This window comes from Enterocloster sp. HCN-30185, from assembly GCF_037890305.1.
Classification (GTDB): Bacteria; Bacillota; Clostridia; order Lachnospirales; family Lachnospiraceae; genus Enterocloster.
In genome coordinates this window covers 1-54597 of the sequence record NZ_JBBKBT010000017.1, presented here as the reverse complement: position 1 = coordinate 54597, position 54597 = coordinate 1, and the positions used below count along the sequence as shown (strand labels likewise).

General features: G+C 46.3%; 44 protein-coding genes, 1 tRNA gene and 1 riboswitch. Of the genes, 27 read left to right on the top strand and 18 right to left on the bottom strand.

Going from position 1 to position 54597, the window contains the following annotated elements:
* Positions 1–177: 177 nt before the first annotated feature.
* The 7 genes from WKT10_RS14285 to dnaA all read right to left on the bottom strand — a co-directional run bounded on the left by WKT10_RS14285 (position 178) and on the right by dnaA (position 9114).
* A tRNA-Ser gene (locus tag WKT10_RS14285) sits at positions 178–265 on the bottom strand.
* Between the two features lie 194 nt (positions 266–459).
* Positions 460–2970, bottom strand: a complete 2511-nt coding sequence (gyrA, locus tag WKT10_RS14280; RefSeq protein WP_337433672.1) for a DNA gyrase subunit A — start codon at positions 2968–2970, stop codon at positions 460–462.
* A gap of 35 nt (positions 2971–3005) precedes the next feature.
* Positions 3006–4922 (bottom strand): DNA topoisomerase (ATP-hydrolyzing) subunit B, encoded by a 1917-nt coding sequence (gene gyrB, locus WKT10_RS14275; protein ID WP_066543510.1) that lies wholly within the window; start codon positions 4920–4922, stop codon positions 3006–3008.
* A 33-nt stretch (positions 4923–4955) separates the two neighbouring features.
* Entirely contained in the window at positions 4956–6041 is a 1086-nt protein-coding gene (gene recF, locus WKT10_RS14270) for a DNA replication/repair protein RecF (RefSeq protein ID WP_066543508.1), read from the bottom strand.
* Between the two features lie 19 nt (positions 6042–6060).
* On the bottom strand, positions 6061–6270 hold the full coding sequence (locus tag WKT10_RS14265; RefSeq protein WP_066543560.1) for an RNA-binding S4 domain-containing protein: 210 nt from the start codon (positions 6268–6270) through the stop codon (positions 6061–6063).
* Positions 6271–6345: 75 nt separating this feature from the next.
* A complete protein-coding gene (gene dnaN / locus WKT10_RS14260; protein ID WP_337932652.1) occupies positions 6346–7464 on the bottom strand; it encodes a DNA polymerase III subunit beta in 1119 nt (372 codons plus the stop codon).
* Between the two features lie 279 nt (positions 7465–7743).
* Positions 7744–9114: a chromosomal replication initiator protein DnaA gene (gene dnaA, locus WKT10_RS14255; RefSeq protein ID WP_337932654.1), complete on the bottom strand. Its 1371-nt coding sequence runs from the start codon at positions 9112–9114 to the stop codon at positions 7744–7746.
* A gap of 120 nt (positions 9115–9234) precedes the next feature.
* On the opposite strand from dnaA, the gene WKT10_RS14250 reads away from it, so the two are divergent.
* The 11 genes from WKT10_RS14250 to WKT10_RS14200 all read left to right on the top strand — a co-directional run bounded on the left by WKT10_RS14250 (position 9235) and on the right by WKT10_RS14200 (position 18650).
* Positions 9235–9414: a hypothetical protein gene (locus tag WKT10_RS14250; RefSeq protein ID WP_337932656.1), complete on the top strand. Its 180-nt coding sequence runs from the start codon at positions 9235–9237 to the stop codon at positions 9412–9414.
* Between the two features lie 114 nt (positions 9415–9528).
* Complete coding sequence (locus WKT10_RS14245; protein ID WP_066543500.1) at positions 9529–10146, top strand: ECF transporter S component; 618 nt, start codon at positions 9529–9531, stop codon at positions 10144–10146.
* Positions 10147–10298: 152 nt separating this feature from the next.
* A complete protein-coding gene (gene rpmH / locus WKT10_RS14240) occupies positions 10299–10433 on the top strand; it encodes a 50S ribosomal protein L34 (protein ID WP_021870170.1) in 135 nt (44 codons plus the stop codon).
* A gap of 104 nt (positions 10434–10537) precedes the next feature.
* Positions 10538–10882: a ribonuclease P protein component gene (gene rnpA, locus WKT10_RS14235; RefSeq protein ID WP_066543498.1), complete on the top strand. Its 345-nt coding sequence runs from the start codon at positions 10538–10540 to the stop codon at positions 10880–10882.
* Between the two features lie 5 nt (positions 10883–10887).
* Entirely contained in the window at positions 10888–11103 is a 216-nt protein-coding gene (gene yidD / locus WKT10_RS14230) for a membrane protein insertion efficiency factor YidD (protein WP_340277907.1), read from the top strand.
* Between the two features lie 24 nt (positions 11104–11127).
* Positions 11128–12450, top strand: a complete 1323-nt coding sequence (locus tag WKT10_RS14225; protein ID WP_066543496.1) for a YidC/Oxa1 family membrane protein insertase — start codon at positions 11128–11130, stop codon at positions 12448–12450.
* A gap of 11 nt (positions 12451–12461) precedes the next feature.
* Entirely contained in the window at positions 12462–13256 is a 795-nt protein-coding gene (gene jag, locus WKT10_RS14220; protein ID WP_340277906.1) for an RNA-binding cell elongation regulator Jag/EloR, read from the top strand.
* A gap of 87 nt (positions 13257–13343) precedes the next feature.
* Complete coding sequence (gene mnmE / locus WKT10_RS14215; RefSeq protein WP_066543490.1) at positions 13344–14723, top strand: tRNA uridine-5-carboxymethylaminomethyl(34) synthesis GTPase MnmE; 1380 nt, start codon at positions 13344–13346, stop codon at positions 14721–14723.
* A gap of 23 nt (positions 14724–14746) precedes the next feature.
* The gene (gene mnmG / locus WKT10_RS14210) at positions 14747–16618 is read left to right on the top strand and encodes a tRNA uridine-5-carboxymethylaminomethyl(34) synthesis enzyme MnmG (RefSeq protein ID WP_337433670.1); all 1872 of its coding nucleotides are present in this window, start codon (positions 14747–14749) and stop codon (positions 16616–16618) included.
* Between the two features lie 37 nt (positions 16619–16655).
* Positions 16656–17420, top strand: coding sequence for a 16S rRNA (guanine(527)-N(7))-methyltransferase RsmG (gene rsmG / locus WKT10_RS14205; RefSeq protein WP_066543488.1), 765 nt, complete (start codon positions 16656–16658; stop codon positions 17418–17420).
* Between the two features lie 102 nt (positions 17421–17522).
* Positions 17523–18650: a LacI family DNA-binding transcriptional regulator gene (locus WKT10_RS14200; protein WP_066543487.1), complete on the top strand. Its 1128-nt coding sequence runs from the start codon at positions 17523–17525 to the stop codon at positions 18648–18650.
* On the opposite strand, the gene WKT10_RS14195 is transcribed toward WKT10_RS14200, so the two are convergent.
* Positions 18647–19477, bottom strand: coding sequence for a deoxyribonuclease IV (locus tag WKT10_RS14195; protein WP_066543484.1), 831 nt, complete (start codon positions 19475–19477; stop codon positions 18647–18649). The two genes, WKT10_RS14200 and WKT10_RS14195, sit on opposite strands and share 4 nt — an antisense overlap.
* Positions 19478–19575: 98 nt before the next feature.
* Positions 19576–20535 (bottom strand): alpha/beta fold hydrolase, encoded by a 960-nt coding sequence (locus WKT10_RS14190; RefSeq protein WP_340277905.1) that lies wholly within the window; start codon positions 20533–20535, stop codon positions 19576–19578.
* 341 nt (positions 20536–20876) lie between these two features.
* Between WKT10_RS14190 and WKT10_RS14185 the strand changes: the two genes are divergently transcribed.
* From WKT10_RS14185 to adhE, 9 genes are all read left to right on the top strand, one after another.
* Positions 20877–21644: a ParA family protein gene (locus tag WKT10_RS14185; RefSeq protein ID WP_337433669.1), complete on the top strand. Its 768-nt coding sequence runs from the start codon at positions 20877–20879 to the stop codon at positions 21642–21644.
* Positions 21644–22540: a ParB/RepB/Spo0J family partition protein gene (locus tag WKT10_RS14180; RefSeq protein ID WP_066543478.1), complete on the top strand. Its 897-nt coding sequence runs from the start codon at positions 21644–21646 to the stop codon at positions 22538–22540. The genes WKT10_RS14185 and WKT10_RS14180 overlap by 1 nt, the downstream gene beginning before the upstream one ends.
* 55 nt (positions 22541–22595) lie before the next feature.
* Positions 22596–23108, top strand: coding sequence for a DUF4446 family protein (locus WKT10_RS14175; RefSeq protein ID WP_066543476.1), 513 nt, complete (start codon positions 22596–22598; stop codon positions 23106–23108).
* A gap of 117 nt (positions 23109–23225) precedes the next feature.
* Positions 23226–24266: a hypothetical protein gene (locus WKT10_RS14170; RefSeq protein WP_340277904.1), complete on the top strand. Its 1041-nt coding sequence runs from the start codon at positions 23226–23228 to the stop codon at positions 24264–24266.
* Between the two features lie 218 nt (positions 24267–24484).
* On the top strand, positions 24485–26956 hold the full coding sequence (locus WKT10_RS14165) for a hypothetical protein (protein WP_340277903.1): 2472 nt from the start codon (positions 24485–24487) through the stop codon (positions 26954–26956).
* 166 nt (positions 26957–27122) lie between these two features.
* Entirely contained in the window at positions 27123–28415 is a 1293-nt protein-coding gene (locus tag WKT10_RS14160; protein ID WP_066543470.1) for a UDP-N-acetylglucosamine 1-carboxyvinyltransferase, read from the top strand.
* A gap of 95 nt (positions 28416–28510) precedes the next feature.
* On the top strand, positions 28511–30367 hold the full coding sequence (locus WKT10_RS14155) for a 5'-nucleotidase C-terminal domain-containing protein (protein ID WP_340277902.1): 1857 nt from the start codon (positions 28511–28513) through the stop codon (positions 30365–30367).
* Positions 30368–30511: 144 nt separating this feature from the next.
* A riboswitch (SAM riboswitch) is annotated at positions 30512–30650 on the top strand.
* Positions 30651–30835: 185 nt separating this feature from the next.
* Positions 30836–32023, top strand: coding sequence for a methionine adenosyltransferase (metK, locus tag WKT10_RS14150; protein ID WP_066543466.1), 1188 nt, complete (start codon positions 30836–30838; stop codon positions 32021–32023).
* 418 nt (positions 32024–32441) lie between these two features.
* The gene (gene adhE, locus WKT10_RS14145) at positions 32442–35054 is read left to right on the top strand and encodes a bifunctional acetaldehyde-CoA/alcohol dehydrogenase (RefSeq protein ID WP_066543556.1); all 2613 of its coding nucleotides are present in this window, start codon (positions 32442–32444) and stop codon (positions 35052–35054) included.
* Positions 35055–35144: 90 nt separating this feature from the next.
* Here adhE and WKT10_RS14140 read toward each other — a convergent pair whose 3' ends face one another.
* Both WKT10_RS14140 and WKT10_RS14135 read right to left on the bottom strand, forming a co-directional pair.
* The gene (locus WKT10_RS14140; RefSeq protein WP_337933333.1) at positions 35145–36152 is read right to left on the bottom strand and encodes a WYL domain-containing protein; all 1008 of its coding nucleotides are present in this window, start codon (positions 36150–36152) and stop codon (positions 35145–35147) included.
* The gene (locus WKT10_RS14135) at positions 36139–37404 is read right to left on the bottom strand and encodes a WYL domain-containing protein (protein WP_340277901.1); all 1266 of its coding nucleotides are present in this window, start codon (positions 37402–37404) and stop codon (positions 36139–36141) included. Before WKT10_RS14135 ends, WKT10_RS14140 begins: the two co-directional genes overlap by 14 nt.
* A gap of 122 nt (positions 37405–37526) precedes the next feature.
* Between WKT10_RS14135 and WKT10_RS14130 the strand changes: the two genes are divergently transcribed.
* The 7 genes from WKT10_RS14130 to WKT10_RS14100 all read left to right on the top strand — a co-directional run bounded on the left by WKT10_RS14130 (position 37527) and on the right by WKT10_RS14100 (position 49054).
* The gene (locus WKT10_RS14130; RefSeq protein ID WP_337933337.1) at positions 37527–38762 is read left to right on the top strand and encodes an RtcB family protein; all 1236 of its coding nucleotides are present in this window, start codon (positions 37527–37529) and stop codon (positions 38760–38762) included.
* 227 nt (positions 38763–38989) lie between these two features.
* Complete coding sequence (locus tag WKT10_RS14125; RefSeq protein WP_167544847.1) at positions 38990–39166, top strand: hypothetical protein; 177 nt, start codon at positions 38990–38992, stop codon at positions 39164–39166.
* 87 nt (positions 39167–39253) lie between these two features.
* Positions 39254–40378: a slipin family protein gene (locus WKT10_RS14120; protein ID WP_337433884.1), complete on the top strand. Its 1125-nt coding sequence runs from the start codon at positions 39254–39256 to the stop codon at positions 40376–40378.
* 160 nt (positions 40379–40538) lie between these two features.
* Positions 40539–41873 carry an NADP-specific glutamate dehydrogenase gene (gene gdhA / locus WKT10_RS14115; protein ID WP_066543425.1) on the top strand — a complete coding sequence of 445 codons (1335 nt, stop codon included), beginning with the start codon at positions 40539–40541 and terminating at the stop codon, positions 41871–41873.
* A gap of 167 nt (positions 41874–42040) precedes the next feature.
* Positions 42041–47548, top strand: a complete 5508-nt coding sequence (locus WKT10_RS14110; RefSeq protein ID WP_340277899.1) for a fibronectin type III domain-containing protein — start codon at positions 42041–42043, stop codon at positions 47546–47548.
* A gap of 11 nt (positions 47549–47559) precedes the next feature.
* Positions 47560–48612, top strand: coding sequence for a hypothetical protein (locus tag WKT10_RS14105; RefSeq protein WP_337933354.1), 1053 nt, complete (start codon positions 47560–47562; stop codon positions 48610–48612).
* Between the two features lie 112 nt (positions 48613–48724).
* Positions 48725–49054, top strand: a complete 330-nt coding sequence (locus WKT10_RS14100; protein WP_066543550.1) for an SCP2 sterol-binding domain-containing protein — start codon at positions 48725–48727, stop codon at positions 49052–49054.
* Positions 49055–49116: 62 nt separating this feature from the next.
* On the opposite strand, the gene WKT10_RS14095 is transcribed toward WKT10_RS14100, so the two are convergent.
* From WKT10_RS14095 to WKT10_RS14065, 7 genes are all read right to left on the bottom strand, one after another.
* Complete coding sequence (locus tag WKT10_RS14095; RefSeq protein ID WP_066543410.1) at positions 49117–49734, bottom strand: manganese catalase family protein; 618 nt, start codon at positions 49732–49734, stop codon at positions 49117–49119.
* On the bottom strand, positions 49734–50036 hold the full coding sequence (locus WKT10_RS14090) for a spore coat protein CotJB (RefSeq protein ID WP_066543408.1): 303 nt from the start codon (positions 50034–50036) through the stop codon (positions 49734–49736). Before WKT10_RS14090 ends, WKT10_RS14095 begins: the two co-directional genes overlap by 1 nt.
* Positions 50029–50247: a spore coat associated protein CotJA gene (locus WKT10_RS14085; protein ID WP_066543406.1), complete on the bottom strand. Its 219-nt coding sequence runs from the start codon at positions 50245–50247 to the stop codon at positions 50029–50031. Before WKT10_RS14085 ends, WKT10_RS14090 begins: the two co-directional genes overlap by 8 nt.
* A 165-nt stretch (positions 50248–50412) precedes the next feature.
* Positions 50413–51042 (bottom strand): cytidylate kinase-like family protein, encoded by a 630-nt coding sequence (locus WKT10_RS14080; protein ID WP_337933369.1) that lies wholly within the window; start codon positions 51040–51042, stop codon positions 50413–50415.
* A gap of 18 nt (positions 51043–51060) precedes the next feature.
* On the bottom strand, positions 51061–52410 hold the full coding sequence (locus WKT10_RS14075; RefSeq protein WP_337933371.1) for a Na+/H+ antiporter NhaC family protein: 1350 nt from the start codon (positions 52408–52410) through the stop codon (positions 51061–51063).
* Positions 52411–52424: 14 nt separating this feature from the next.
* A complete protein-coding gene (locus WKT10_RS14070) occupies positions 52425–53606 on the bottom strand; it encodes a PucR family transcriptional regulator (protein ID WP_340277891.1) in 1182 nt (393 codons plus the stop codon).
* Positions 53607–53620: 14 nt separating this feature from the next.
* On the bottom strand, positions 53621–54597 hold a 977-nt coding region (locus WKT10_RS14065), incomplete at its 5' end, for an amidohydrolase family protein (RefSeq protein WP_340277889.1).

Genomic DNA, 54597 nt, shown 5'->3' with positions numbered 1-54597 from the left:
TTTCTCAGCAGCAACTTTTATATCTTATCACAGTCGCTCGCGTTTGTCAACAACTTTTTTTATTTTTATTTTTTCGTTTTTGCCGATTGCCTCAGCGAGTATCAATGATATCACACTTAAGCGCTCATGTCAACCACTTTTTTAACAATTTTCAAAAACTTTTTTAGGAAAATGGAGCGGAGAAAGAGGGATTTGAACCCTCGCGCCGGTTTCCCGACCTACACCCTTAGCAGGGGCGCCTCTTCGGCCTCTTGAGTATTTCTCCGAATTCAAATTTCCATATAATTGCTCCTGACAGGTATATCTGCCCGCCAGACGCATAGGGTATTATACTAAAGGGTTCTTATTATGTCAAGAGCTATTTTTCAATTTTTTTACATAATTTTTTATAAACGAAAAACCTAAACGAAAAACCGGCCCAGTCGAAACTCTGACTGAACCGGTTTTTCTTATTGGAATTTATTCGGACTCATTTTCCGTATCTTCTTCATAATACTCTTCATCATAAACATTGCTGTCCTTGGCTTCGCTTTCGCGTACCTTGGCAATGCTTGCTACCTTAATATCTGAATTTTGATCAATAGACATAAGTTTTACACCAGAAGTATTTCTTCCGATTACTGAAATATCATCTACAGACATACGGATAATAATGCCTTCTGTGGTAATCAGCATGATTTCCCTTCCGTCATTTACCAGCTTGGCGCCTACCAGGTTCCCTGTCTTTTCCGTTATCTTATAGCAGAGCACACCCTTTCCGCCTCTGAACTGAGGCTTAAACTCCTCAATCGGCGTACGCTTGCCCATACCGTTTTCAGATACTACAAGAAGCTCCTCTCCCTGGCTTTCCATCTGCATGCCAATAACCTCGTCATCCTCATCAAAGCGCATACCGATCACGCCCATGGATACACGGCCAGTGGTTCTTACATCCTTTTCCTTAAAGCGGATGCACATTCCCTTCTTGGTTACCAGGAAAATATCCTGCTTATCGTCTGTAGCCTTTACTTCAATGAGTTCGTCTCCCTCTTTCAGTACAATAGCCTGAAGTCCGTTTTTGCGTACATTGCCGTACTCTACCATAGGGGTTTTCTTTACCATACCCTCTTTGGTTGCCATAAAGAGATACTGATCCTCATTAAACTCCCTCATGGGAATAATGGCAGTAATCTTTTCTCCCGGCTGAAGCTGCAGAAGGTTTACAATAGCGGTTCCTCGAGCAGTGCGGCCTGCCTCCGGAATCTCATATGCCTTTAAGCGGTATACGCGGCCTGTATTTGTAAAGAACATCATGTGATGGTGGTTGGTTGTCATAAGAAGGTCTTCAATATAGTCCTCCTCAATGGTCTGCATTCCCTTAATACCTTTTCCGCCCCGGTTCTGGCTCTTGAAATTATCTGCATCCATGCGTTTAATATAGCCTAAATGAGTCATGGCTACCACTGTATCCTCATCCGGGATCAGATCTTCCATAGACATATCATCATCAAAGCCAATAGCAGTACGGCGGTCATCCCCGTATTTGGCCGCAATGATATTGATTTCCTCTCTGATTACCATAAGAAGCTTCTTCTCATCTGCCAGAATTGCCTTTAACTGGGCAATTTTAGCCTGCAGCTCCTTAAATTCATTTTCCAGCTTTTCCCGTTCCAGACCGGTAAGAGCACGCAGTCTCATATCTACAATTGCCTGAGACTGGGCATCCGAAAGCCCGAACCGCTCCATCAACTGTGTCTTGGCCTCTGCCACGTTGGCAGAACCGCGGATAATACGGATGACTTCATCAATATGATCCAATGCGATCAGCAGACCCTGCAAAATATGAGCCCGCTCCTCTGCCTTATTCAAATCATACTGAGTTCTTCTTCTTACTACCTCTTCCTGATGGGAAATATAAACCTCCAGCATCTGATGAAGGTTCAGGATCTTTGGCTGATTATTCACTAATGCCAGCATAATGACACCAAAGGTATCCTGAAGCTGGGTATGCTTAAGAAGCTGGTTTAAAATTACGTTCGCATTCACATCACGGCGCAGTTCGATATTAATGCGCATACCTTCACGGTTGGACTCATCTCCAATATAAGTGATTCCGTCAATCTTCTTTTCTTTCACAAGATCCGCAATCTTCTCAATGAGACGGGCCTTATTTACCATATAAGGCAGCTCGGTGACAATAATCCGGGATTTACCGTTTGCCATAGTCTCGATATTGGTAACAGCTCTCACCTTGATCTTGGCACGGCCTGTACGGTAAGCCTCCTCAATGCCTCTGCGGCCTAAAATAGTAGCTCCTGTAGGGAAATCCGGCCCCTTGATGACTTCCATAAGCTCCTCTATGGAGGTATCACGATCCTCATTGACCCGATTGTCAATCATCAGGGAAACAGCCCCTATGACCTCTCTGAGATTGTGAGGCGGAATGTTAGTTGCCATACCTACGGCGATACCGGAGGTACCGTTTACCAGAAGATTTGGGAAACGTGCCGGAAGAACCATTGGCTCCTTCTCCGTCTCGTCAAAGTTGGGAGCAAAGTCTACGGTGTCCTTATTGATATCAGCCAGCATTTCCATGGAAATACGGCTTAAACGGGCCTCTGTATATCGCATGGCTGCTGCTCCGTCTCCGTCCACGGAACCAAAATTTCCATGGCCGTCTACCAGCGGATAACGGGTGGACCAGTCCTGGGCCATATTTACCAGAGCTCCGTAGATGGAGCTGTCGCCGTGAGGATGGTATTTACCCATGGTATCACCTACGATACGGGCACATTTTCTGTGTGGCTTATCCGGTCCGTTGTTTAACTCTATCATGGAAAAAAGCACACGGCGCTGAACGGGTTTTAAACCGTCTCTGGCGTCCGGAAGAGCCCGGGCGCTGATAACGCTCATGGCATAGTCAATATAGGACTGTTCCATGGTCTTTTTCAGGTCTACGTCATGGACCTTGTCAAATACATTTGGTTCCATAGTATATCTCCTTTATGTTCGATCTCATTTGCAGCTTAAATATCCAGATTTTTCACCTTTTTGGCATTATTTTCAATAAATTCCCTTCTCGGCTCTACCTGGTCGCCCATGAGAGTGGTAAAGGTCAGATCCACTTCTGAGGTGGTTTCCTCATCCATGGTTACACGCAGAAGGATACGGCGTTCCGGATCCATGGTTGTCTCCCAGAGCTGCTCTGCATCCATCTCTCCAAGTCCCTTGTAGCGCTGGATCTTATTGCTGTTGTCGCGGCCAATGTCCATAAGAATGGAATTCAGCTCCTCATCGCTGTACGCATACCATACACGCTTATTTTTTTCGATTTTATACAGAGGCGGCTGTGCCAGATATACATATCCCTGCTTGATCAGCTCAGGCATAAACCGGTAAATAAAAGTTAAAAGGAGGGTGCTGATATGGGCGCCGTCCACGTCCGCATCAGTCATGATAATGATCTTGTGGTAACGCAGCTTGCTGATATCAAAGTCATCGTGAATACCCGTACCAAAGGCTGTGATCATGGCCTTAATCTCTGCATTGGCATAAACCTTATCCATCCTGGCCTTTTCAACATTTAAGATTTTTCCTCGCAGGGGCAGAATGGCCTGGGTGGCTCTGGAACGGGCCGTCTTTGCAGAACCGCCTGCGGAATCTCCCTCTACGATATAAATTTCACAATTTTCAGGATTCTTATCGGAACAATCTGCCAGCTTTCCCGGAAGAGCCATCCCCTCCAGGGCAGATTTGCGGCGGGTTAAATCTCTGGCCTTTCTGGCTGCCGCACGGGCTCTCTGAGCCATAATGGACTTCTCGCACATGGCTTTTGCTGCTGTGGGGTTCTGTTCTAAATAATAAGTCAGCTGCTCGCTCACAATATTGTCAACCGCACCTCTGGCCTCACTGTTTCCCAGCTTCTGCTTGGTCTGTCCCTCAAACTGAGGCTCCTCTACTTTTACGCTTACGATCGCCGTAAGCCCCTCTCGGATATCCTCACCGGAAAGACTGTCCTCATTTTCCTTTAAAAGCTTATTCTTTCTTGCATAATCATTAAAGGTCTTTGTAAGGGCATTTTTAAATCCTGTCAGATGAGTACCGCCCTCAGGAGTATTGATGTTATTTACAAAGGTGTAAATATTTTCTGTATAGGAGTCATTGTGCTGCATGGACACTTCCACATATACGCCGTCCTTTGTACCTTCGCAGTAAAGGACATTTTCATACAGCGGCGTTTTGCCTTTATTCAGATAGGATACAAACTCCTTGATACCGCCCTCATAGTGGAAGGTATGCTCATGCTTCTCCTCCCTCTCATCATGGAGAACGATTTTCAGATTTTTTGTAAGGAATGCAGTCTCCCGCAGGCGCATTTTTAATGTGTCATAGTCAAATACGGTTTCCTCAAAAATCTCCTTATCAGGAAGGAAGGAAACACGGGTTCCATGCTGATCAGGACTGCATGTTCCCACAATCTTTAAGGGATACATGGTTCTGCCCCTTTCGTAACGCTGCTGGTATACGTTTCCATCTCTGTATACCTGTACCTCCAGCCATTCAGAAAGCGCATTTACAACGGATGCACCCACTCCGTGAAGACCGCCGGATACCTTATAACCGCCGTTTCCAAATTTTCCCCCTGCATGAAGGATGGTAAATACAACCTCTACCGCAGGAATCCCTGCTTTTTTCTGTATATCTACGGGAATACCGCGGCCGTCATCAACCACGGTAATGGAGTTGTCCTCATTAATAAAAACCTCGATGGAATCACAATATCCCGCCAATGCCTCATCTACCGCATTGTCTACAATCTCATAAACCAGATGGTGAAGGCCCCTGGCAGAGGTGCTGCCGATATACATACCGGGACGCTTTCTTACTGCCTCAAGTCCTTCCAGGATCTGGATCTGATCTGCTCCGTATTGCTGCTCTGCCATGTTCTATATCTTCCTTTCTTTTCAGGTGTTCGTCTAATTCTGGCTGTATACCTTTCCGTCCACTACTTTGAAGATTTTGTCAATGGGGAACCTGTGATTAACAAAATCTTCCAGCCCTGTACAGGTGATCATAGTCTGAATATCCTGTATTGCGGACAAAAGCTGGGTCTGCCGGCTGCCATCAAGCTCTGAGAGAACGTCATCCAGCAAAAGAACCGGTGCATCCCTGCTCACAAGCTTTACCAGCTCAAGCTCTGAAAGCTTTAAAGACAGGGCTGCCGTACGCTGCTGGCCCTGAGAGCCGAACCGGCGGATATCGATTCCATTTACAATAAAATTAATATCATCCCTGTGGGGACCTGCAAGCGTGGTCTTCTGACGGATATCCTGAGAACGGTTCTTTTCCAGTGCGGCTTTAAAATCCTCCTCCCGGATATCCGGATCATAGAGAACCGATATTTCTTCCTTTCCCCCTGATAAACGGGCGTGGATACCGCTTATGATCCCTCCCAGCTGCTCAATAAACAAACGGCGGGAAGTAATCACCTCTACCCCGTATTTTACCAGCTGTTCATCCCAAATGTCCAGCGTTGTTTCATATTCCGGTTTAAAGGCCAGTTCTTTTAAGAGGCGGTTTCTCTGCAGCAGCACCCGGTTATACTGAACCAGGGAATGGACATACAGCTTATCCAGCTGGCAAAGCTCCATATCAATAAACCGCCTCCGTTCTGCCGGACCGTTTTTGATAATATTTAAGTCCTCCGGGGAAAAGAATACCATATTCGCCAATCCAAACAGCTCGCTGGCCCGCCGGATGGGAATCCCGTTGATGGCTATGCCCTTTGGTTTATTTTTCTTTAAATGCATATCAATGCGCCAGGGAACGTCATTTTTCCGGATCTGCAGCTTTATATGGGATTCATCCTGTCCAAAACGGATGATATCCCTGTCCTTTGCCCCCCGGTGGGACTTGGAAGTGCAGCAAACATAGGCAGATTCCAGAATATTTGTCTTTCCCTGGGCATTGTCACCATAGAGAATGTTGGTTCCCTGATTCAGTTCCATATGCAGTTCTTCATAATTACGGTAATTCTTAAGCTCTATGGACTCAATGACCATGGATGTTCTCTCTTCATGATTATTTTATGATCTTTATAGTCTGGCCCTGATAGGCAACCACATCTCCGTCTACCAGTTTCTTTCCCCTCTGATAAGCAGTTTCACCGTTTACAGATACCAAGCCATCCTCAATCGCATATTTGGCATCTACACCGGATTCTACAAAGCCCGCTGCCTTTAAGGCCTGTCCCAGCTTGATATAATCTTCTCTTAATTTAATTGTTTCCATTGTTTTCCTTTCCAAGCACAGGAGCACCAGAGAAATGTCTTTCACCGGCGCACACGCTGATGTATATTTATGCATTTAAACAGAAGCTGCGTTAAAATTTACAGGAAGGATCAGATAAATATATGTCTCTTCCTCATCCTTGATAAAGCAGGGGGACTTGGGATTCATCATATAAATATTGATTTCCTCATCCTCAATGGCGCGGAGAGCGTCAATAAGGAACTTGGGATTAAAGCCGATCATAATATCCTTTCCAGTCTTGTGGATCAAAAGCTCCGCATTCATGGAGCCAAAGCTGGAATTTAACTTTAATTCCATGGTATTGTCATTTACCTGAAGGATCAGGGGCTTTTTATCATTTTCACGGATCAGGATCGTTGCCCGCTCAATACAATCCAAAAATTCTCTCCGGTTTACAGAAAATTTCGTCTCGTAATCACTGGAAAGCATCTGATTAATACGGAAATACTCGCCTTCAATGAGGCGGGAAACCACGATCGTATCGTCAAATTCAAATAAAATATGGTTGGAGCTGAAGAAAATCCGAACCTCTTTTTCATTGTCTCCCCCAAGGATCTTGCTGATCTCGCTTAAGGTTTTTCCGGGAACGATGACCTTAGTGGGTTCATAGTGATCCTTTAAGGTAACATTTCGGATGGAAATACGGTGGCCGTCCAGTGAAACCACTTTCAGTTGGTTTTCATTTACCTCAAAAAGCTCTCCTCCCATCATTTTATTGCTGTCATTGGGAGAAATGGAGAAAATAGTCTGCTGGATCACTTCCTTTAAGGTGAATTGAGAAAGGGTGATATATTTATCACGTTCAATATAGGGAATATAGGTAAATTCCTCCCCGTCCCGTCCCTGAATATTAAAAACAGAATTTTCACATCGGATAATGGTATTCAGCTTTTGATCGGATTCAATGGTAATGGTTGAATTCTGGCTGGATAAACGACGGGTGATTTCAGAAAAAAGCTTAGCATCCAAAGCAATTTTACCGTGTTCCAGGATCTGGCCTTCTACCTTTGTTTCGATACCTAGTTCCATATCGTTTCCTGTCAGACGGATTTCATTGGAAGAAGCGTCGATCAGGATACACTCTAAAATAGACATGGTTGTCTTGGATGGAACGGCTTTCATAACGATGTTGATGCCATTTACAATGGCGTCTTTCTGGAATTGCAGCTTCATGATTGTTGATAACTTCCTTTCTGAATGAAGTAAAAAAGGCGGAACCTAAATAGATAAAGATATAGTTAATTTCCGCCGTAATCGTAGTAGGGGCTGTGGGTTTGTGTAAAAGTGTGTAAATCCCGTAAAAATGGGGATAAATCACTGTGGAAGAGACTGTGGAAAGAATCCACAAAACCTGGGAGTAAGTTAAGATTTATCCACAGGCGGTTAAAAATGAATTTGAGCCTCAAAAATACCCAAAGGTTATCAACCATTTATCCACAGTGATTCCACGTCTTATTGTGGATTGATCTTCTTCTTTAATATATCGATCGTATTTCGTAAGGTCTCATCCTTCTGCATGTCGCTGGTAATCTTATCAGCACCGTGGAGAACAGTGGTATGATCCCTTTTTCCAAGGCTGCGGCCGATGATCTGTAAGGAGGTTTCCGTCATGGTCCGGCAGAGGTACATGATGATCTGTCTTGGATATACGATATCCTTGGTCCGCTTCTGGGAAATAACATCAGCGGGAGTGATGCCGAAATGATCGGATACTACCTGAATGATCAGCTCCGGAGTCACTTCTCTCTGGGCATTGGGAGAAATGATATCCTTTAATGCTTCCTCTGCCAGTTCCAGAGTAATATCACATTTATTTAAGCGGGAAAGCGCTACGATTTTTGTAAGAGCGCCTTCCAGTTCACGGATATTGGATTTGATATTAGTTGCAATGTATTTGATTACTTCATTATCAATATTGTAGCCTTCCATCTCCTCTTTTTTTCGGAGAATGGCCATTCGGGTTTCGTAGTCCGGGGACTGGATGTCCACGGTCAGGCCCCATTCAAAACGGGAACGCAGCCGTTCCTCCAGAGTTTCGATCTCCTTGGGCGGTTTATCAGAGGAGATGATGATCTGTTTTTTCGATTCGTACAGGGTGTTGAAGGTATGGAAAAATTCCTCCTGGGTACTCTCCTTTCCTATAATAAACTGGATATCATCGATCAGGAGAACGTCGTTGTTGCGGTATTTTTCCCGAAACTCTGTGGTGGTAATATTATTTTTGTTTCGGATCGCGTCGATCAGCTCATTGGTAAAGGTCTCGGAACTGACGTAAAGAATCTTGGATTTCGGGTTGTTTTTCAGTATAAAATGAGCGATTGCATGCATCAAATGGGTTTTTCCAAGTCCTACGCCTCCGTAGATAAACAGCGGATTGTAGATTTCGCCCGGAGATTCCGCTACCGCAAGGGCTGCCGCGTGGGCCAGATTGTTGTTGGAGCCGACTACAAAGGTATCAAAGGTATACTTTGGGTTTAAATTGGCGCTCTGGATCACATTCGGGCTTACGGGAGCTTTGGCTTTTGGGATAAGGGAGGGGGCTGCAGGCGTTTCCTGAACCTCTATCTGCTCCTTTACCTTAAAATCCACCTCACATTCCTGACCAAGAAATTCAGAGATGGTAACTTTAAAAAGGAGGCCGTATTTTTTCTTTACATAAGCTAAAAATGTCTGTTCTGGAACAATAATCGTAATGGTATTTCCCTTAAAAGAATAGGGGCTTAAAGGTTCCAGCCATGTCTGGTATGAAATATTTGAAATTTCATGCTCTTCCTTTAAAATAAGCAGAATTTTTTCCCAGTTTTCTTTTATTTTCTCTATCATTTTCTGTCTCCTGAAACTGTATTGCAGAATTGCCCAATCTAAATACATTGTATACTAACGGTGTGAATTTTTCAATCAAAAGTGTAAATATCTGTGGATAACTTTGTAGGAAACCTGTGGATGAAGGGAATCGAAAGCGTGGACAGAAAGGTTTTCCACAGAATAGGGAAAAAAATAACTGCAGGTTGTACACAATGGGGAAACTTACAGAAAATAAGGGGATTTTGTCCACGAATGAGGAAAAAGGTCGAAATATCCCATACTTATCCACAAGTTATCAACAAATTGTGGATAAGGTGAAAAAAGGAACCGTGGATTTAGAGGAAAAGTATTGACGGGTGAAAAAAACGCCGCTATAATGCCTGTGTAATGCGTTGTATCTTAACATTAAGAACAGCAGCAAGGAGGAAAAAAATGAATAAGAGAAAAAAAGACACCCGTTGGCTTGCAAGTGTTGCACTTATGATGGCGGTGGTGATCCTTCTGGCAAGTACGCCGTTAGGAATGATCCAGCTGCCGGTGGTTAAGGCGACAACTGTGCATATCCCTGTGATTTTGGGAGCTATTCTTCTGGGGCCCCTGGCAGGTTCCATCCTGGGAGGAGTGTTCGGTATCTGTTCTATGGTGAGCAACACGATGGCGCCTACCCTGTTATCCTTTGCGTTTTCACCGTTTATGAGCATGACCGGGATTTCAGGAGCCGTAAAGGCAGTGTGGATTTCTGTTGGATGCCGGATTTTAATCGGTTTTTTTGCAGGATGGCTCTGGATTTTACTGTCAAAATGCAAGATGAACCGCATGGCGGCGCTGGCTGTAACCGGTTTTATGGGATCTATGGTAAATACGGTGGCTGTGATGGGAAGTATTTATAAGCTTTTGGCGCTTCCGTATGCCCAGGTAAAGAATGTGGCTGTTGACGCAGTGTGGGGACTGATCATGGCTACTGTTACCGCATCAGGGATTCCGGAGGCGGTCGTAGCTGCAGTTTTGGTGGCTATAATTGGAAAGATTATGCTGAAATTCATAAAGTAAGCGGTTTCAGGGCGTAAAAGCCTGTATTTTAATAAAAAATTGCTTGACGGAGGCGGATTTCTTCTATATAATTGAGAAGATGTTTAATTATACTAGTCAAATGTGTGTTATATCACATTACCAGATAATATTTGATAGGAGGTGCCCGGATTATGAAGATGACATTTCAGCCTAAGAAAAGACAGAGAGCAAAAGTTCATGGCTTCAGAGCAAGAATGAAGACAGCAGGCGGTAGAAAAGTTATTGCTGCCAGAAGAGCAAAAGGTAGAGCAAAGTTAACCGCTTAAGAATTGCAAGGCCACATTTTCATGTGGCCTTTTTCTTACGTCTACAATAAACAAGTCGGAACCCAGTACATAAACCTGTTCCGGCAAATTTCCAGGAGGATCGAATGAAGCGATTTCCTTCCATTAAAAAAAACAGTGACTTTCAGTATATATATAGAAATGGAAAGTCCTATGCCAACCGTCTTTTAGTCATGTATGTGGTAAGAAGCGGGGGAGAAGCGAACAGCATCGGGATATCGGTGAGTAAAAAAGTAGGCAACAGCGTGGTACGCCATCATGTGACCAGGCTGCTGCGGGAGATATTCCGGTTGAATGATAATAAAATTGAGACTGGGTTAAACATCATTCTGGTAGCCCGTGTGGCTGCCGCAAGATCTGATTACAGACATTTGGAGGGTGCCTATATGCACCTGTGCGGACTGCATCACATTTTAAAGGAATCGAAGTGAGAGTTATGATAAAAAAAGGAATGATCCTGCTTATCAGGATCTACCAGAAATATCTGTCGCCCTTAAAGGTAAGGACTCACTGTATTTACACGCCAACGTGCTCTCAATACGCCATTGAGGCACTTCAAAAGTATGGCGCGTTAAAAGGTACATGGTTAGCCTGCAGGAGGATCCTTCGTTGCCATCCCTTTGCAGAAGGCGGTTATGATCCAGTTCCGTAGAAAGTTCCATAAGGAGGTAGCGTTTTGAACGGTTTAGTCGGCGCAGTAGTATTGACAAAGGACAGCGGTTTTCTGGGGCCGATCGCAAGTATCCTTGGCTGGATCATGGACCTGCTTTTTGAGTTCACCAGCATATTCGGCATTGAAAATATCGGCCTTTGCATTATCCTGTTTACACTGGTTACAAAGGTTCTTATGATTCCCTTGACCATAAAGCAGCAGAAATCATCCAAGCTGATGACGGTTATGCAGCCGGAAATTGCAGCAATTCAGAAGAAATACAAAGGAAAAGAAAATGATCAGAAAGCCGCGATGATGATGCAGGCTGAGATTAAGGCAGTATATGAGAAATACGGCACATCCATGACGGGCGGCTGTCTTCCTCTTCTGATCCAGATGCCGATCATTTTTGCACTGTACAGAGTTATTTACAATATTCCGGCTTATGTACAGTCTGTCAGAGGCTATTATGAGACGGTAATTTCCCATCTTCCCAGCGGATACCAGACCCAGCAGGCGTTTACCCAGCTGGCAGAGGCCCATAAGATGGTGGGTGAGAAATTTGATTATAACAATGTAAACACGGTAATTGACCTTTTATATACCTTTACAGCCCAGCAGTGGGACAGCTTTGTTGCCGCATTCCCGGCAGTGGGACAGGCAGTGACAGATGCAGGCGTAAATGCAGTGGAAGCCATTGAAAATATGCAGAGCTTCTTTGGCCTGAATATTGCGTATACTCCATTTCAGGTGATCGTGAATTTCTTTGAGCAGCAGGGCGGCGTAACTCTGGGTATGGCAGCTGCAGCTCTGGCAATTCCGATCCTTGCAGGCTTAAGCCAGTGGTACAGTACAAAGCTTATGACTGCCAATCAGTCTCAGCCGGCTGATGACGATAATCCGGCTGCCAGCATGATGAAATCCATGAATATCACCATGCCTCTGATGTCCGTATTCTTCTGCTTCTCCTTTGCTTCCGGTATCGGTCTTTACTGGGTGGCTCAGAGTGTGTTCACTATCATCCAGCAGGTATGGATCAATTCCTACCTGAACAAGGTAGATATGGATGACCTGGTACAGAAGAATATTGAAAAGACCAATAAAAAGCGTGCCAAGAAGGGCCTTTCTCCTGTCAAAGTCGGAAATGTAGATGAGATGTTAAAGAGGATGGAAGAGAAGGAATCCAGAGAAGAGTCTGCTCGTATGGAAAAAATTGCCAAGACAAAGGTTCAGGTAGAGGAATCCAATAAGTACTATAATCAGGATGCCAAACCGGGAAGTCTGGCAGCTAAGGCGAATATGGTAGCCAAATACAATGAGCGTCAGGAGAAGGGAAAGAAAAAGTAGGAGGGTTTCGTATGGATATGATTACGGTTTCTGCAAAAACAGTGGATGAAGCGGTTACGAAAGCTCTGATCGAACTTAAGACAACCAGCGATAAACTGGAGTATGAGGTTGTGGAGGAAGGAAGCAAAGGCTTTCTGGGGCTGGGCGCAAAGCCGGCTGTGATCCGCGCAAAGAAGAAGGAAACAGTGGCGGACGGGGCCATTGAGTTTCTGACCCAGATATTTGACGCTATGGGTATGGACGTATCCATTAAGTCGGAATATAATGAAGGGGAGCAGGAGCTGTCCTTGGAATTAGAGGGCGGAGATATGGGAATCCTGATCGGCAAGAGAGGTCAGACCCTGGATTCTCTTCAGTATCTTGTTAGCCTTATTGTAAACAAGGAAACAGACGGTTATCTGAGAGTCAAACTGGATACGGAAAATTACCGTGAGCGCAGAAAAGAGACTCTGGAGACCCTGGCAAAGAACATTGCCTACAAGGTTAAGAGAACCAAACGTCCCGTTTCTCTGGAGCCCATGAATCCCTATGAGAGAAGGATCATCCATGCGGCGATCCAGAATGATAAGTATGTGATTACCCGCAGTGAGGGGGAAGAACCTTTCCGCCATGTGGTAATCGCTCTTAAGAAGGAAACAGGCGCCGGTGAGCGCAGGGGACGCTATGACCGCAGCCGCGGCGGGCGCTATGAGCGTACCGGCGGCTACCGGGGAAATACCCGCAGGAATGACTCCTATCAGGCGGCTTCCCTGTCAGAGCATAATGCTGAGACAGCCGGCGGCAGCGGACAGGAAACAGAGGAGTAATCCGGTAAATGAACATGGGGAGGCTGTTGCAGAGTGATTTGCGGCGGCCTCTTTTTGCGCTGAAAGCCAGAAAGGCGAGGAGTGAAAATGAAAACAGAAACCATTGCTGCCATTGCCACAGGCATGAGCAATTCGGGAATCGGCATTGTAAGGATCAGCGGAGATCAGGCCTTTGAGGTCATTGACCGAATCTATCGGAATAAAAAGGGGCAGGCAGGAACATTATGGGACGCAAAGTCCCACACAGCCCATTATGGATATATTTATGATGGTGATGAAAGGATCGATGAGGTTCTGGTGCTTATTATGCGGGGGCCAAACAGCTATACAGCAGAGGATACCGTTGAGATTGATTGTCATGGCGGCATTCGCATGGTTCAGCGGATTCTGGAAACGGTCCTTCATAACGGGGCAAGAACCGCCCAGCCGGGAGAGTTTACCAAGCGCGCCTTTTTAAACGGAAGGCTGGATCTGGCCCAGGCAGAGGCAGTGGCAGAACTGATCCATGCATCCAATGACTATGCCTTAAAGAGCTCTGTGAGCCAGCTGGGAGGATCGGTATCGGGAAAGATACGGGCTCTCAGGGAAACCATTCTTTATGAGACTGCCTTTATTGAGTCGGCTCTGGATGATCCGGAGCACATTTCACTGGAGGGGTACGGGGACAGGCTTTTAAAGGTGCTGGAGCCGGTGACAGAAGAGATTGAAAAGCTGATCGCCTCGGCAGATGACGGAAGAGTGATGACAGAGGGCGTTCGGACGGTGATCCTTGGAAAACCTAACGCAGGAAAATCTTCCCTGATGAATGTGCTTTTAGGGGAAGAGAGGGCTATTGTAACGGATATTGCAGGTACTACCAGAGATACCTTAGAGGAGCATATTAACCTTCAGGGGATCAGCCTGCATGTAGTGGATACGGCGGGAATCCGGGACACGGAGGATGTAGTGGAAAAGATCGGCGTAAACCGTGCCATGAAGGCAGCAAAAGGAGCGGATCTGATCATTTATGTGGCAGACGGCTCCCGCCCGCTGGATGAGAGCGACCGGGAGATCATGGAGCTGATCCATGATAAGAAGGCCATTGTGCTTTTAAATAAGACGGATCTGGAGCTTACTGTAGATAAGGAGGCTTTAGAGGAGCAGTGCGGCCACCGTGTAATCCCTATTTCCGCCAAGGAGGAGCATGGGATCGGAGATCTGGAAAAGGAGATCCAGTCCATGTTTTATCATGGAGAGATTGCCTTTAATGACCAGGTATATATTACAAATGCCCGTCATAAGGAGGCTTTGGAAGCTGCCTTAAGGAGCCTTCGGATGGTGCGTTCAAGTGTGCTTGATGGGATGCCGGAGGATTTTTATTCCATAGATCTTGCAGACGCCTATGAACAGCTGGGACTGATCTTAGGAGAAGCAGTGGATGATGATGTGGTAAATGAGATCTTCTCAAAGTTCTGTATGGGAAAATGAGAGGACAGGAAGGAAGGAAAAAGATGCCGTATTTGGAAGAAAGTTATGATATCGTGGTGGTGGGAGCAGGCCATGCGGGCTGCGAGGCGGCGTTAGCCTGCGCGCGGCTTGGGCTTGAAACCATCATGTTTACGGTCAGTGTGGACAGCATTGCCCTGATGCCCTGCAATCCCAATATAGGAGGCAGCTCCAAGGGCCATCTGGTCCGTGAACTGGATGCGCTTGGGGGAGAAATGGGCAAAAATATTGATAAGACCTTTATCCAGTCCAAGATGTTAAATGAATCCAAGGGGCCGGCGGTTCACTCCCTCAGGGCCCAGGCGGATAAGCAGGCCTATACTCAGGCCATGAGGCAGACCCTGGAACAGACCGAACACCTGACCATACGCCAGGCAGAGGTATCGGAGCTGATTGTAAAAGAGGGCGCTGTAAGAGGCGTAAAGACCTTTTCCGGCGCTGTATACCACGCAAAGGCGGTCGTTTTGTGTACAGGCACCTATCTGCGGGCCAGATGCATTTACGGAGATGTAAGCAATCCTACAGGGCCTAATGGCCTTCAGGCGGCCAACCACCTGACACAGTCTCTGATTGATAATGGGATTGAGATGTTCCGGTTTAAGACGGGAACTCCGGCCAGAGTGGATAAGAGAAGCATTGATTTTGCAAAGATGGAGGAGCAGTTTGGAGATGAGCGGATTGTGCCGTTTTCATTTTCAACCGATCCGGACAGCATACAGAAGGAGCAGGTTTCCTGCTGGCTGACCTATACCAATGGGGAGACCCATCAGATCATCCGGGATAATCTGGACCGTTCGCCGCTGTTTTCAGGAGCCATTGAGGGAACAGGCCCTCGATATTGTCCGTCTATCGAGGACAAGGTAGTGCGTTTTCCTGATAAGGAGCGCCATCAGGTGTTTGTGGAGCCGGAGGGACTTTATACCAATGAAATGTATCTGGGCGGAATGAGCAGCTCTCTGCCGGAAGACGTGCAGTATGCCATGTACCGCACCGTACCGGGGTTAGAGAATGTAACGATCGTGCGCAATGCCTATGCGATCGAGTATGACTGCATCAATGCCCTGCAGTTAAAGTCTACCCTGGAGTTTAAACGCATCAGAGGCCTGTTTGCGGGCGGTCAGTTTAACGGAAGCTCCGGATATGAGGAGGCAGCAGTTCAGGGCTTTATGGCGGGCGTAAACGCGTCTATGGAGGTGCTGGGAAGAGAGCAGGTAGTGTTAGACCGGTCACAGGCCTATATCGGCGTTCTGATTGACGATCTGGTGACCAAGGAAAACCATGAGCCATACCGGATGATGACTTCAAGGGCAGAGTACCGGCTTTTGCTGCGCCAGGATAATGCCGATTTACGGCTTCGGGAAATCGGTCATAAAATCGGACTGGTAAGCGATGAGGAGTATGAAAAGCTGCTCTCTAAACGTCAGGCCATCGAAGAAGAAATACGCCGTTTAGAAAATACTGCCATCGGCGGAACGCCGGCAGTCCAGGCAGTTCTGGAGCAGTACGGAAGTACGCCTCTTAAATCAGGAAGTACGCTGGCAGAGCTGGTGCGCCGGCCGGAGCTGGATTATGAAAAGATCAGGGAAATTGATAAAAAAAGGCCGGATCTTCCATTTGATGTGCGGGAGCAGGTAAATATTGAAATCAAGTATGAGGGCTACATAAAGAGGCAGAGACAGCAGGTAGCCCAGTTTAAGAAGCTGGAAGGCAGGCATCTGCCGGAAAACTTTGATTACAGCCAGGTAAAGAGCCTGCGTCGGGAAGCTGTTCAGAAGCTGAATCAGATACAGCCGTCTACCGTGGGACAGGCATCACGGATTTCCGGGGTATCTCCAGCGGATATATCAGTGCTTTTAGTGTATCTGGGAAGAGAGTAAAAGATGGTTTTTACATATAAAAGAGAGGACGGGATCAATGACAGAATCATTTGCTGAGAAAATGAAGGCCGGGACAAGGGAGCTGAATATAACCCTGAGCCAGAGGCAGTTGGAACAGTTTTTTAAATATTATGAAATGCTGGTGGAGACAAATAAAGTGATGAATCTGACAGCCATTACAGAGGAAGGGGACGTGGTGGCAAAGCATTTCTGTGACAGTCTTTGCCTGGTAAAGGCGTATCATGAGCTTCTGGATCGGGAGTCTGAAGGTGAAGCTAAAGATATGAAAACGGTTTCTGTGATTGATGTGGGAACCGGAGCGGGGTTCCCTGGAATCCCGCTTAAGATTGCATTTCCTCAGATTAAACTCACGTTGCTGGATTCGCTGAATAAAAGAGTAAAATTTTTAGAGCAGGTATGCAGAGAGCTGGAACTGGAGAATGTACAGTGCATCCATGGAAGGGCAGAGGATGCAGGACGGATGAAAGAGCACAGGGAGCAGTATGATCTGGCAGTGTCCAGAGCAGTAGCAAATCTGGCATCGCTGTCAGAATATTGTATTCCTTTTGTAAAAAAAGGGGGATTCTTTATTCCTTATAAATCAGGAGAAATTGAGGAAGAGCTGAATCAGGGAAAGAAAGCAGCAGCAATTCTGGGAGGAGAAATAAACGAAGTGGTGCGCTTTTCTTTACCGGAAGGAGATGGAGCCAGAAGTCTGATCCGTATTCGTAAAGTAAAGCCGGTATCTTCCAGATATCCAAGAAAAGCGGGAATGCCGGGGAAAGAACCTCTGGGAAAATAGGCGCGAAGGCAGAGCATATGTGGGTGAGATCAGTGCCGCAGAAGAGATGGAAAACGGTTACACGTACTTTATGACGCATGATGCAAAAACAGGGGGTACACTATGAAAACGATTACAGAAAATACAGTACAGGCAGGACAAGGTCGCATGAATATTAAAGAAATTGCCCGGGTGGCAGGAGTATCTCCGGCTACCATATCCCGTGTACTAAATGGTTCGGGATATGTGAAAGAAGAGACAAAGAAAAAGGTAATGGCGGCAGTTGAGAAAAATAACTATACGCCCAGTCTGATTGCAAGGAGTCTGAGCGGAAGAGACAGCTTCAGTATTGGAGTGATTCTCCCTTCCGCAAGTCAGAGAGTTTACAGTGGGATTCTGGAAGGGATCTGCCGTCTGGCTCAGCCTTTCGGCTACAATATTGTTCTTATGAACACAGGAGGGGATATAAAGAAGCAGCATGAGTTTCTGGAGGCTGCTGAAAACCAGAGAATGAAAGGGCTTATCGTTGCTCCCGCAGCTTCTGATGACAGGGGGACGAGAGATAAACTTCTCCATCTGGAAGAGCAGGGAATGCCAGTGATCTTGACAGAAGGGAATATAAAAGGAGCACCGTTTGACTGTGTGTTTGGAGATAACTGGAGGGGGGCTTATGAAGGCGCTGAGTCCCTTATGGATGCAGGCCATAAAAAGATTGCAGTCATTCGTGAAAAAGGCAATTTCAGAGAGGACAGGGAGCGTTTTCGGGGCTTTATGCAGGCAATGGAGGATCATGGCCTGGAGGTTTCCGATGAATATGTAATATACAACGGAGAAAGCGGAGCAGAAACAGCAGATGCGATTGCGCGGCTTTTAGAAGAAAATACACCGCCTACGGCTCTGTTTGCACTGAGCGGGGCAGGAACATGCAGCTGCATGAAATGTCTGGAAAGGAAGGGGCTGACGGCAGGAGAAGATTTGGGCTTTATGGGCTTTGATGATCAGCCGGTTTTATATGAGCTGGGATATCGTCTTTCTGTTGTGGAGCGGGATGCAGTGGAACAGGGAAGGGAAGCGATGAGACTGCTTCAGGAACGATTTGATGAAAAAGAACAGGAACGCAGAATCGGAAAGCGCGTAATGGTTCCATGCAGGCTGATTCTGCGCGGATCCGGGAATATGAAAACGGTTACAGAAAGCGCTAGAAAAAAGAAATTGGCAGGAAAAAAGGAAAAAGAAAGCCCGGAGCGTTAACTCCAGGCTTCGCGCATCATGGCAATCTCACGGGCATAGCCATCCAGATCATTCGGTGTTTCCAAATAGAAGGGAAGATGGCGTAAGGCGGGATGATTGATAATGGCTTTTAAGGACGGAAGGCCAATCTGGCCTTCGCCCAACCGGGCATGGCGGTCTTTGTGAGAACCAAGGGGATTCATGCTGTCATTGAGATGGATGGCTTTCAGACGATTTAAACCAATGATGTGATCAAATTCTGCGAGAACATCATCCAGATGGTTTGCGATATCATAGCCGGCATCCCATACATGACAGGTATCCATACAGATCCCCATATGGTCGGACAGATCTATCCGGTCAAGAATCTGGCGAAGTTCTTCAAAGCTGCGGCCGATTTCGCTTCCTTTTCCAGCCATGGTTTCTAGGAGAACAGTGGTGGTTTGTTCCGGTTTTAATATGGCATTTAACATATCTGCGATGTAGGAAATTCCCACATCAACACCCTGTTTCACATGACTTCCCGGATGGAAGTTATAAAGATTTCCGGGAGTATATTCCATCCGTGCCAGATCATCTGCCATAGTTTTTCTGGCAAAATCCCTGAGATGAGGATCGGCAGAGCAGGCATTCAGAGTATAGGGGGCATGACAGAGAATGGGAATCAGATTCTGTTCCTGCACCTTTTTAAGAAATAGAGCTACATCTTCAGGATTGATTTCTTTGGCATTTCCTCCGCGGGGGTTGCGTGAGAAAAACTGAAAGGTGTTTGCATGTATTTTGGCAGCATCCTTTGCCATGGAACAGTAGCCTTTGGCAGAGGAAAGATGACAGCCGATTCGTAACATATAGTAGCCTCCTTTAACATTGTTTTTATGTAAAATTGATCGGCAGTTTCTGCAGAAATGTTTCACGTGAAACATTTATAGTAGAAACTGCCGGTATTTTAATTTTCCAGATAAGGGCGGAATAATTCATAAAATCGAGCAGGGGATTCCAGATGGGGTAAATGTTTCGCCTTAGGAACTGGCACTGTTTCGATTGCAGGATTGTAATTCTGATAATCTTCCATGGTTTCGGACATACCATCCAACTCTGCTCCGCCAAAAAGACAGATGCTGTTATCAATCCGGCGCAGAGCGGTTGTAATATTGCATTTCGTGTAGTTACATTTTACACTGGCATAAATGGATTTTGGAGAAGCTCCCAGATGGGCTGCTTCATAGTAAGCATCAACTAGCCGGGAATTAACAGAGTAGGGATTACAGAAGCAGCGGCTCATAAAATCCTGAGTAAGATTTTTTCGGCTGCAGGCTATATTGTAAATCAGAGTTCCTGCAATGGGAAGATCCAAAATCAACTTATAAAGCCGGGCATTTTTTCCCGGAACCAGACTGCTGGAGAGCAGAGATTCGGGATTGATCAGAAGAAGCCGGTCAAAGAGCTCCGGACCATTGCTGCAGGCCATGACAGCAATCGAAGAGGAGTCTCCAGTTGCCGCCACATCGGTGCGGTGACCGATTTCTGATTTAATAAAATCTGAAATCAGCTGGACGTAAAGATAGTTTGTGTAGGTGAGATTCGGCTTTTCTGAACGGCCAAATCCCAACAGGTCAATGGTATAGACGGTTCGATCCTTTGCAAGACGTCGGGCAAATTCTTTCCATTCATAACCGCTGGAAGCGGGGGAGAGATCATGGATCAGAAGAATCGGTTTACCGCTGCCTTCTTTTGTATAGTGAATGTTTCCAAAGCGCCAGTGATAGCATAGAGAGGCGCTGCTTTCATTTTCAAGAATGTGTCTGGAAATCGCAGACAGTTTAATGGCCTTGTTGATACAGGCAGTGGCGGCAGCATCACCTGCAGCCAGTATGAGCAGAGTCAATAATTTATTTCTTGTTTTCATTCGTTTTATCTCCTGAAAAAGTAATGATAGGTGTCGTGTGCTGGTTCGTAAACCGGGCAGTTTTTGTCCGCTGATGGTAAGATTATTATAGTACAAGTGGATAGTGATTACAATGAAAACTGTTTTTTGAGTTTCCGCACTTTACTGTGTTCTGGCGTCCTAAACACCAGAACACAGTGCTTCCTTGTCTACAGATGGTAATGTTTCACGTGAAACATTACTCATGTAATATTTTGTATAAAATAGAAAAATAAATACAAATGCAGAGTTTTTCATAGGAAAAGCAGAAAAGTTGTGTTATAATCGTCTGGTACATCGAAAACGAACGTGAGGAAACGGATATGGGACGGATTATTACAATAGCAAATCAGAAGGGCGGAGTAGGAAAAACAACCACGGCGATCAATCTGGCAGCCTGCCTTGCAGAAGCAGGGCAGCATGTAATGCTGGTGGATTTTGACCCACAGGGAAATGCCAGCAGCGGCCTGGGCCTGGAAGAAAAGGATTTTGAACAGACCGTTTATGATATGATGGCTGGAGAGGCTTCTATAAAGGAGTGCATCACAAAAGAGGTTCAGGAAAATCTGGATGTACTTCCTTCGGATATGAATCTGGCGGGTGCGGAGATTGAATTTCAGGAATTGGACGAGAAAGAGATTCTGCTTAAGAAATCGTTAGACATGGTACGGGATGAGTATGATTTCATTTTAATTGATTGTCCGCCTTCATTAAATATACTTACGATTAATGCTTTGACAGCAGCTGATACCGTGCTGGTGCCAATCCAGTGTGAGTATTACGCATTGGAGGGATTGAATCAGATGTTAAAGACGGTAGATTTGGTGAAGAGAAAGCTGAACCCGTCATTGGAACTGGAAGGCGTAGTATTTACTATGTATGATGCCAGAACCAATCTGTCTCTTCAGGTAGTGGAGAGTGTGAAGAGTAATCTGAATCAGACAATTTATAAAACAATCATTCCAAGAAATGTGCGGCTTGCAGAAGCTCCAAGTCATGGAATGTCCATCAATCACTATTCGTCCCGTTCTACGGGTGCGGAGAGCTATCGTATGCTGGCAGCAGAAGTGATTAGCAGAGGAGAGGTATAATGGCGGCTAAAAGAGGTTTGGGAAAAGGTTTGGGCGCAATCTTTGGGGAAGAAGTGATTAAGGAACAGAAAGAAAAGATTGCGATGGAAGATGGAAAAGGAAAGGAACTGATGGTAAAGCTTTCTCTGATTCAGCCTAATAAGGAGCAGCCAAGAAAGACATTTGATCAGGAAAAGCTTAAGGAGTTATCTGCCTCAATCAAACGGTACGGGATTCTTCAGCCGCTTCTTGTAAAGAAGAATGGGAACTTTTACGAGATTATTGCCGGAGAAAGAAGATGGAGAGCTGCCCAGATGGCGGGACTCAAGGAAGCGCCGGTGGTTTTAAAGGAGTACAGCCGACAGGAAGCAATGGAGATTTCTCTGATTGAAAATGTTCAGCGGGCAGATCTGAATCCTATTGAAGAGGCGAAGGCGTATCAGCAGCTGATTCGTGAGTTTAATCTCACGCAGGAGGAAATTGCAGAGCGTGTAGCAAAAAACAGAGCGACCATTACGAATACCATGCGTCTTTTAAAGCTGGATGAGCAGATTCAGGAAATGCTCATCCAGGGTATTATTAGCAGCGGTCATGCCAGAGCGCTTCTTTCTCTGGACGGTGGGGGGCTGCAGTTAAAGGCAGCAAAGGAAATTATAGAAAAAAGCTTAAGTGTTCGGGAAACAGAACGGTTGGTAAAACGGATGGCCAAGGAAGCTGCTGGAGAAGAAAAGAAGGAAAAGAAAGCGGATGATGCCCTGATGCTGATTTATCAAAATCTGGAAGACAGAATGAAAACCATTATGGGAACAAAGGTCAGCATACATAATAAGGATAAGAACAAAGGCCGTATAGAAATCGAATACTATTCAGAGGCAGAGTTGGAACGAATTGTGGAATTGATTGAGTCCATCCACTAGAAATAAAGATTCTGTATCTAACATTCGGATAAGAGTAAGGAGAGATTAGATAAGAATGGAAAACAGTATGCTATTTGAACTTCCATTTGATCCGGCATATATTATTGTAATATTGTCAGGCTTGGTAGTGATTCTATTGATTCTTGTAATTGCTGCTATGGCAAAGCTGAAAAAATTGAGTCGGAAATATGATTATTTTATGCGGGGAAAGGATGCGGAAACACTGGAGGATGTGATACTGGATCAGCTGGAGGAAATTCGTATTTTGAAGGCAGAGGATCGGGCAGCCAAGGACTCGATTCGAACGTTGAATCGAAACTTCCGTTCTTCCTTTCAAAAATTTGGAATGGTTCGATATAATGCATTTCCTGGAATGGGAGGAACACTGAGCTTTGTAATTGCAGTTTTGGATTATACGAACAGTGGCTTTATTTTGAATTGTATTCACAGTAAGGAGGGCTGCTATTTATATATGAAGGAAGTAGATGCAGGCAAGACTGAAAAGGTGCTGGGAAATGAGGAGCAGGAAGCTCTGGAGCAGGCATTGGGATATGTAAAGAAAAATTGATGATGCAGGGATATCTGGGAATATAAACTCAGATATCCTTTTTTTATGTTTCACGTGAAACATTTTTTATGGTTTCTGCATATGATAAAAGTGAAAGATATGGGTAAGGACAGATGAATGGAAAATTTTAAAAGTATGTATCCCAGAGAAATCCGGATGATACAGAGCTATGTATCGGAAGCATGTGACAGAATGGATTATCAAAACAGCCCTATGTATGATGAGTGGCCAGAACAGAGAATGGTAGATCAAATGTGCAATTCCGTTTGTGAGGCTGTGAGTACATCCGGAGACATGGGGATTTTAAGAGAGGCGTGGGAGATGCAGGAGAAAAAGACGATTGAAAGAATGAGCGTGGAAGAAGAACAGGAAGAGGAAGTAGTGGATCAGGAAAAAAAAGGGGTGGAAAAAGGTACAGATCGGGAAAAAGAAAAGGTTGAAACAGAGGAGTTAAATGATGAAGAAAACAAGAAAAATGATGGTAAAAAAAAGACTGTGGATGAGAGGGGAGAGGAGAATATAAAAGAAGGGGCAGAAGAAAATAAGAATCCCATGGAAAGTGACATGGAAGAAAATATCTATCAGGTAACAGCAGAGGCGGATTTAAGAGAACATAACAGAATAATTGAAAGCCAGGAAATGAGACCTCCATTGAGGAATTGGTGGAACGGCTGGGGGATCAATGGGATTAGGCCGGACGTGCAGGGAATGGCTTGGGGGATGGGATCCATGTATGCCCCGGTTGTTCCTGTGGAAACTGAAAATGGCCCGGTGCTACTGGGACAGGAACTCAGACGTCCGCCCCGCCCGCCGCAGGGTTCCGGTCCGGTGCGTCCACCGTATCCACCGCAGGGTTCCGGCCCGGTGCGTCCACCGTATCCGCCGCAGGGTTCCGATCCGGTGCGTCCACCGTATCCGCCGCAGGGTCCCGGCCCGGTGCGTCCACCGTATCCGCCGCAGGGTCCTGGCCCGGTGCGTCCACCCCGCCCGCCGCAGGGTCCCGGCCCAGTGCGTCCACCGTATCCACCGCAGGGTCCCGGTCCGGTACGTCCACCCAGACCTGGTATTTATCCAGCCTGGTTTCGCGATATTGTAAAGACCCTGATTTTAGATGAGATGCAGAACCGGCGGTGCCGCAGAGGAATGTGTATTGGATAGAATTACAGCATAAAAGTTATCACAGGAAATATTCAAAAAAGATTAAGTTGTAGTTTTAACGGTTATTATATAAAATAGAGGTAACGATTCAGGACGGAGGGAGAACTGGCAGAAAAATATGTGTCAAGCTTGCTTGTAAGCGGATTTTTCTTCCAGTTCTCACACCGGAGATGGAAAGGTAAAATTGAGCAGATAAAATTCTGAAAAGGAATGAACAGATGAAAAAAATAATACAGAGAGCAGGAATCCTGTTTGTGGTTTTTCTGGCTGCATTGGTGATATACTTTATCGGTGCACACAGGACATCAGAGCAGGAGGGCGCCGTATATTCATCCATGGATGAATCAAGATTGCCGGTGGTATATACGGAGTTTGAAGGAAAGGAGATTAACGGTTTGCACGGATATGTTCAGGATATGGGAAATCGTGCGGCCGGAGAAGCGATTTCTGTTTTGTCTTCAGACAGAAGACTGAATCTTCGCATCCATGAGTTTGGAAATACAATTACAGAAATCAGTTATGAGATAAGGAATCTTTCCATGGATCGCCTGATTGAACGGACAGCGCTTTCGGACTGGTCCAGCAAGGAGGGCATAACCACAGTGAGCCTTCCTATCCAGAATCTGATTTCTAAGGATAAAGCGTATCTCTTAATTTTAAATGTAAAGACAGCAGAACAGCAGATCCAGTATTATACCCGTATCATGTGGACGGATGCTCCAAGGGCTTTGGATATGCTGCAGCTGGCAGAGGAATTTACAAGAAAGAGTTTGGATTATGAGCAGGCAAAGGAATTGGTATCGTATCTGGAAACCAGTCCGGAGGAGGATAACAGTTCTCTGGGCCATGTGACGATCCGGGCCAGTTTTGATCATTTGACCTGGGATGGACTCCATGCGGAGATGGAAGGAGAACCCAGGATTACCCTTCAGGAATTTGATGGGATTATGGGACAGGTTCAGGTTCAATATTATGTCCGGCTTACAGATTCGCAGGGAAAGGAGAGTCTGGCAGAGGCAGAAGATAATTTTGCCATGAAATGGAATGAGCAGCGGATCTACTTAATGAATTATGAGCGCAATGCCAACCATATTTTTACAGGAAGTGAAGGGGCATTTTCCGGAAAGAGGATTGTTTTGGGAATTTCCGATGAAGCCGGTATTGGTACGGTAAAGAGCCAGGATTCCCGGTATATTCTTTTTAAAGTAAATGGCAATCTGTGGCGTTATGATCAATCAGATCACAGGATCATGTGTGTGTTTACATTTTCAAATGGAGAAACAGACGATGTGCGCAGCAGCTATGGAGATCATGATGTACAGATTTTGAGAGCAGGAGATGACGGCTCGGCAGATTTTCTGGTTTACGGCTATATGAACCGTGGACCGTATGAGGGTCAAACCGGAGTGATATTTTATCGCTATGATGCGGGAAGCAATACAGTCCAGGAGAAATTCTTCATTCCGGTTGTTCTGGAATTTGAAAAATTAAAAAAGGATGTAGAGCAGCTGGCCTATGTAAGTCCCGGAGAAATGGTATATCTGATGCTGAATGGAAATGTATTTGGAATTGATTTAAGCAGTAACGAATCCATTTCTGTAGCTCAGGGACTTACGGAGGGAACCTTTGCGGTAAGCCATGACGGAAGCCGCATGGCATGGCAGGAAAAGAGAGAGGACACCCGGGATGAGAGGATTCATGTGATGGATTTTAATACATCCCAAAAACAGGAAATTCCTGTTTCAGAAGGTGATTATGCCAGGGTGCTGGGCTTTGTAGGAAGTGATCTGATCTATGGTTTTGCCCGGCAGGAGGATGTCTGGAGTGTAAACGGAAGGGTGCAGGAAATCCCCATGTATGTGATGTATATCGCAGACAGTGAGATGAACATTGAAAGCGAATACAGAAAGGACGGAATCTACATTTCAGATGTGGTGACGGAGGATGGACGGATTCATTTAAAGAGGCTGGTAAAGCTGGGGGACAATCAGTATTCCTATCAGGATGAGGATACCATTGTCTGCAATGAAAAGGTGGAAACAGATCCACTGGAGGGAATTGGCTGGTATGCTTCTTCCGAGATGGGACGAATGTATTTTGTACAGATGGATTCAGACCAGAAGGCTTCGTCTGTAAAATCCGAACGGCCAAAGGCATTTTCGTATGAAAATACAGGTACTCTGGAGCTGGCAGGAAAAGCGGCTTCGGGAGAAAAAGGTGAAGTGATTTTTTACGCTTACGGAGGCGGCCATTTTCTGGGAGCATCCAGACAGTTTGCAGAAGCTGTGAACCTTGCCTATGATAAAATGGGATTTGTGACAGATGAAAGAGGACACCTTGTCTGGGATCGCATTAACCGTCAGCCGATCCGAAATCTGAAAGATCCATCCGGTGCAGTGATGAGCCATCTGGATGGATTTACCAGAAGTACGCTGTATGAGGACGGGATCATGGTGATTGACGCTACGGGCTGTACACTGAATCAGGTATTGTATTTTATTGATAAAGGGATTCCGGCAGCCGCTTACAGAGAGGATGGAAGTTATGTTCTTCTGTCCGGTTATGATACCTATAATGTAACCATTTATGATCCTGCTGTCCAGGAAAACGTAAAAATGGGGCTGGGGGACGCAGCCGCGCACTTTGGAAGCCAGCATAACCGTTTCCTGTGCGGGTTAAAAATTGAATAAAAATAATTTTGAAACACGCCTGTCCGGTGAAACGTTTTTTTCGCCCGGCAGGCGAGTTTGCTTTACAAATCCTGTTCTTATGGTATAATCTAAGAGATGTAAATAAAATGTGAACAAAGACAGAAAGAAAAATTAAGGTCTGTTCGATCAGTAATTGAGGTATAAAATGGAACATTATATTATAAAAGGCGGCAATCCGCTGGTGGGCGATGTGACCATAGGCGGAGCCAAAAATGCCGCACTTGGTATTCTGGCAGCATCCATTATGACCGATGAGGATGTTCTTATCGACAATCTGCCGGATGTGCGGGATATCAATGTTATGCTGGAAGCAATCCAGGAGATCGGTGCCAGCGTACACCGCATTGACCGCCATACAGTAAAGATCAACGCAGGAAATATCAGAGAAGTATCCGTGGATGACGAATATATCCGCCGGATCCGTGCGTCCTATTATTTTATCGGTGCTCTTTTAGGAAAATACAAGAGCGCTCAGGTTCCTCTTCCCGGAGGCTGCAATATCGGAAGCCGCCCCATTGACCAGCATATTAAGGGCTTCCGGGCGCTGGGAGCAGATGTACAGATTGAGGGCGGAGCAGTGATCGCCCATGCCATTGATTTGGTGGCAAGTCATATTTATCTGGATGTGGTTTCTGTGGGAGCGACCATCAATATCATGATGGCTGCTGCTATGGCAGAGGGACAGACGATCCTTGAGAATGCTGCCAAGGAGCCCCATATCGTAGATGTGGCAAACTTCCTTAACAGTATGGGAGCCAATATTAAGGGTGCAGGAACAGACACAATCCGTATCAGGGGCGTAGAGCGGCTTCACGGCACAGAATATTCTATTATTCCGGATCAGATCGAGGCTGGTACCTTTATGTGTGCAGCAGCAGCAACCAGAGGCGATGTGATGGTAAAAAATGTAATTCCAAAGCATCTGGAGGCGATTTCCGCCAAGCTTACAGAGATTGGCTGTGAGGTGATCGAGTTTGATGACGCAGTCCGTGTTGTGGGTAAGCCGAACCAGCGTCATACAGATATTAAGACACTGCCATATCCCGGCTTTCCTACCGATATGCAGCCTCAGATGGCTGTTACACTGGCTCTTACCAAAGGAACCAGTATGGTTACAGAAAGCATTTTTGAGAATCGTTTTAAATACGTGGACGAGTTGGCACGCATGGGAAGCTCTATCAAGGTAGAGGGAAATGTAGCTGTGATTAACGGCGTAGAAGGCTTTACTGGCGCTCAGGTAAATGCGCCGGATCTTCGGGCAGGTGCAGCTTTGGTAATCGCAGGGCTGGCGGCAGAAGGATATACCATTGTAGATGAGATCGGATATATTCAGAGGGGATACGAAAGCTTTGAGGAAAAGCTCCAGGGGCTGGGAGCCATGATCGAGCTGGTGGATTCTGAAAGGGAGATGCAGAAATTTAAACTTAGGGTAGGATGATGACCGTATATCCATCGTACGGTTTCATATAAGAATAGCCTCTGTCAGGAGTAATCCGGGCAGAGGCAAAATTATCTCATAAGGAGGGTTATGAAATGACCGGGAGAACAGGAAAAAGAAGGTTCCTGGGTCTGCTTTGGTCCCTGATTCTTACCTGCAGCCTTATCACAGGTATGTTCATGTCCGCATGGGCACAGGAGGCTGGAACAGTCAAAGGAGCGGATCAGGACATTGTGGTTCTATATACCAATGATGTTCACTGCGCAATTGATGAAAACATCGGTTACGGCGGATTGGCGCTGTACAAAAAGCAAATGATGAACCAGACACCGTATGTTACTCTGGTGGATGCAGGTGATGCCATCCAGGGTGCTCCGGTAGGAACTCTGTCCGAGGGCGGTTATATCATTGATATCATGAATCAGACAGGATATGATGTGGCAGTTCCGGGAAATCATGAGTTTGACTACGGTATGCCCAGATTTCTGGAATTGGCAGGAAAATTAAACTGCGGATATTATTCCTGCAACTTTATCAGCACTGCTTCCGGACAGTCTGTATTTGCACCCTATAAGATGATTTCTTACGGTGATACACAGGTGGCTTATGTGGGCGTTTCCACACCGGAAAGCTTTACAAAATCTACGCCTGCTTATTTCCAGGATGCGAATGGAAATTATATCTATTCCTTCTGTGAGGATGCAGACGGAACTGCATTTTACAATCAGGTGCAGTCGGCAGTGGACAGTGCCAGGGCTGAAGGAGCGGAATTTGTGATTTTAGTTGGACATCTGGGAGAAAATGGAATCACAGAGCGCTGGAGTGCCGGAAGCCTGATCGGTCATATCCGGGGCGTGGATGCCTGCATTGACGGACATTCCCATGAAACTACACTATCCATGATAGTAAAGGATGCAGACGGGAAGGATGTTATCGTTACCCAGACAGGCACTAAGCTGGCAAATATTGGAAAGATGACCATTCATACAGATGGAATGATTTCCACAGAGCTGATCTCAGAGGTTGTGCCTTCAGAAGTAAATCGTACCTATACGGTTCAGAAGAATGATTCCTTAAGCAGGATCGCCAAGAGAGAGCTGGGAAGCTATGACCGCTGGAGAGAGATTTATGACAGCAATCGGGATAAGATTTCTGATCCGGGTACCATTTATCCCGGAATGGTTCTTACCATCCGCCAGGGCAGTGTTGTAAATGAAAATGGCCGTGTAGTGGATCCGGATACCCACAGCCTGATCGAGCAGATCAAGGGGCAGTTTAACGAAACCTTAAAGACCCCATTGGGAAGTACAGCGTACAAGCTGACGATCAAGGATGAGGCCACCGGAGAACGCCGGATAAGAAATGGCGAAACTAATCTTGGTGATTTGGCGGCAGATGCTTACAGAGTTCAGCTGGGAGCAGACATCGGACTTTGCAATGGCGGAGGCGTCCGCACAGATATTGAGTCCGGAACCATTACATATGAGGATACACTGGCTGTATTCCCATTTGGAAACATGGGATGTGTGGCAGAGGTGACAGGACAGCAGATCAAGGATGCCCTGGAAATGGGCGCTAAGAATTATCCTGAGGAGTCCGGAGGCTTCATGCATGTATCCGGTCTGACCTATACCATTGACAGCTCTGTAAAATCCAGTATAAAGGTGGATGATAAGGGTAATTTTGTCAGTGTAGACGGGCCGTACAGAGTTACGGATATTCTGGTTGGCGGACAGCCCATTGATCTGAATAAGACTTACACAGTGGCTTCCCATAATTATATGTTAAAGTCCGGTGGGGACGGCATGACCATGTTTAATGGCTGCAATATTATAAAGGATGAGGTTATGGTGGATGTAGATGTATTATCCACCTATATTCAGGGCCTGGGCGGTTCTGTATCCTCTGAATATGAGAATTCCGAAGGACAGGGACGGATTGTGATCCGGTAAAAAGATTGTTTTAATGAAAATTCCGGCAGAGGAGATGGAACTTTGCCGGGATTTTTTGCGCGGAAAAATGTATATTGACAGGAAAGAAAAAATGATTTAATATATGCTAGTAGTCATTTCACAATAGAAAACGTTCGTAAATATCCCTTATTCAGAGTGATGGAGGTATAAAGGACCTGTGAAGTCACGGCAACCCCGGTTGAGTATCCCGTAAGCAGTGCTTATGCGGTGTGCGAAAGGGCCGGAAGGTGCCAGCCTGAGCGAGGAGTGCAGCTTATAAAGTTTTAAAAAGAGCTTTTTGATGTGCTTGATCGAGCAATAAGAGGATTTGAAGATCTGATATTTTCAAGTCCGCCGTTGCTGCGGACTTTTCTTTTTGCCAGAGGGCAGAGGATTACACCTGCTTAAATGACACGAAACACAGTACAGTATGTATTTATTTTACAGCAAAGAAAAGGAGAATGATTGATGGAGAGAAGATTATTTACATCTGAATCTGTAACTGAAGGCCATCCGGACAAAATGTGCGACGCGATTTCTGATGCGATTTTAGACGCTTTAATGGAGCAGGATCCCATGAGCCGTGTTGCCTGCGAGACAGCGACCACCACAGGACTGGTGCTGGTTATGGGCGAGATCACCACAAAGGCATATGTAGATATCCAGAAGATCGTAAGAGAGACGGTTCGCGAGATTGGCTATGACCGTGCAAAATATGGTTTTGACTGTGATACCTGCGGCGTGATTACCGCCATTGACGAGCAGTCCTCCGACATTGCTATGGGTGTTGATAAGGCTCTTGAGGCAAAGGAAAACCGTATGTCCGAGGAAGAGTTGGACGCCATTGGTGCAGGCGACCAGGGTATGATGTTCGGCTATGCAAGCAACGAGACAGAGGAGTATATGCCATATCCTATTTCCATGGCTCACAAGCTGGCTAGAAGACTGACTGAGGTAAGAAAGAACGGTACCTTAAAGTATCTTCGTCCGGACGGAAAGACTCAGGTTACAGTAGAGTATGACGAGAATGGAAAGCCGGTTCGTCTGGATGCAGTGGTTCTGTCCACTCAGCATGATGAGAATGTAACTCAGGAGCAGATCCATGCAGATATCAAGAAGTATGTATTTGATGAGATTATTCCTGCAGATATGGTAGATGAGAATACAAAGTTCTTTATCAATCCTACAGGACGCTTTGTAATCGGCGGACCTCACGGAGACAGCGGTCTGACCGGACGCAAGATTATTGTAGATTCCTACGGCGGAACGGCACGTCACGGCGGCGGCGCATTTTCCGGTAAGGACTGCACCAAGGTAGACCGTTCTGCAGCTTATGCGGCCCGCTATGTGGCTAAGAATATCGTAGCTGCCGGTCTGGCTGATAAGTGCGAGATCCAGCTGTCCTATGCAATCGGCGTGGCTCACCCAACCTCTATTATGGTAGAGACCTTCGGAACAGGAAAGCTCAGTGAGGAGAAGCTGGTAGAGATCATCCGCGAGAACTTTGACCTTCGTCCGGCTGGAATCATCCGTATGCTGGATCTGCGTCGTCCGATCTATAAGCAGACTGCTGCTTACGGACATTTTGGCCGCAATGACCTTGACCTTCCTTGGGAGAAGTTAGATAAGGTGGATACCCTTAAAAAATATCTGTAATAAGAATACAAAAAGGCATTTGCACAATGGTATGTATCGGCGTGCAGATGCCTTTTTTCAGCTCCAGCTGCTGTCCGTAACGTGGCATTGGCCGAAACATAGAAAATCACTCCTTATGTTACAGTTTTATTTTTATAGTTGCCAGGTATATTTTACCATAATTTATAAAATAGCAGTGGATAGGTTTTAAAATTATACAAAATATCCAAAATGGTGTTATATATTTAACAATCTTTTTGCCATTGGTGAATCGATAGAGTATGCTCTGAGACTAAAAATTTGCGCAAAACCTGAAAAAAGAAAAAATATGGTTGACATTTTTTTAACGATGTTATATAATGCGGATAGTTAAATTGTTAATAAATTGACAAACATTCCGAATACAAACACAAACACAAGGAAAATGGAGGAAATGGAAATGGCAAAGAAGACCGAGCAGGTAGTTCCGGAGATCATTGACAGCGTAGAGGGACTGAACGCCAAGATGGCAGCAATGCGCGAGGCTCAGAAGGTATTTGCAACCTACACACAGGAGCAGGTAGATAAGATCTTTTTCGCGGCAGCAAGCGCAGCGAATAAGATGCGTATTCCGCTGGCAAAGATGGCGGTAGAAGAGACCGGAATGGGCGTGGTTGAGGATAAAGTAATCAAGAACAACTACGCAGCTGAGTATATCTACAATGCATACAAGAATACAAAGACCGTTGGTGTGGTTGAGGAGGATAAGGAGTACGGTATAAAGAAGATTGCAGAGCCAATCGGCCTGATCGCAGCTGTTATCCCTACTACAAATCCAACCTCCACTGCAATCTTTAAGACACTGATTTCCTTAAAGACACGCAATGCCATCATCATTTCCCCACATCCAAGAGCAAAGAAGAGTACCATTGAGGCTGCCAAGGTTGTGCTGGAGGCTGCTGTTAAGGCAGGCGCTCCTGAGGGGATCATTGGATGGATCGACGTTCCTTCCCTGGAGCTGACCAATGAGGTAATGAGAGACGCTGATATCATCCTGGCAACTGGTGGCCCGGGCATGGTTAAGGCTGCATATTCTTCAGGTAAGCCTGCGCTGGGCGTTGGTGCTGGAAATACGCCGGTTATCATTGACGATACGGCTGATATCCGTATGGCAGTTAACTCCATTATCCATTCCAAGACCTTTGATAATGGTATGATCTGTGCTTCTGAGCAGTCTGTAACTGTTCTGGAGCCTGTATATGAGGCTGTTAAGAAGGAATTTGAATACAGAGGCTGCTATTTCTTAAAGCAGGGTGAGATTGAAAAGGTAAGAAAGACCATCCTGATCAACGGGGCATTAAATGCAAAGATCGTAGGACAGTCTGCATACACCATCGCAAAGCTGGCAGGTGTGGATGTTCCGGTTGATACAAAGATTATCATCGGCGAGGTTGAGTCTGTAGATATCAGCGAGGAGTTTGCTCACGAAAAGCTGTCTCCTGTACTGGCTATGTACAAGGCTAAGACCTTTGACGAGGCTCTGGATAAGGCAGAGCGTCTGGTAGCAGACGGCGGCTACGGCCATACCTCTTCTCTGTACATCAATGTAAATGAAAAAGAAAAGATGATGAAGCATGCAGAAAGAATGAAGACCTGCCGTATTCTTGTAAATACACCTTCCTCCCACGGCGGTATCGGCGATCTGTACAACTTTAAGCTGGCTCCGTCTCTTACACTGGGCTGCGGTTCCTGGGGCGGAAACTCCGTATCTGAGAACGTTGGCGTTAAGCATCTGCTGAACATTAAGACTGTTGCTGAGAGGAGAGAAAATATGCTGTGGTTCCGTACACCTGAGAAGGTTTACTTTAAGAAGGGCTGTCTGCCTGTAGCATTAAACGAATTAAAGGATGTAATGGGCAAGAAGAGAGCCTTTATCGTAACAGACTCCTTCCTGTACAAGAACGGCTACACAAATGTAATTACAGACCGTTTAAATGAAATGGGAATCACATATACCGTATTCTCTGACGTTCAGCCTGATCCTACTCTGGCAAATGCACAGGCAGGCGCCAAACTGATGAAAGAATTTGAGCCGGATGTAATTATCGCAATGGGCGGCGGCTCCGCAATGGATGCAGGAAAGATCATGTGGGTACTGTACGAGCATCCGGAAGCAGATTTCATGGATATGGCAATGCGCTTTATCGATATCCGCAAGAGAGTTTATACCTTCCCGAAGATGGGTGAGAAGGCTTATTTCGTAGCTGTTCCTACCTCTTCCGGTACAGGTTCTGAGGTTACTCCATTTGCCGTTATCACTGATCAGGAAACCGGCATCAAGTATCCTCTGGCTGATTACCAGCTGCTTCCAAATATGGCGATTGTTGATACTGACAACATGATGAGCCAGCCAAGAGGCTTAACCAGCGCTTCCGGCGTTGATGTTTTAACCCATGCATTAGAGGCATATGCTTCTGTTATGGCAACGGATTATACAGACGGACTTGCATTAAAGGCAATGAAGAACGTATTTGACTACCTGCCGATCGCTTACAATGAGCCAAACAATGTTGAGGCACGCCAGAAGATGGCAGACGCATCCTGTATGGCAGGTATGGCATTTGCGAACGCATTCCTGGGCGTATGCCACTCTATGGCACATAAGCTGGGAGCATTCCACCATCTGCCCCACGGTATTGCAAATGCGCTGATGATCTCTCTGGTAGTTGAGTTCAACGCTGCTGAGAATCCACGCAAGATGGGAACTTTCTCCCAGTACCAGTATCCTCATACCATGGCAAGATACGCTGAGTGTGCAAGATTCTGCGGAATCAATGCAGGCAGCGATGAAGAGGCTGTGAAGAAGCTGATCGAGAAGATCGAGGAGTTAAAGAAGGCTGTTGGCGTGAAGTCCTGCATCAAGGATTACGGCATTGACGAAAAAGACTTCTTAGACAGACTGGATGATATGACGGAGCAGGCCTTCGACGACCAGTGTACCGGCGCCAACCCAAGATATCCTCTCATGAGCGAGATCAAGGATATGTATTTAAGAGCTTATTACGGAAAATAATCGAACCCATTGAGGGTGAACCTTTATCCTTTGTGTTTGGAACAGGCCGTCTGTCCGGTTAGGGCAGGCGGCCTGTTCGCGTAGAAATATTTACTCCACCGTTCCATACAAAAGCTCATGCTGCCGTTTCACCCGGTTTTTCACCATACTGCGGAAATAGCCTGGCCCCAGAACCTCTATTACGGGGCCGAAGGAAAGGATATCGATGAGAAGCTCCGTTTCATCTGCGGTATCATAGTAAATGGAGCACAGCCAGTATTTGCCTTCTTCATGGTATTCCGTATGCTTTTCGTAGCTGGCAAAGTGAAGCATACAGCGTTCAAGAGAGTTCCGTTCTCCGGTTATTTTTAAGAGAACGGGCTCTTTTGCTTTGCGGACCGGGAGAAAGCGGTGGCAGGAGAGAGTCTGTATATCGCTGTCCGAAAGGAGGTCAGGGGAAACGCGGCAGTCACGGATCCGTTCCAGGTTGAGAATGGTATTTAGGCCGCAGCGTCCCCGTCGGTACTGCAGACAGCAGAGACGGAATTTGTCATCCTTGGAGGAGTACTGGAGCTGATAGGGGGTGACTTCAAAGGAATGGCAGATTCCTTTTTTGCCTTCATATCCAATAAAAAGGATATGATGCTCCCTCAGGGCTTTTAAAATTGCCTGAAAATGCTCCCGGTAGGAAGGTGAAGCATAGGAATCACCGTCGCAAAACTGGTCGTAATAGTAAAAATTTTCTTGCTGATACAGCGGTTCAAATCCCTTTAGGGATTCTGAAAGAGTTTTTAATTCTTCATCCGTAAAAAAGAGCCGGAAGCGCGGGTCATGGATCAGAGCTGCCAGCCAGGACATCTGAAGTGCAGTCAGCGGCAGTTCGGGAGGAGAAAAATGCAGGGCACTTTCATAGCAGCCAGGATGCTCCTTTGAGGGGAAAAGAAGGGGCCACTCTCCCTTTGTAAGTTTCGGGAGTACAGCCAGGGCTGTTTCCTGAAAGGCCTGATTTTTGCAGATCTGCTCCATTTCTTTCATGTTCACTGAATGGCCGGCAGCTTCCGCCAAAATATGGCGGACCGTGTGGTAGTAACAGCTGTATATCTCATTAAACAGTTCCATTTGTTTCTTCCTTTTCTTCGCTGCAGTACATCTGATACATCCGTTCCCAGTCTCTTGTGACCTTAAGGATGGCAGGTTCACAGGTTCCCTGAATATCCAGAATGCGCCCGGTAAAGGACTTTACCCAGGACAGAAGTTCATTGGTATCGAAAAATGCTCCCGTATACAGATATTCATGCTCCCGTATTTTTAGGATTTCTCCGCCTTTCCCCTCCCGATAAAGGCGTTTTAAAACATAGGGTTCTTTTTCTTCATCAATAGAAAGGCGCAGGCAGATGGTTTCCAGGCGGCTTCTTCCGCTTCCGAAGGAAACGCCCCAGCAGCGCTTTATATTTGCCAGCAGCGCCTCATAGGTTCGTTCATAGTCTTCCCAGGGCTCCTTAATGGTAATGGAGAGAATGGAATCCAGACGAGCATTGTGGAACCTCCGCAGAGATGGAAGGTACAGACAGAGGTAGCGCCTTCCGGTACGGGTGCTTACAAAGATTTTTAAGGGAACGCCGGACTGGGAGGAAATGCTCCCGGAACGGAAACTCTTATTTTCATAGTCGATCAAACGGTGCTCCCGGATGGCTGTAAGGCTTTGCAGGAGCACCTGATCTTCCAGGGTATGTACGATAAAATGATGCTTGAACTGAAAAAAGGTATTTTTCCGGTCGTGCCAGTCCAGAATGGTGCTCCCGATAAACCCGAAAGGGGCGGTTCCCTGAAAAAAGGAAACAGCGGTTAAAAGAGTATCATTTAAGGGAGAGTCATGGGGAAACTGGGGTGGGAGCATCTGATAGATAAGGTTTTTTCCTTCTTTATGAGAGCACAGCAGTCCCAGAGATTCGTATTCCTTCAGCTTCAGCCGCACGGTCTGGGGGTCAAAGGCAACGCCGTAGGTAAGGGAAATTTCATCACTCAGGGCAGAGGCATTCATTCCCTGAGGATGATCGGTGAGCTGATCCAGAATGAAAAAGTGCAGAAGGATATCATTATCCGTAAAGCTTTTCGATTTCCAGGCCGCATAGAGGGGATTTTCGGGCACTGTCTTACTGTCGATATTGATGTAGACCTGTTTTCCCTTGGTCGTATAGGAAGAGCAGGTGTAATCGCCCAGCCAGCTCTCGATCCGCCTCCGTTCGTTGTCATAGGTCCGGGCGCAGTGGGAGTCAAAATCATTTCTCACCTTAAATCCATAAATATAAAACTGGCGCATATAATCCCGGATCCGGTCAAAGTTTTTGATAAGCTCCTGAAATTCTGCCATATAGATCCCTCCATAGGGTGATATAGCTCCATTATAGCGGGTTCGCACCTTTTTTTAAATGATAAAAATGGAAAATCAGGCTAAGATAAAGCCATGATAAGAAATGAAAGGATGTGCAGGATATGTTCGTAATGTATGAAAAGGATGCCATGAGATTGCCGGTAAAGGTATGGCTTGAGGATAAAAAGGATTTGGAAGAGACCTGCAGGGAACAGGCATACCACCTGGCACAGCTTCCATTTCTCCATAAATGGGTCAATCTGATGCCGGATACCCATGCAGGAATGGGAATGCCCATCGGCGGTGTGATCGCTGCAGAGGGAGTGATCATCCCTAATGCAGTGGGTGTGGATATTGGCTGCGGGATGGCATATACGGAAACCAATATTCCGTTAGAGGCCATTCGGGAGATCCAGACCGGGAACGGAACGCTGATCCAGGCGGTGATCGGTGATATTATGAGAAATGTTCCCGTGGGCTTTGCCCATCATAAGTTGGGGATGCCCTCTTATACCATGGATCGGGCACTGGAAGAGCTGAACCTGTATGAGGAGGATACAGAGCTTTTGGGACAGCTGGAGGCCGGATATTTTCAGATCGGAACTTTGGGCGGAGGAAATCATTTTATTGAGCTTCAGGAGGATGATCAGGGGATGCTGGCAGTGATGATTCACTCCGGCAGCCGTCATTTTGGAAAATCCGTCTGCGACTATTTTCATTATAAGGCCCGTCAGCTGAACCAGAAATGGTACAGCCAGGTGCCGGATGAATACAGGCTGGCTTTTCTGCCCGTGGACAGCCCGGAGGGCCGCCAGTATCTGCGCTGGATGCAGCTTTCCATGGATTTTGCAAAGGAAAACCGGGAAAAGATGATGCTGGCAGTAAAGGCGATCCTGGAAAAGTATATTGGAAAATATACGGAGCTGGATTTGAAGTTTTCCGGCGATATTAACTGTCATCATAATTATGCATCCCTCGAAACACACTATGGAAAAGAGGTATGGGTGCACAGAAAAGGCGCGGTAAGGGCAGAAAACGGCGAACTGGCGGTTATCCCCGGCGCCATGGGTTCTTACAGCTATGTGGTGATGGGAAAGGGGAATCAGGAGAGTTTTTGTTCCTGTTCTCACGGAGCAGGGCGGAAATATTCCAGAAAAGGCGCTATGGAAGCCTTTTCCTGTGAGGATGTAATCCTGGATCTGAGAAAACAGGGCGTGGTTCTGGGAAAGAAGGGAAAGGCAGATGTGGCAGAGGAAAGCCGGTTTGCCTATAAAGATATCGATCAGGTAATGAACGCCCAAACGGATCTGGTAACCCCGGTCAAACGGCTGAAGACCGTAGGGGTGGTAAAGGGATAATGATGGAAGAGTCCGGCACCTGCAGGGCAGGAGGGCCGGTGTCAGATACAGGCAGTTCTGCCCATGGGAGGAGTATTTCCTGGCTCCCCGGTGCCGTCGCCTATGGCGTTTTGGTATTCCGGCAGGACAGCATATAGTCAGCACGATGGGCCGCAGGTTCAAATCCTGCCATGATGGCAAGTCATGTAGCTAAGCGGGTATAGCAATCGTTAAGAGACATCTTAAAAATGTCACAGGAGCACGGCTTTGCAGTCAAAAGGCTGCAGGGCCACAGAAAGAATGCGCTTTTTGCTTCGGCTGCAGGCAGCATCGCGGCAGTCTCCGGCAAGGCCTGTGCAGTTTCGGATACCGCCCAAAGGAGCCGGGATAAGGAAGTTTTGGAGTCCTTTGCCCTTTGGGCTTAAGAAACAGCCCCCTGGGCCGGGGACGAAGCATGGCGCAGGATTTTCTGTATGAAACAGGGAAATTGTTTGTGAAACAGGGAGGTACCTATGATAAAGAAATATAAGATCAATGAAAATGAGTGCGGCTATCTGATCCGCAGGGGCCGCTTTGAGAAGCTGTTGACTGTGGGAACCTACTATTTTCTCAGCCTGTCCGGCTGTGAGGTAAAAATTGTTCCCATGACCGGGGCTGTAAATACCTGTGGGATTCCGGAGGAAATCCTGATGAAGAATCCGGAATTTGCTTCCCGTGTGGTAAAAAATGTGCTTCCGGATACATCCATTGCCATCCGGTTTGTAAATGGAGCGTTCAGAGAGGTGGTCTGTAAGCCGGAGACATTGTTTTGGAATGTATTTGAGAAAAATGAATTTCAGGTGATTGATATCACAAAGCCATGGATGGAAGAAACCCTTCCCAGGATGTATATGGAGCTGATGCCTGCCAAATACTATAAGAAAATTGTGATTAAGGACGGAGAGACCGGGCTTTTGTACTTTGACAATCAGTTTGAGCGGCAGCTGGAAACGGGAACTTACTTTTTCTGGAATTACGGAAGGGAAACTACCTGCAAAGTATTTAATCTGAAGCTTCAGCAGCTGGAAATTTCCGGTCAGGAGATACTGACAGCAGATAAGGTGGGGGTGCGGCTGAATGTGATCTGCACTTACAGGATCACAGATCCCCGCAGGCTGGTAATGCTGGTGGAAAATGTGGGAACACAGCTCTATACCCATGCGCAGCTGATCCTCAGGGAATATGTAGGACGGTTCCGTCTGGATGAGCTTTTGGAGCAGAAGGAGGAGATCAGCCAGTATGTGCTGGAGGAGATGAAAAAGAAGCAGGAGGATTACTGCGTGGAAATCGTCTCTGCGGGAATCAAGGATATTATCCTTCCGGGGGAGATACGGGAGATCATGAATACTGTGCTTCTGGCGGAAAAACGCGCCCAGGCCAATGTTATCACCCGAAGGGAGGAGGTAGCTTCTACCAGAAGCCTCTTAAATACCGCAAGGCTGATGGATGAAAACCAGACCCTCTTTAAGCTTAAGGAGATGGAGTATCTGGAGCGGATCTGCGATAAGGTGGGGACGATTTCTATTAATGGCGGAAAAGGCGTGATGGAACAGCTGGCGGAGCTGGTGGGGATGGAACGAAAGGAAGCCGGGAGGTAGAATCCCGGCTTTGTTTTAAACATATGAAATTCCTTCTTGACTTTAGCAAGTTAACTTGCTATACTGTCCCTAAAATGTACATCGAAAGATGGAGTATCCCATATACGTCCGCTTAAAACCGGGCGCATACCCCAACAAAAACCAAAGGAGGATCAGTACCATGTCATATGTTGATGAGATTTATGAGAGAGTGGTAGCACAGAATCCCGGTGAGCCGGAATTCCACCAGGCAGTAAAGGAAGTTTTGGATTCCTTAAAGCTGGTGATCGACGCAAATGAGGAAAAGTACCGCAAAGCGGGCATCCTGGAGCGTTTTACAGAGCCGGAGCGCATTATTTCGTTCCGTGTGCCGTGGGTGGACGATCAGGGAAATGTGCAGGTCAATAAAGGCTACAGAGTGCAGTTTAACAGCGCCATTGGACCTTACAAGGGCGGACTTCGTTTCCATCCTTCCGTAAACCAGAGTATTCTTAAATTCCTGGGCTTTGAGCAGACCTTAAAGAATTCTCTGACCGGTCTTCCTATGGGCGGCGGAAAGGGCGGCTCCAACTTTGATCCAAAGGGCAAATCCGACCGTGAGATCATGGCCTTCTGCCAGAGCTTTATGACAGAACTGTACCGTCATATCGGCAAGGATACGGACGTTCCCGCAGGCGATATCGGCGTAGGCGGAAGAGAGGTCGGATATATGTTCGGCCAGTACAAGAGACTGACCGGCTTATATGAGGGCGTTCTCACCGGAAAGGGACTGACCTTCGGCGGTTCTCTGGCAAGAACCCAGGCGACCGGCTATGGCCTTGTATACATGCTGGATGAGATGTTAAAGCACAACGGCAAGGAGATTGCAGGAAAGACGGTAATCGTATCCGGTTCCGGAAATGTTGCCATCTATGCAGTTGAGAAGGCACAGCAGTTTGGCGCAAAGGTAGTTGCCATGAGCGATTCCAACGGCTATGTATACGATCCGGAAGGCATTAAGCTGGATGTTGTAAAGGAGATCAAGGAAGTGCGCAGAGGCCGCATTAAGGAGTATGCAGAGGCAGTTTCTTCTGCTGTATATACAGAAGGAAAGGGCATCTGGACAGTTCCCTGCGATATTGCTCTTCCATGTGCAACGCAGAACGAGCTGAATCTGGAGGATGCAAAAGCTCTTCTGGCAAATGGCTGCTTTGCAGTGGCAGAGGGTGCAAATATGCCTTCCACCAGAGAAGCAACTGATCTCTTTGTTGAGAAGAAGATTCTCTTTATGCCCGGTAAGGCAGCAAATGCAGGCGGCGTTGCAACCTCCGGTCTGGAGCAGAGCCAGAACTCTTTAAGATTGTCCTGGACCTTTGAGGAAGTAGATGAGAGACTTCATAAGATCATGGCCGATATTTTTGCAAAGGCTGCGGATGCGGCAGAGCGCTACGGCGTTCCCGGAAACTATGTGGCAGGCGCCAATATTGCAGGCTTTGAGAAGGTTGTTGAGGCTATGCTGGGTCAGGGAATTGTATAAAACAGAATGAAAAAATGAACTCCCGCGCATAAACGGAAACGGTATATGCGCGGGAGTTTTTATATGGAAATAAAAGTAAAAAAACAATTGAAATGACAAACATTTCCTGATATACTAAGGTGCATTTGGTTACAAAAACGAAACAAAAAAGAAGAGGAGAAGCAGAAATGAAACGACAACTGGCATGTGTGCTGGCTGCCTGTATTGGCCTGCAGCTTCCCCTTGGCGCCTTTAACGCCTATGGAGCGCAGCTGCCGGAATCAGCAGGGCAAATGGAAGCCCTGGAGGAAAGCAAAATCCCCGGTCTGGAATCAGACAGCAGGGACGAGGAAACGAAGACTGAGGAAACAGAGAAAGAAACGATTCCCACTGCAAGTTCATCTGAAAGCCATCGGCAGGAAGATGAAGAGGATGGAGGAACAGAGACAGAATCAGTTCCCACTGCAAGTCCCAGTGAGCCGGTAAAGCTGGGAAAAGAGCACAGAGGCGCTGTTATGGTGGAAATACGAACCCTGCTGCCTGTAATGTCTGCTGTGGATTTTAATGTTGAATTAAATGAAGTCGTATCCAAAAAGGCAAGAGCGAACGAAGACGGGGATATTTACCAGGATTCTCTTACCATCAGCCTGATGCCTGAAGAGGAATCGGGAGAGGGACAGCAGGAAAATGAGACCTTTGAGAATGTTCCAAATGGAATGTATGTGCTTGAGGTAACAGCCGAAGGATATCTTCCATATGAACAGACCATAGAGGTCAGGGATGATACCTCCAAGATCATGATTTTAAATGATTACGGTGATTATGAATATTCTTCCTCCGCTCATCCGGGCCTGATCCGTATGGGTGATGTGGACGGAAGCGGCGTGATTGATAAAGAGGATATGAATGCTCTGGTAGATGCTGTTTATGAGGGCAATCTCACAGGTATGGATGAGGAAGGCATGGATTTAAACCGTGACGGAGAAATCGACCTGGTGGATCTGCAGTATTTTGCCAGCCTTTATAAAGGAAAGGAAGGCAGCGATAATAAATATCCGGTTTCTACGATTGAACGTTCGATCACGGTTCAGGAAGGCGATGTAACCCTTGCATCTCCAAGTGAAGCGACAAAAAGCAATGCCACAAAGGTAGAGGGAACGGTACAGGATCTGTTTAATAATGATACAGAAAGCTCCATAACACTGGAGCACGCGGACAGCGAGATAGATGAACCAATTTCAGAGGCTTATCCGGTTGAACTGGAGCTGGATCTTTCCAGACAGCCGGTGATCGGAGGAATTGTAATTCAGTCTCCGCCTGATTCCGAGGGCGCGATCAGCACTGGTGAGGTAGAAGCAGAGCTGACTGACGGCGAGAAGATCGCAGTAACCATTGACAGGTATGCGAGAACTAAAAAGCGCCGTTCCTTCCGAAGCGGTGCGACTGCCATGATCGATGCAGACGGTGCGATCCTGATTGATCTGAAGAATCAGAAGCCTGTGAAAAAGATCCGTATTAAGGTAACGGGAACCGTATCGGAAGGAAATCTGGCAGAAATCAGCCAGGTGGAATTTTTAGGCGATATGAAGGACCGCATCCCGCCGCCAGCCCAGAATATCCCTCAGAATGTAAGCGCACAGATCGGAAGCAAGATCTTTACCCTTACATGGGATAAAGAGGTAAATATTACAGGCTATGAGGTTTCCATTACAAATAATGGAAAAACAGAAATTATCGAAACAACGGTAAATACGCTGACAGTTGATGAATTTAATGGAAAAGAACTGTTGAATTATGAGACGTTTCTGGTAAAGGTTCGTTCTGTAAACGGAAGCTGGAAGAGCAGTTACAGCGCTCAGATTGCCGTAACACCGGAACCGGACGGTCCGCCACCAGCACCGGAAAATATTTCCATTGAGGGAGGCTATAAGAGCCTTCATATCTCATGGAAAAAGATGAAGGATACAAAGAGCTACAGCCTGTATTACCGCAAGGCGGGTACAGAAGACGAGTTTACAATGCTTGGTGAGCTTACAGGCACAAGCACAACCATCAGCGGTCTGGAAGATAAGACGGAGTATGAGATCTATATGATCGGTCATAATCCTTTGGGAGACAGTCCTCAGTCTGTGATATACTCTGGAAGTACGATTACAGTGGAAGCGGCAAGAATGCCCGCTTACCGTCTGATCAACACAGAGCCGAAGGAAGGACAGGCATTAACAGAGCATATTAAAGAGGTATCCATTGTCACCGGTTCTGTAACAAGTGTTCCGGGTGATGTGGCAGACGGTGATCCCTATTCTTTATGGGAGCTGGATGACTGGGATTCCGGCGCTTACTATAGTTACAGAGGCCCTATTGTGACGCTGGATCAGCCCTATATTATGGATACTATTGCATTTACTGCAGGCCCGAATCAGAAAAATGATTTTAATGCAGTCCGTGTCCGTGCCTGGAACGGAGAAGAAAATGAACCTCAGATCATAAACGGGCGTCTCACTGTCCGGGAGGGTCTGGATAAAAACGGAAAGAAATATTATGAATTTCTGGCAGATAAGCCATTTGAGGCAGATAAGATTCAGCTTAATACGGCTGTACCCAGCTCTACCCGCTATATCAGTATTGCAGAAATCCGTTTTTATGAGTATGATGAGCTTTTAAATGAGGTTCTGTCCCTGTATACGGACGATCTGCATATGACTCTTCGCGAGGATGTTACACAGGAACAGATCACTGAGCTGAGGATCAGGGCTGACGAGGTAGATCCTGTAAGCGGAGAAATGACTCCCAAGAGAGATCTGATCCTGAAGGAGCTGGACAATGCGGAGAAGATCCTGGATCATAATGAGTCTTATAAGGTGATTCATATAGATACTGGGGTATCCAAGAAATATGACAGCCATATTACCTTCAGCGCCGGTCTCAATGGATGGCAGCCTCTGGGAACAGCAGCTCTGGCCGGAGAGAAGGTTGTAGTCTATGTAGGAGCTCCCGGAAGACGTACTGGAGACAATACAAATCTGGATCTTTATGCAACTCAGTACCATTCAGAAGCCAGCCATTTACAGAAAAAAGTAACATCCCTGAAGGTAGGCTTTAATGAAATTACAGTTCCTGCCGTTTCAAGTCTGGGTGTGGAAAAAGGCGGAGCTCTGTATATAGAGTACACCGGAAATAACCCCAATGAGATTTATGCAGTCCGCGTAATCGGCGGTTCTCAGTATCCGGTTCTGGATGTGACACGGGCAGAGACTGCAGAGGAACGCAAAGAACTGACAGACGCCTATGTGGCAGAAATGGCGGAATACGTCCAGAAGATAGAGGAGATGCATAATGAGAACTCTGACAGTGAGGACTCTCACAGCGCCATTTCCGGTCTGGACTATGACGAAAGAAACTGTATTTTAGGTGCAACGGATATTGTATTGGATCAGATGGTGTTTTCGATTCCCATTAAGCAGGTATATAAGTCCATTGCGGGAAATGGTGAATCTCAGGATGAAGCAGCAGAGAAGCTGTATCAGTCTCTTATGGCTATGGATGAGATGATTCATCTGTTCTATCAGCATAAGGGATTAAATGCGGCTCCGGTTACCGGAGGAAAAACCTATGAGAAGGACAAGCTTCCAACAACACGTTTAAATATCCGTTATCAGAGAATGTTTGCAGGCGCATTTATGTATGCAGGCGGTCTTCATATTGGTATTGAGTGGGATTCCTGCGCGCTGTTAGGTGGATCAGAGCCGATCCAGTCGGATAATGGCAAATATGTAAGCGGAAGCTACTTTGGATGGGGAATTGCCCATGAAATCGGCCATATCATCAACGAAGGCGCGTACGCTGTGGCTGAGGTCACAAATAACTACTATTCGATCCTGGCTCAGGCAAAGGATACCAACGATTCTGTGCGTTTCAAATATGAGGACGCTTACAGAAAGGTAACTTCAGGAACAAAGGGCGGAAGCAGCGACCAGCTGGGAATGTACTGGCAGCTTCATCTGGCTTATGACGATGGATATAACTTTAAGACCTATGAGGATTATGGGGAGCAGAGAAAGAACCTGATCTTTGCCCGCATTGATTCTTATGCAAGAGATATAAGCCGCGCACCTGCACCGGATGGAGTAAAGCTGACTCTGGACGGAGCGGATAAGGACAATAAGCTTATGCGTCTGGCCTGCGCGGCTGCTGAAAAGAACGTGCTTGAATTCTTCACACGCTGGGGAATGATCCCTGATGCGGTTACAAGGAAATACGCAGAGCAGTTTGACGCAGAAGAGAGAACGATTTACTATATCAATGATGAGGCCAGGGCATACCGTGCAGAGGGTGGAAGCAGTATCGCAGAATCTGTAGAAGTAGCAGCCACAGCGCATCAGGATGAAACGGATCCAGGACGCGTGACCCTTACCATGGAAGCTCATGGAAAAGACGGAGCTGCCATGAGTGGAACGCTTTTCGGCTATGAGATTACCCGGATCCAGCGCCGCTACGGAAAGGAAGAGCGCCAGGTTGTGGGCTTTACCCAGGAGGATACCTTTACAGATGTGATTTCCGGAATCAATAACAGGGTGGTTGGATACGAGGTAAGAGGAATCGACTGGTGCATGATGCCTACAAAGGCTTATGTCCTGGCTGATGAGATCCTGGTTTCCCATGACGGAAGCATGGATAAGGCAGGCTGGAGCATTACCGTAAATACCTGGTCTAAAGCGGATGAAGAGGTAAACGGGGATGTAAACAGCGAGGAAAACCAGTTTAACCAGTCCTGCAGCGGAACTGTCAGCAGCGCAAAAACCATGATTGACAATGATCTGGATACTGTGTATGAGGGAACAGTAAAAGCGGAGGAAAGGACAGAGGACGCTCAGGCAGTCATTTCCCTTGGCAGAACAGAAGCCATTGCAGGCGTGAAATACACATATAAAGGAACCGGGGAGCCGATTAGGGCTTACTCCATTTCCATCAGCGAAGACGGAACAGACTGGAAGGAGATTAAAAAAGGAACCTTCCGGCTGGAAAATGGCGTTGCAGCCGTACATTTTGACAAGGAAAATGACGGAAGGTACTATATCTATGATGCAGCCTATGTGAAGATCACTGCTCTTGGTTCTGACCGCTTCTCAGCTTCGGAGATCGATATTCTCAGCCCCATCGGCGACAGTGTTCAGCTGGATCAGTTTGGAATCCTGGCAGAGGATGCGGTGTTTGAGCATTCCGGAAGCGATAATGGCAGTGAAGAAGGCACAGCAGCGTATTCCGGCGAAAAACGTACTGGAAGCAATGCAACCAGAATCCCCAAGGGTTCCATCGTATTTACAGGACGCTATAAAGGAAATCCTGCTTATAACATGGTGATCCTCTATGATGAAAAGGGCAATGTGGTCGGCGGAAAGGACAAGGACGGAGATACAGCTGCAGATCAGCTGATCCTGGCTCCCGATCCAAAGGACGGACAGTTAGGAGAGGTCTCTGAAGGAAGCTGGATTTACTATATTGAGCCTAAGGATCAGAATGACATGGTGGAACGTCCTGAAAAGGTTCGGGCAGAGCTTTATCGTGTCCAGAATGGGGAAACCAATGAAGGCGACCGCCTTGTAAGCGATACCCCATTTATGGCGGTTCCGGCAGTTCCGGATCCTATTCCGACCATCAAGCTGGAAAACAGTCAAACACCAAACAACGGAGAATAAGATAGAAAAATATGAAGAAGAAATCAATTTTCGGCTGTCTGGCCATTATCTGCCTTCTTCTTGTGCTGATCCCGCCCGTGCTGACACGGGCGGAAAAGCACAGCCTGATCACATGGGAAAAGAAGAGCAAAAATGTAGTAAGTATGTATCTGGAGCTTCAGGAAAAGGAAGCGTTCGAGGAAATTAAGGCCTTCAGCCTGACACTGAATTTTGACAGTAAGGAAGATCTGTCAGAGGAGCCTGTTTTTAAATTCGGATCTGATTTTAAGGGGGAGAAGGTATCGGTTCATGAAGAACGGTACAATGAGGAAGATCAAACCATGAAGCTGTATGTAGCCGGAAGGGATACCGTCCTTGAAAAGGGAGAAAAGGTCCTTCTTGGAACCATTACCATAAAATCGGATGAAAATGTGACGATTTCCGTAGATGAGAATGATTTCCAGATTGTAGACCGGTTCCATGAAAAGGGGATGATCACAGAGTTTGGAGATTTTGAGCCATATGAAATGATCCTTAAAAAAGAGGAAGAAACCACCGTTCCAGAAACTACCGTTCCGGAAACAACTGTTCCGGAAACTACAGATCCGGAAACCATGATTCCTCCATCTTATGAGGACAGCGAGGATGAGGAAGAGGTTTATGAGTATGAAGTCCAGCCTCAAAAGGAGGAGGCTCCTGAGCCGAACGGTCAGTGGATGCAGAACGAAAAGGGCTGGTGGTTCGCTCCTTTAGACGGCACATATCCTGCAGACAGCTGGTATGAATGCTCCTCAAATGGTTTTAAGGCATGGTATTATTTTAATGCCGAGGGCTACATGAACAGCGGCTGGTTTACAGACCGTGACGGAAATACTTATTTTCTCCATGACCAGAACGACAGCAGAGCCGGTTCTATGTACACGGGCTGGAACTGGATCAATGGAAAGTGCTATTACTTCCAGGATACTCCTGCTCCCAACCGCCCGGTTGGTTCCATGATAAAGAATGGAATGACGCCGGACGGCTATATGGTAAATGAAAACGGCGAGTGGATTATAGATGGGAATGTACAGTTAAAGCAGTAATACAAAAAAACTCCGCGGTAGCCTTTTATGGTTTTGCCGCGGAGTTTTTTTCTGGAAACAAAAGGAAAATTATGGTATATTAAAGGGGCGTAAAAAAAAAGGAGAAGAGGGTATGACATACGAAGAAGTATTTTCACAGGTAAAGAAAATTTTTATGGAGGCAGATGTAAGCGGGGAAAAGGAGCATCTGGCATTCCAGTTTAATATTGCAGGTGAAGGAGAAGGCGCTTTTTATGCTGAGGTAAAGGAAGGCGTACTTTATGTAGAGCCCTACGAATACTATGACAGAGATGCCATTTTTACCTGCAGCGCAGAGACGCTTTTTAAGCTGGCAGGCGGAAAGCTGGACCCAATCTTTGCTTTTACCACAGGAAAACTGAGGGTTGAAGGAAATCTGGAAAAAGCCATGAAGCTGCAAAGCTTTGTGAAGAAAAATAAATAGAATAAAATTAAAAGCAGTCGGCAGGAGCATCCGGATTCAGGCTCCTGCCGGCTGTTTTGGACTTATTTTGCCTCTGCTGTAAACTGTTTATCAAATTCAGGATTGAAGAAATAGAAGTTTTTGCTGTCCAGGCTGTCCTTTATCTTTTCCAGAGCTTCACCGAACCGCTGGAAATGGACGATTTCCCTGGCACGCAGAAATCGAAGTGGATCCAGTACATCCGGATCATCAATAATGCGGATAAGGTTTTCGTAGGTGCTCCGGGCTTTCTGTTCTGCAGCCAGGTTTTCATGAAGGTCTGTGATGGCGTCTCCCTTAGACTGGAATTCACAGGCATTGTAGGGAATGCCTGCGGCAGCCGCAGGCCACAGTCCGGTGGCATGGTCAATATAATAAGCATCAAATCCGGCTGTCTTTGCCTGTTCTGCCGTCAGGTCTTTGGTAAGCTGAAATACCATAGCGCAGATGATTTCCAGATGAGCCAGTTCTTCTGTGCCGATATCCGTTAAAAGCCCCGCTGCTTCTCTGCATGGCATGGTGTAGCGTTGGGAAAGATAACGCATGGAAGCAGCTAATTCACCGTCCGGACCGCCAAACTGACTGATGATCAGAGATGCGGTTTTGGGACAGGTCTTTTTTATATTGACAGGATACTGGAGACGCTTTTCATAGATCCACATCAGAGAACACCTCCTTCACGATCCCAGGGCAGAGGCCCGTCGGTCCAGGTAAAATGTTTCTGTCCGGGGTAGTCGGTACAGAAGCCGGACTGATTGTTTGTATCAGGGCAGACACAGTCTCTGGTAAGGGGTTCAAATTCCCTGGCAAATTGTTCGAGAAGGTTTTTCCGTCTGGTATTTGCCTGCATAAAGGCTTCAAGTGCAGGCATATCCAGAGGATGGGTATCAAGGTATAGGTTTAGATCATCGGCAGTAAAGCTGATTTCCTGAAGTTCCTTTAACATGGCTTTACGGTCAGACATGAGCGTTTCCTCCTTCCTTAAAAAACGGGAGCACGAGGCTCGGAAAGATACTCCCCTGCTTCAGTCCCACAGCCGGAGAAAGGGGCGTTTCCCAGGGCTGGGTAGGAACTGCAGCGATTGCAAGCGTCAGCTTTTCGCCGGGAAACGGGGAATTTCTTTCGTATCCGCAGACAGCAGCGTAAGGAGCGGTTTCGTCTCGATACAGGTTCATTTAAATAGTACCTCTCTTTCTGAACATGTGGATCGGGGCTTTCAAGATCCTAAAACCTGCCTGAAAACCCCGGCGCCGGAAACCGGGCGCTGATCTTAGTATGTCCCGGTTTCATAAGGCTCCTTTTGGGAATGAACGGAAGAAAAGGAATTTGCCGCGTCTATTCTATTTCTGGAAAATATATGGAAATTTTCTTCGAATTCCATCTGCCAGAAAATCAGCTGTTTCATTGGTTCCAAAGGTACTGCTGTCGATCATAATGTTTTTAAATCTGGGGTCATTGGGAAGGAAACCGGCGTAGTGCATATGGTATTGATCCCGTGCCTGGTCAACAGACTGAATCATCCGTTTTGCCTCTGCTTCGCTTAGATTCAGCGTATTAACGCAGTTTTCCAGACGGGCTTCATAGGGAGCATAGATGTAAATATGGAGACTGTTGGGATTTTTTGCAAATATAAAATCAGAACAGCGTCCCACTATGATGCAGGATTCGCGTTCGGCCAGAAAACGCATGATATTTTTCTGTGCTTCAAATATTTTATTCTGCATAGCGCTCGTCTGAGTGCCCAGAGGATACATCATGCGCATGAAGCCGTTTCTGGTAGCTTTTTCAGCCTTTTCTTCCAATTGATCGATTTGGGATACCGGAAGACAAAGCTGTTCAGACGCCTGTTCGACAATGTCCCTGTCATAATATTGAATGTTCAGTTTTTCGCTTACCAGCTTTGCAATGGGACGTCCAAGACTTCCAAACTGGCGGGTAATGGTTATAATACATTTTTTTTCCTGTTCCATTTTTTATTCCCCTTCCTGTCAGAATATAAAACCCAGAATTAAAAAGCCTATTACGCTTACAGCAACTGCGATGAGCGAATAGGGGAGCTGAGACATTGCGTGGTCAAAGTTGTCCATTCCGCTTCCCTGTGAGGAAAGAACCATTGTATCAGAATAGAAGCAGGCATGGTTTCCGAATACGCAGCCGGAAAGGATAGCCGCCATGATCAGAACCGGGCTTGCTCCTGCAGAAGTGCCCATAGAAAGCAGGACAGGAGCAACCAGGGAACAAACACCCCAGGCATTTGCGATCATAAATGCCAGAACCGACACGATGATAAACGCGATCATGGGGAAGAGATGGGCAGAAAGAACAGGTCGGGTAATGGCAATAAAAAATTCGGTCATTTTCATCTCAGAAGCAATCTGCTGAAAGGTAAGGGCAGAAATAATCAACGTAACGATAGGAAGCATATCGCTGAAGCCGTTTAAAAAGCAGTCCCAGTATTCGCTGAAAGTTAAAACCTTTTTAACCAGATAAAAAACAAGGGTTGCAAGAAGGGTGACGACCTGCGCTACAACCAGATTGCCGGTTGCAACAGCAACTATAACCAGAACAGCCATAGGAACAATAAAATCCCAGATGTTTCCGTCCTCTCCGCTTTCTTCATTCAGATTGTATTTGCGGCTGGATTCACCATAAACCATCCCGGTTTTTTCCACGCGCTCATAGGCTTCCTTCATTTTTCCAAGCTTTGGGAAGAAACCGAATGAAAAAAGAAAAAGGATGATCAGCGTAACGATAGGATAGATACAGAAGGGAATGGCTTTTACATAAGCCTCAAGCCAGGTGGAGCAGCCCAGAGCCTGTACGCTGTCCTGAGAAAAAAAGATAGATCCAAAGTATACGGCCCAGGATGAAAAAGGGATCAGCACACAGACAGGAGAACCGGTACTGTCGATCAGGTAAGCCAGAGTTTCACGGGGGATTTTTCTCTTGTCATAAACCCCTTTCATGGCTGTGCCGATGGAAAGCACATTCAGATAATCGTCAATAAAAATAACAATTCCCAGAATTACCGTTGTTATAAGGGTTTTGCGCTCCGTATTGCACAGACGGGACACCAGCTTGGAAAAACCATAGTTTCCTTTTGACGCGGTGAGAAGTGCGATAATACTTCCGAACAATCCGCATACCAGAATAAGATAGGCCTCGCTGCTCATGACATTTTCCAGAATTGTAACCCATTGGGGCAGAAAATTCTGTCTGTATAAAAATACAGCGCCAGCAATAGAGCCTCCTATCAGGAAAGGTTCGCATTTTCTGGTAAGAATAGAACCGATTACAATGATGATTACAAGGAATACTGCGATCATACCTAAATTCATAAATTTGCCTCCTTTCAGGCAGAAGGTAAAAGAAGTTTGCACAGAATTGCATTCATAAAAGCCAGTTTTGTGTCAGCATCCTCAACAGATCGTCCGGTCAGCTCTTCAATCCGCTTTATCCGGTAATTGACGGTATTCCGGTGCATATGGAGTTCTTCCGATGTATGGAGCAGGCTGTTATTATTCCACAGATAGCTTTTCAGTGTTTGCAAGAGATCTGTGTGATTTTCTTTGTCATACTCCAGAATGGGATCCAGAGTGTGTTTTACAAAGTCTGCGGCAGGCTGGTTTCCGGGAAGGGAAAGAAACAGACGGTAGAGTTCGGTATCCTCGTAGAAAAGCAGACCTGCTTTATAATTCAAAAGTTCCATAAGCTGTATACACTGAGAAGCTTCCTCATAACTGTTATGAAGGGATTCCACACGATCGGATATGGAGCTGATCCCCATGCGGAGCATCCAGCCGGGGTGATTTTTTTCAGCATATTCAGAGATATTTTTGTGGACTTCCATAATGTGCGGATCCTTTTTCAGGGGGCTGCTGAAACATCCGATGCAGTTATTGCCGAACCGCGACAGGAGCACGGGAATTCCCTGCGCCTGAAAGCCGGACAAAAGAACTTCCATGATGTGGTCGCAGTCGCAGGTCTGAGAAGAAGCAGGACAGACAAGCTTAAGTATAAACACCTGCTGGAGACTCAGGATATCATACCCCTGTTCCTGGCATCGCCGGATAAAATGGTCTGGATTAATGGGATTTCCCAAAATAATATTGGCAAAAATTCCGCTGTCCATCCTCTCTCTTTGATCGTCATAGGCAATGGCATGGCCGATTTCTTCAAAGATATCAATAAGAGGAATGTCTCCGGATATGGAAAAAATGGGAAAATCATGCTGGTTGGCATACGAAAGTATGTTGTCGGGTATGGTTGATATATAATGTTCCCCTACTAAAAGAAGCATACCTGACATATGCAGTGAGATTGCTTTTTCCAATAGCCGGTACAGATTGAAATGAGGGTTTTTGATTACGGGAAGGCTTACGATCAGAAGCTCATTTCCATGAACCCATTTGGAAAAGTTCATATCTTCAGGCTTATACACCCATCGAATCAGGTTGTTCATACCTTCTTTGCCTGCCAGAGGGCGCGCCTTGGCCATGGAGGGAAGAAGGAGCAGATCTTTGCATCGAAACATTTATAAATCTCCTGCTATTTCATAAAATCATTTTGTATCTCATAGGAAACGGGAGCTTTTTTAAACAGGAATTCACCGTTCCTTATACTTGCAGAAACATCTGCCCGTTCACTGACAGCCTCAAATTCATTTTTTGCATCCAGAACAATAAAGTTTGCGGGCTTACCGGCTTCAATGCCGTATGAATTGGTAAGATTCATGGTTTTCGCGCCATTGACAGTGATCAGGTCAAGACAGCGGTCGATCTCTTCAAAGGACATCATCTGGGCAATATGGATTCCATTATCCAGAACATTCATCAGATTTCCATTTCCAAGAGGATACCAGGGATCCTGAATGGAGTCCTGGGCGAAGCACACGTTAATGCCATTTTCAAAGAGTTCTTTCACCCGTGTCAGTCCTCTGCGTTTGGGATAAGTATCCTGACGTCCTTGAAGGTATATGTTTTCCGTAGGGCAGGAGATAAAATTCAAGCCGGATTTTTTCAGGTTTTTCATCAGTTTAAAGGCATAACTGTTGTCGGCAGAGCCAAAAGAACATGTATGGCTGGCAGTTGTCTTTTTGCCGATCCCTTCCATAAGAACAAGGGCGTTGAGCAGTTCCAGAAAACGGCTTTGCACGTCATCGGTTTCATCACAGTGTACATCGATCATTCGGTCATACTTCAGCGCCAGATTTACAATACTGTGGATTGACTGTTCGCCGAACTCTCTGGCCAGTTCAAAATGGGGAATGCCGCCTACACAGTCAGCCCCCATCTTCAGGCCTTCTTCAACCAGTTCCTGTCCGCCTTTGTAGGCATACATACCCTCCTGGGGAAAAGAAACAATCTGAATCGTAACAAGATCTTTAAGCTCTTCCCGTAATTCCAGCATGGCCTTTAGAGAGGTAAGGGAGGGATCGGTTACATCGGCATGTGTACGGATAAACTGTACGCCGTGAGCCAGTTCTTTTTTTACTGCAATAATAGCCCGGGCTTTAATCTCATCTA

Excerpts from the sequence above, each read along its gene's own strand:
- gyrA (WP_337433672.1), bottom strand. The coding sequence starts at position 2,970 with ATGGAACCAAATGTATTTGACAAGGTCCATGACGTAGACCTGAAAAAG.
- gyrB (WP_066543510.1), bottom strand. The coding sequence starts at position 4,922 with ATGGCAGAGCAGCAATACGGAGCAGATCAGATCCAGATCCTGGAAGGA.
- recF (WP_066543508.1), bottom strand. The coding sequence starts at position 6,041 with ATGGTCATTGAGTCCATAGAGCTTAAGAATTACCGTAATTATGAAGAA.
- WKT10_RS14265 (WP_066543560.1), bottom strand. The coding sequence starts at position 6,270 with ATGGAAACAATTAAATTAAGAGAAGATTATATCAAGCTGGGACAGGCC.
- dnaN (WP_337932652.1), bottom strand. The coding sequence starts at position 7,464 with ATGAAGCTGCAATTCCAGAAAGACGCCATTGTAAATGGCATCAACATC.
- dnaA (WP_337932654.1), bottom strand. The coding sequence starts at position 9,114 with ATGATAGAGAAAATAAAAGAAAACTGGGAAAAAATTCTGCTTATTTTA.
- WKT10_RS14250 (WP_337932656.1), top strand. The coding sequence starts at position 9,235 with ATGAAGGGAATCGAAAGCGTGGACAGAAAGGTTTTCCACAGAATAGGG.
- WKT10_RS14245 (WP_066543500.1), top strand. The coding sequence starts at position 9,529 with ATGAATAAGAGAAAAAAAGACACCCGTTGGCTTGCAAGTGTTGCACTT.
- rpmH (WP_021870170.1), top strand. The coding sequence starts at position 10,299 with ATGAAGATGACATTTCAGCCTAAGAAAAGACAGAGAGCAAAAGTTCAT.
- rnpA (WP_066543498.1), top strand. The coding sequence starts at position 10,538 with ATGAAGCGATTTCCTTCCATTAAAAAAAACAGTGACTTTCAGTATATA.
- yidD (WP_340277907.1), top strand. The coding sequence starts at position 10,888 with ATGATAAAAAAAGGAATGATCCTGCTTATCAGGATCTACCAGAAATAT.
- jag (WP_340277906.1), top strand. The coding sequence starts at position 12,462 with ATGGATATGATTACGGTTTCTGCAAAAACAGTGGATGAAGCGGTTACG.
- mnmE (WP_066543490.1), top strand. The coding sequence starts at position 13,344 with ATGAAAACAGAAACCATTGCTGCCATTGCCACAGGCATGAGCAATTCG.
- mnmG (WP_337433670.1), top strand. The coding sequence starts at position 14,747 with ATGCCGTATTTGGAAGAAAGTTATGATATCGTGGTGGTGGGAGCAGGC.
- rsmG (WP_066543488.1), top strand. The coding sequence starts at position 16,656 with ATGACAGAATCATTTGCTGAGAAAATGAAGGCCGGGACAAGGGAGCTG.
- WKT10_RS14200 (WP_066543487.1), top strand. The coding sequence starts at position 17,523 with ATGAAAACGATTACAGAAAATACAGTACAGGCAGGACAAGGTCGCATG.
- WKT10_RS14195 (WP_066543484.1), bottom strand. The coding sequence starts at position 19,477 with ATGTTACGAATCGGCTGTCATCTTTCCTCTGCCAAAGGCTACTGTTCC.
- WKT10_RS14190 (WP_340277905.1), bottom strand. The coding sequence starts at position 20,535 with ATGAAAACAAGAAATAAATTATTGACTCTGCTCATACTGGCTGCAGGT.
- WKT10_RS14185 (WP_337433669.1), top strand. The coding sequence starts at position 20,877 with ATGGGACGGATTATTACAATAGCAAATCAGAAGGGCGGAGTAGGAAAA.
- WKT10_RS14180 (WP_066543478.1), top strand. The coding sequence starts at position 21,644 with ATGGCGGCTAAAAGAGGTTTGGGAAAAGGTTTGGGCGCAATCTTTGGG.
- WKT10_RS14175 (WP_066543476.1), top strand. The coding sequence starts at position 22,596 with ATGGAAAACAGTATGCTATTTGAACTTCCATTTGATCCGGCATATATT.
- WKT10_RS14170 (WP_340277904.1), top strand. The coding sequence starts at position 23,226 with ATGGAAAATTTTAAAAGTATGTATCCCAGAGAAATCCGGATGATACAG.
- WKT10_RS14165 (WP_340277903.1), top strand. The coding sequence starts at position 24,485 with ATGAAAAAAATAATACAGAGAGCAGGAATCCTGTTTGTGGTTTTTCTG.
- WKT10_RS14160 (WP_066543470.1), top strand. The coding sequence starts at position 27,123 with ATGGAACATTATATTATAAAAGGCGGCAATCCGCTGGTGGGCGATGTG.
- WKT10_RS14155 (WP_340277902.1), top strand. The coding sequence starts at position 28,511 with ATGACCGGGAGAACAGGAAAAAGAAGGTTCCTGGGTCTGCTTTGGTCC.
- metK (WP_066543466.1), top strand. The coding sequence starts at position 30,836 with ATGGAGAGAAGATTATTTACATCTGAATCTGTAACTGAAGGCCATCCG.
- adhE (WP_066543556.1), top strand. The coding sequence starts at position 32,442 with ATGGCAAAGAAGACCGAGCAGGTAGTTCCGGAGATCATTGACAGCGTA.
- WKT10_RS14140 (WP_337933333.1), bottom strand. The coding sequence starts at position 36,152 with ATGGAACTGTTTAATGAGATATACAGCTGTTACTACCACACGGTCCGC.
- WKT10_RS14135 (WP_340277901.1), bottom strand. The coding sequence starts at position 37,404 with ATGGCAGAATTTCAGGAGCTTATCAAAAACTTTGACCGGATCCGGGAT.
- WKT10_RS14130 (WP_337933337.1), top strand. The coding sequence starts at position 37,527 with ATGTTCGTAATGTATGAAAAGGATGCCATGAGATTGCCGGTAAAGGTA.
- WKT10_RS14125 (WP_167544847.1), top strand. The coding sequence starts at position 38,990 with ATGTCACAGGAGCACGGCTTTGCAGTCAAAAGGCTGCAGGGCCACAGA.
- WKT10_RS14120 (WP_337433884.1), top strand. The coding sequence starts at position 39,254 with ATGATAAAGAAATATAAGATCAATGAAAATGAGTGCGGCTATCTGATC.
- gdhA (WP_066543425.1), top strand. The coding sequence starts at position 40,539 with ATGTCATATGTTGATGAGATTTATGAGAGAGTGGTAGCACAGAATCCC.
- WKT10_RS14110 (WP_340277899.1), top strand. The coding sequence starts at position 42,041 with ATGAAACGACAACTGGCATGTGTGCTGGCTGCCTGTATTGGCCTGCAG.
- WKT10_RS14105 (WP_337933354.1), top strand. The coding sequence starts at position 47,560 with ATGAAGAAGAAATCAATTTTCGGCTGTCTGGCCATTATCTGCCTTCTT.
- WKT10_RS14100 (WP_066543550.1), top strand. The coding sequence starts at position 48,725 with ATGACATACGAAGAAGTATTTTCACAGGTAAAGAAAATTTTTATGGAG.
- WKT10_RS14095 (WP_066543410.1), bottom strand. The coding sequence starts at position 49,734 with ATGTGGATCTATGAAAAGCGTCTCCAGTATCCTGTCAATATAAAAAAG.
- WKT10_RS14090 (WP_066543408.1), bottom strand. The coding sequence starts at position 50,036 with ATGTCTGACCGTAAAGCCATGTTAAAGGAACTTCAGGAAATCAGCTTT.
- WKT10_RS14085 (WP_066543406.1), bottom strand. The coding sequence starts at position 50,247 with ATGAACCTGTATCGAGACGAAACCGCTCCTTACGCTGCTGTCTGCGGA.
- WKT10_RS14080 (WP_337933369.1), bottom strand. The coding sequence starts at position 51,042 with ATGGAACAGGAAAAAAAATGTATTATAACCATTACCCGCCAGTTTGGA.
- WKT10_RS14075 (WP_337933371.1), bottom strand. The coding sequence starts at position 52,410 with ATGAATTTAGGTATGATCGCAGTATTCCTTGTAATCATCATTGTAATC.
- WKT10_RS14070 (WP_340277891.1), bottom strand. The coding sequence starts at position 53,606 with ATGTTTCGATGCAAAGATCTGCTCCTTCTTCCCTCCATGGCCAAGGCG.